At 66.6% G+C, this 45,615-nt stretch carries 38 protein-coding genes, 1 tRNA gene and 1 pseudogene; 9 read left to right on the forward strand and 31 right to left on the reverse strand.

Annotated features, from left to right (window positions below):
- The coding region (locus ACVOME_RS14280) for an autotransporter outer membrane beta-barrel domain-containing protein (RefSeq protein WP_481505203.1) at window positions 1-595 on the forward strand (595 nt) is incomplete at its 5' end.
- A gap of 796 nt (window positions 596-1,391) precedes the next feature.
- Here ACVOME_RS14280 and ACVOME_RS14285 read toward each other — a convergent pair.
- Entirely contained in the window at window positions 1,392-1,598 is a 207-nt protein-coding gene (locus ACVOME_RS14285; protein ID WP_111186383.1) for a hypothetical protein, read from the reverse strand.
- 214 nt (window positions 1,599-1,812) lie between these two features.
- Here ACVOME_RS14285 and ACVOME_RS14290 point away from each other — a divergent pair.
- Window positions 1,813-2,043 (forward strand): annotated as a pseudogene (locus tag ACVOME_RS14290) (tyrosine-type recombinase/integrase); the annotation flags it as partial.
- 72 nt (window positions 2,044-2,115) lie between these two features.
- Here ACVOME_RS14290 and ACVOME_RS14295 read toward each other — a convergent pair.
- Window positions 2,116-2,191: transfer RNA gene (locus tag ACVOME_RS14295), tRNA-Lys, on the reverse strand.
- Window positions 2,192-2,366: 175 nt separating this feature from the next.
- On the opposite strand from ACVOME_RS14295, the gene ACVOME_RS14300 reads away from it, so the two are divergent.
- Complete coding sequence (locus ACVOME_RS14300; RefSeq protein ID WP_481505204.1) at window positions 2,367-3,323, forward strand: DUF2268 domain-containing putative Zn-dependent protease; 957 nt, start codon at window positions 2,367-2,369, stop codon at window positions 3,321-3,323.
- Window positions 3,324-3,689: 366 nt separating this feature from the next.
- On the opposite strand, the gene queC is transcribed toward ACVOME_RS14300, so the two are convergent.
- From queC to aspS, 18 genes are all read right to left on the reverse strand, one after another.
- Window positions 3,690-4,355, reverse strand: coding sequence for a 7-cyano-7-deazaguanine synthase QueC (gene queC / locus ACVOME_RS14305; protein WP_053520243.1), 666 nt, complete (start codon window positions 4,353-4,355; stop codon window positions 3,690-3,692).
- Window positions 4,356-4,431: 76 nt separating this feature from the next.
- Entirely contained in the window at window positions 4,432-5,133 is a 702-nt protein-coding gene (gene queE, locus ACVOME_RS14310; protein ID WP_197601337.1) for a 7-carboxy-7-deazaguanine synthase QueE, read from the reverse strand.
- 229 nt (window positions 5,134-5,362) lie between these two features.
- Window positions 5,363-6,178, reverse strand: a complete 816-nt coding sequence (gene ybgF, locus ACVOME_RS14315; RefSeq protein ID WP_481505205.1) for a tol-pal system protein YbgF — start codon at window positions 6,176-6,178, stop codon at window positions 5,363-5,365.
- 3 nt (window positions 6,179-6,181) lie between these two features.
- Window positions 6,182-6,700, reverse strand: a complete 519-nt coding sequence (pal, locus tag ACVOME_RS14320) for a peptidoglycan-associated lipoprotein Pal (protein ID WP_005418510.1) — start codon at window positions 6,698-6,700, stop codon at window positions 6,182-6,184.
- A gap of 64 nt (window positions 6,701-6,764) precedes the next feature.
- Window positions 6,765-8,084 carry a Tol-Pal system beta propeller repeat protein TolB gene (gene tolB, locus ACVOME_RS14325; RefSeq protein ID WP_053520246.1) on the reverse strand — a complete coding sequence of 440 codons (1,320 nt, stop codon included), beginning with the start codon at window positions 8,082-8,084 and terminating at the stop codon, window positions 6,765-6,767.
- A gap of 181 nt (window positions 8,085-8,265) precedes the next feature.
- Window positions 8,266-9,318, reverse strand: a complete 1,053-nt coding sequence (gene tolA, locus ACVOME_RS14330; protein ID WP_053520247.1) for a cell envelope integrity protein TolA — start codon at window positions 9,316-9,318, stop codon at window positions 8,266-8,268.
- Window positions 9,308-9,736: a protein TolR gene (tolR, locus tag ACVOME_RS14335; protein WP_053520248.1), complete on the reverse strand. Its 429-nt coding sequence runs from the start codon at window positions 9,734-9,736 to the stop codon at window positions 9,308-9,310. The genes tolA and tolR overlap by 11 nt, the downstream gene beginning before the upstream one ends.
- A gap of 24 nt (window positions 9,737-9,760) precedes the next feature.
- Window positions 9,761-10,540, reverse strand: a complete 780-nt coding sequence (tolQ, locus tag ACVOME_RS14340; protein ID WP_053520249.1) for a protein TolQ — start codon at window positions 10,538-10,540, stop codon at window positions 9,761-9,763.
- 10 nt (window positions 10,541-10,550) lie between these two features.
- Window positions 10,551-10,982, reverse strand: a complete 432-nt coding sequence (gene ybgC, locus ACVOME_RS14345; RefSeq protein ID WP_053520250.1) for a tol-pal system-associated acyl-CoA thioesterase — start codon at window positions 10,980-10,982, stop codon at window positions 10,551-10,553.
- Complete coding sequence (ruvB, locus tag ACVOME_RS14350) at window positions 10,972-12,012, reverse strand: Holliday junction branch migration DNA helicase RuvB (RefSeq protein WP_481505206.1); 1,041 nt, start codon at window positions 12,010-12,012, stop codon at window positions 10,972-10,974. Before ruvB ends, ybgC begins: the two co-directional genes overlap by 11 nt.
- A gap of 247 nt (window positions 12,013-12,259) precedes the next feature.
- A complete protein-coding gene (locus ACVOME_RS14355; protein WP_053519356.1) occupies window positions 12,260-14,179 on the reverse strand; it encodes a potassium transporter Kup in 1,920 nt (639 codons plus the stop codon).
- A gap of 48 nt (window positions 14,180-14,227) precedes the next feature.
- On the reverse strand, window positions 14,228-14,821 hold the full coding sequence (ruvA, locus tag ACVOME_RS14360; protein WP_053519357.1) for a Holliday junction branch migration protein RuvA: 594 nt from the start codon (window positions 14,819-14,821) through the stop codon (window positions 14,228-14,230).
- 13 nt (window positions 14,822-14,834) lie between these two features.
- Entirely contained in the window at window positions 14,835-15,356 is a 522-nt protein-coding gene (gene ruvC, locus ACVOME_RS14365; RefSeq protein ID WP_053519359.1) for a crossover junction endodeoxyribonuclease RuvC, read from the reverse strand.
- Window positions 15,357-15,461: 105 nt separating this feature from the next.
- Window positions 15,462-16,193, reverse strand: coding sequence for a YebC/PmpR family DNA-binding transcriptional regulator (locus ACVOME_RS14370; RefSeq protein WP_053519361.1), 732 nt, complete (start codon window positions 16,191-16,193; stop codon window positions 15,462-15,464).
- 195 nt (window positions 16,194-16,388) lie between these two features.
- Window positions 16,389-17,021 carry an esterase/lipase family protein gene (locus tag ACVOME_RS14375; RefSeq protein WP_053519363.1) on the reverse strand — a complete coding sequence of 211 codons (633 nt, stop codon included), beginning with the start codon at window positions 17,019-17,021 and terminating at the stop codon, window positions 16,389-16,391.
- A gap of 79 nt (window positions 17,022-17,100) precedes the next feature.
- Window positions 17,101-17,622, reverse strand: a complete 522-nt coding sequence (locus ACVOME_RS14380; RefSeq protein ID WP_065182592.1) for a GNAT family N-acetyltransferase — start codon at window positions 17,620-17,622, stop codon at window positions 17,101-17,103.
- A gap of 31 nt (window positions 17,623-17,653) precedes the next feature.
- Window positions 17,654-17,983: a DNA primase gene (locus ACVOME_RS14385; RefSeq protein WP_346480567.1), complete on the reverse strand. Its 330-nt coding sequence runs from the start codon at window positions 17,981-17,983 to the stop codon at window positions 17,654-17,656.
- Between the two features lie 16 nt (window positions 17,984-17,999).
- A complete protein-coding gene (aspS, locus tag ACVOME_RS14390; RefSeq protein WP_053519369.1) occupies window positions 18,000-19,751 on the reverse strand; it encodes an aspartate--tRNA ligase in 1,752 nt (583 codons plus the stop codon).
- A 158-nt stretch (window positions 19,752-19,909) separates the two neighbouring features.
- Here aspS and ACVOME_RS14395 point away from each other — a divergent pair, with 158 nt between their 5' ends.
- Window positions 19,910-20,647, forward strand: a complete 738-nt coding sequence (locus ACVOME_RS14395) for a DUF3011 domain-containing protein (RefSeq protein ID WP_481505207.1) — start codon at window positions 19,910-19,912, stop codon at window positions 20,645-20,647.
- A 93-nt stretch (window positions 20,648-20,740) separates the two neighbouring features.
- On the opposite strand, the gene ACVOME_RS14400 is transcribed toward ACVOME_RS14395, so the two are convergent.
- The 3 genes from ACVOME_RS14400 to blaL2 all read right to left on the reverse strand — a co-directional run bounded on the left by ACVOME_RS14400 (window position 20,741) and on the right by blaL2 (window position 23,647).
- On the reverse strand, window positions 20,741-21,388 hold the full coding sequence (locus ACVOME_RS14400; RefSeq protein ID WP_053519373.1) for a hypothetical protein: 648 nt from the start codon (window positions 21,386-21,388) through the stop codon (window positions 20,741-20,743).
- A gap of 48 nt (window positions 21,389-21,436) precedes the next feature.
- Window positions 21,437-22,651 (reverse strand): cation:proton antiporter, encoded by a 1,215-nt coding sequence (locus ACVOME_RS14405; protein ID WP_481505208.1) that lies wholly within the window; start codon window positions 22,649-22,651, stop codon window positions 21,437-21,439.
- Between the two features lie 84 nt (window positions 22,652-22,735).
- Window positions 22,736-23,647 carry a L2 family extended-spectrum class A beta-lactamase gene (gene blaL2 / locus ACVOME_RS14410; RefSeq protein WP_461289550.1) on the reverse strand — a complete coding sequence of 304 codons (912 nt, stop codon included), beginning with the start codon at window positions 23,645-23,647 and terminating at the stop codon, window positions 22,736-22,738.
- Window positions 23,648-23,823: 176 nt separating this feature from the next.
- On the opposite strand from blaL2, the gene ampR reads away from it, so the two are divergent.
- Window positions 23,824-24,687: a LysR family transcriptional regulator AmpR gene (gene ampR / locus ACVOME_RS14415; RefSeq protein WP_053519379.1), complete on the forward strand. Its 864-nt coding sequence runs from the start codon at window positions 23,824-23,826 to the stop codon at window positions 24,685-24,687.
- Window positions 24,688-24,769: 82 nt separating this feature from the next.
- Here ampR and ACVOME_RS14420 read toward each other — a convergent pair whose 3' ends face one another.
- Complete coding sequence (locus ACVOME_RS14420) at window positions 24,770-26,635, reverse strand: ABC-F family ATP-binding cassette domain-containing protein (RefSeq protein ID WP_053519381.1); 1,866 nt, start codon at window positions 26,633-26,635, stop codon at window positions 24,770-24,772.
- A 335-nt stretch (window positions 26,636-26,970) separates the two neighbouring features.
- On the opposite strand from ACVOME_RS14420, the gene ACVOME_RS14425 reads away from it, so the two are divergent.
- Complete coding sequence (locus ACVOME_RS14425; protein ID WP_074899615.1) at window positions 26,971-29,358, forward strand: TonB-dependent receptor plug domain-containing protein; 2,388 nt, start codon at window positions 26,971-26,973, stop codon at window positions 29,356-29,358.
- Window positions 29,359-29,537: 179 nt separating this feature from the next.
- Window positions 29,538-31,235 (forward strand): YbaL family putative K(+) efflux transporter, encoded by a 1,698-nt coding sequence (gene ybaL / locus ACVOME_RS14430; protein ID WP_053519386.1) that lies wholly within the window; start codon window positions 29,538-29,540, stop codon window positions 31,233-31,235.
- A gap of 181 nt (window positions 31,236-31,416) precedes the next feature.
- Here the strand turns inward: ybaL and ACVOME_RS14435 are convergent, their stop codons facing one another.
- The 3 genes from ACVOME_RS14435 to ACVOME_RS14445 all read right to left on the reverse strand — a co-directional run bounded on the left by ACVOME_RS14435 (window position 31,417) and on the right by ACVOME_RS14445 (window position 36,453).
- Window positions 31,417-32,703, reverse strand: coding sequence for an O-acetylhomoserine aminocarboxypropyltransferase/cysteine synthase family protein (locus ACVOME_RS14435; protein WP_065182586.1), 1,287 nt, complete (start codon window positions 32,701-32,703; stop codon window positions 31,417-31,419).
- Between the two features lie 151 nt (window positions 32,704-32,854).
- Window positions 32,855-35,440, reverse strand: a complete 2,586-nt coding sequence (gene clpB, locus ACVOME_RS14440; protein WP_065174752.1) for an ATP-dependent chaperone ClpB — start codon at window positions 35,438-35,440, stop codon at window positions 32,855-32,857.
- A 191-nt stretch (window positions 35,441-35,631) separates the two neighbouring features.
- The gene (locus ACVOME_RS14445) at window positions 35,632-36,453 is read right to left on the reverse strand and encodes a DUF3014 domain-containing protein (protein ID WP_481505209.1); all 822 of its coding nucleotides are present in this window, start codon (window positions 36,451-36,453) and stop codon (window positions 35,632-35,634) included.
- 171 nt (window positions 36,454-36,624) lie between these two features.
- Between ACVOME_RS14445 and ACVOME_RS14450 the strand changes: the two genes are divergently transcribed.
- Window positions 36,625-37,335 carry a glutathione S-transferase gene (locus tag ACVOME_RS14450; RefSeq protein WP_065174750.1) on the forward strand — a complete coding sequence of 237 codons (711 nt, stop codon included), beginning with the start codon at window positions 36,625-36,627 and terminating at the stop codon, window positions 37,333-37,335.
- 26 nt (window positions 37,336-37,361) lie between these two features.
- On the opposite strand, the gene ACVOME_RS14455 is transcribed toward ACVOME_RS14450, so the two are convergent.
- The 4 genes from ACVOME_RS14455 to ACVOME_RS14470 all read right to left on the reverse strand — a co-directional run bounded on the left by ACVOME_RS14455 (window position 37,362) and on the right by ACVOME_RS14470 (window position 42,845).
- A complete protein-coding gene (locus ACVOME_RS14455; protein ID WP_111187260.1) occupies window positions 37,362-38,972 on the reverse strand; it encodes a SulP family inorganic anion transporter in 1,611 nt (536 codons plus the stop codon).
- Between the two features lie 674 nt (window positions 38,973-39,646).
- Window positions 39,647-41,365 carry a thiamine pyrophosphate-dependent enzyme gene (locus ACVOME_RS14460; RefSeq protein ID WP_481505210.1) on the reverse strand — a complete coding sequence of 573 codons (1,719 nt, stop codon included), beginning with the start codon at window positions 41,363-41,365 and terminating at the stop codon, window positions 39,647-39,649.
- Between the two features lie 109 nt (window positions 41,366-41,474).
- Complete coding sequence (locus ACVOME_RS14465; RefSeq protein ID WP_111186745.1) at window positions 41,475-42,326, reverse strand: XAC2610-related protein; 852 nt, start codon at window positions 42,324-42,326, stop codon at window positions 41,475-41,477.
- Between the two features lie 36 nt (window positions 42,327-42,362).
- Window positions 42,363-42,845 (reverse strand): DUF3574 domain-containing protein, encoded by a 483-nt coding sequence (locus ACVOME_RS14470; RefSeq protein WP_053517005.1) that lies wholly within the window; start codon window positions 42,843-42,845, stop codon window positions 42,363-42,365.
- A gap of 215 nt (window positions 42,846-43,060) precedes the next feature.
- Here ACVOME_RS14470 and ACVOME_RS14475 point away from each other — a divergent pair, with 215 nt between their 5' ends.
- On the forward strand, window positions 43,061-45,493 hold the full coding sequence (locus tag ACVOME_RS14475) for a TonB-dependent receptor plug domain-containing protein (RefSeq protein WP_481505211.1): 2,433 nt from the start codon (window positions 43,061-43,063) through the stop codon (window positions 45,491-45,493).
- Window positions 45,494-45,615 lie beyond the last annotated feature (122 nt).

Consider the following 45,615-nt stretch of genomic DNA (forward strand, 5'->3'; position numbering starts at 1 on the left):
GGGCGGCTTCGGTCTGCGCGGTGGCGTGGCCTGGAGCAAGCACGAGGCAGAGAGCACCCGCGAGCTGGCGTTCGCAGGATTCAGCGACACGCTCACCGGCCGTTATGACGCCCGTACTCGCCAGGCGTTCCTCGAAGCCGGCTACCGTTTCGGCTCTGCTGAAGGCGGCCTGGAGCCCTACCTGCAGGTTGCCCGCGTCGAAGTGGACCTGAAGCGCATCAGCGAGCGGGGCGGCGCCGCCGCACTGCAGGGCGAAGTGGAAGACACCCGTACTACCGTGGCGACCGCCGGGCTGCGCTTCGACAAGGGTCTGAAGGCATCCTTCCAGCAGGACAGCTGGCTGCACCTGCGTGGCGCGGTGGGCTATCGCCGGGCCTCCGGCGACCGCAGCCAGGTGGCCAACCTCGCCTTCGCCAACGGTGGCGGCGCGTTCGCCGTCAGCGGAGCGCCGATCGCCGACAGCGCTGTCGTGGCCGAGCTGGGGCTGTCCGCGTGGCTGACCCCGCGGCAGTCGCTGGAGCTGGGCTACAGCGGCCAGTTCGGCAGCGAGAGCCGTGACCATGGCGCCACGGCGCGCTGGTCCGTGCGCTTCTGATCGGCGCCCTACCAAGGTCTGTGAGGGGGCGGCCAATGGGCCGCTCCCGTGATCCCATCCAAGTTGTATCACGGCGCATGCGAGTAATGCAGTTATCGCGGGACAGGGCTGCCCCCGCTCACGTCCATCCCGCCGCTGGAATTATGCGATCAAAGACTGATGGCATGCGATCAATCCTTTGTGAAAATATGAACTTCATCGACGGCATGATTGTTGGCTTCCTTATAGGGAAGTGCGTAAGCCTTATCGTAGTTATCCTCGTCCTTCGGAAATATGAGAAGGAAGAGATGGGCGAATGAGAAGTCTCGAGGTTAGTGAGAGTTGTCATTCACAAATAGGACAAGTTCTGCGACATCCGATGTGATCAACGCCGACGGCCTCCCACTCTCCTTGGCGCGAGCCGTTCTCGCTGGAACGACCCCTCTCAACGGTCATACCTTTCTCCACAGTAGCTGCCATGGCCGTCTTTTCCATAGCAAGCTATGACGAGTACCCGCCACACGGATACATTGGATGGTGGCAGGTTTCACCCCCTCCAATAACCCTACGGGGGGGTGCCTTTTTTGACGAAAGGGTTCACTTACACGCTGCCTCAGGCGACAATGGCCGGGTAAAACTGAATGTTGGCGCGGTCTGGCCGCGGCCGACGCCCATCCAGAAGGATGGCTACATGCGCTTGCGTCTACCAGCATTGCCGCAGCCCGCTGCAATTGGCCCGGGTCTGCCGAAGGCCGCATGTGTTCTTTCGGCGCTTCACCAGGTTTTCAGGGCAGCAGTGCCACATCCCAGCAAGTCGTCACGCAGATTCCGTCGCGGGCACCTCTTCTGCAGCATTGATGCGGTAGTACCGCCCGGTGCGCATTGTGGCACCATCCTCATAGTCCACGGTCAGAACAATCTGCGGCCCCGATGTGACGCTCGGGTCATCGAAGGTCAGCTGCAGCTTGTTCGGCAGCGCGACGGACTCGAGCTTGTTGGCCAGGCGCATTTTGAGATTGAGCATTGCAAGTTCCTCTTCCTGTTGGTGACCCTCACGGGCCAGCGGGGTTACGCCAGCGTTTCACGCCGGAAAATTGGTTCACTACTGCTCGACAGAGACCACAGACAGGCTCTGGGTAATCGTCTGTTTGTTGAACGTTCCTGATGAATGGCTGACGGTTTGCTCAGTGAAGGAGGCGACCTCGGCGCGGTAGCTGCGGCGCGTCGAGTACGGACAGCCACTGAGCAAGGGCCAGCTGCGAAGCAGATTCGATGCAGCGCGCGCACGTGCAGGCATTGCCAAATCGGCATTCCAGTTCCGGGACCTGCGCGCCAAAGCCGGCACTGACAAGGCAGACGCGGCGGCGGACATTCGCCAGGCGCAGCGACAGCTGGGCCACTCGTCCGTGGTCATGACCGAGACCTACACGCGAAAGCGCAAGGGCGATCGCGTCACGCCGACGAAGTGATTTTGCGGAAAAGATCGGCGATTGCGGAAAAACAAAAGGGCTTCGGATCGCTCCGAAACCCTTATGTTGCAATGGTGGGCCGTGTAGGATTCGAACCTACGACCAAAAGATTAAAAGTCTTCTGCTCTACCGACTGAGCTAACGGCCCGGTGCACTGCCCCAGCCGCGTGGCGGGGGTGGGCATTCTACCCCACTTTGCCACGCGACGCGAAACCCCATACCCGCAGCCCTGGCAATCAAGCGCCCGGGCTGCCGGCGTGAACCGGCTTAAACCTTCCGCCCGCACCGCGCATCCCATCCCTGATCCCCACTGGAGAGCCTGGATGCGCCGCTGCCTGCCCCTGATCGCCGCACTGCTGTTGCCCGGCGCCGCGCTGGCAGCGCCGTCCCCGGTGCGTAGCGACGACATCGCCCGCTTCTGGGCCACCTACGATGCGGTGCGCGCCGAACCCGATGCCGAGCGCCGGGTGGCGCTCGTGCAGCAGCACTACGTCGACCCGGGCAGTCCCGGCCTGCATGCGCTGATGCAGGTCCGCAATTACACCGCGCGCGAGTATGCCGATGCCATGCGCGCGTGGCCGCGGTTCTGGAACTCGGTAAGGCCACTGACAACCAACGCCCGCAGTGCCAGCGCGACGCTGGAACAGGATCTCATGGCCTTCCGCACGCTCTACCCCTCCCTGCGCCCAGCCACGATCACCTATGTGGTGGGCGTGCTGCGTACCGGTGGTACCACGCTGGGCGACCAGGTGCTGATCGGTGCGGAGATGGCACTGGGCGACGCGCGCGTGGATGTCAGCGAACTGCCGGAGCCGATGCGCAGCCGCCTGCGCATCTTCTATGACAGCCGCCCCGGCGCGAACAACGCGCAGAACAACCTGCATGAGCATGTGCACACCCAGCAACGCGAGACCACCGGCAATCTGGCGCAGTACGCGGTACGCGAGGGTGTGGCCGAGTACATCGCCGAGCGCATCAGCGGCAGGCGCCCTGCCCTGCCGCTCTATGACTACGGCCCGCTGCACGAGGCGGAGATACGTACCCGGTTCATCGCCGAGATGGACGGCGATGACCTGGACAACTGGCTGTACAACAGTGCCCGCAATCCGTTCGGCGTGAGCGACGTGGGCTACTACGCCGGCTATCGCATCGCGCAGGAGTACATGCGCCGGCAGGCCGATGAGAAGGCAGGGATCGCGCGGATGATCGAGCTGGACTATGCCGATCCCAAGGCGGTGCGGGCCTTCATCGAGGCTTCGGGTTGGTTGCAGCAGCGGTAGCGCCGGGCCATGCTCGGCGCTCAGTGCCAACCAAGGTTGGCACCCACCAGTGTCAGACCTGCCCGGCGCACAGTGCCAACCACGGTTGGCACCCACCAGAGTCAGACCTGCCCGCGGCTCAGTGCCAACCAAGGTTGGCACCCACCAGTGTCAGACCTGCCCGGCGCTCAGTGCCAACCAAGGTTGGCACCCACCAGAGTCAGACCTGCCCGGCGCACAGTGCCAACCAAGGTTGGCACCCATCAGTGTCAGACCTGCCCGGCGCTCAGTGCCAACCAAGGTTGGCACCCACCAGAGTCAGGCCTGACCGGCGCTCAGTGCCAACCAAGATTGGCACCCACCATTGGGGCATCAGCCCCCATCACCTCAGGCGTACAGCGTCGGGTCGGCCACGCCGGCGTCGGCGAAGCCCTGTGCACGCAGGCGGCAGGCATCGCAGTGGCCGCACGCGGCACCGTTGGCATCGGCGTTGTAGCAGGACACGGTCAGGCCGAAGTCCACGCCCAGGCGCACGCCCTCGCTGACGATCTGGCCCTTGCTCAGGAACTGCAGCGGCGCGTGCACCTTGATGCCCGCGCCTTCCACGCCGGACTTCGTCGCCAGGTTGGCCAGGGTCTGGAAGGCGGCGATGAATTCGGGGCGGCAGTCCGGGTAGCCGGAGTAATCCACGGCATTGACGCCACAGAAGATGTCGTTGGCGCCCAGCACTTCGGCCCAGCCCAGGGCCAGCGACAGCATGATGGTGTTGCGTGCGGGCACATAGGTGACCGGAATGCCGGCACCGCCGGCCTCGGGCACGTCGATGTCATCGGTCAGTGCCGAGCCGCCGATGCTGCGCAGGTCCACATCCACGGTCTTGTGCGCGACCACGCCCTGGGCCTTGGCCACGCGCGCGGCCGCGTCCAGTTCGGAGGTGTGGCGCTGGCCATAGCGTACGCTCAGGGCATGCACGGCAAAGCCCTGTTCCTGGGCCATGGCGATGACGGCGGCTGAATCCATGCCGCCGGAGAGAAGCACGACTGCCTTCTTCATGGAAAATCTTCCGGTTGGGGGAGGAAAGCCAGCACGCTGTCCCGCGCCGGAGTTGCATCAGGAAACAAGGGTGGCCTCAGCGGCCCGGCTCATCGTTCCACAGAATCTTGTGCAGCTGCATCTGGAAGCGTACCGGAAGCCGGTCTTCAACAATCCAGTCGGCCAGCTGGCGCGCGGTGATCTCCCCCTTGCTGGGCGAGAAGAACACCGTGCAACGCTTCACCAGCTCGTGCTCGGCCAGCAGGGCCTTGGCCCAGTCGTAGTCCTCGCGGCTGCAGATGACGAACTTGATCTGGTCGCGTGCGGTCAGCAGCGGCAGGTTCTCCCAGCGGTTGCGCGCCACCTCGGCCGAACCCGGGGTCTTGATGTCGACCACGCGTGATACGCGCGGGTCCACCGCGCTGACGTCCAGCGCACCGGACGTTTCCAGCGAGACGTCCAGGCCGGCGTCACACAGCTTCTGCAGCAGCACCAGGCAGCGCTTCTGCGCCAGCGGCTCGCCGCCGGTCACGCAGACGTGGTGCACGCCCTGGGCCAGCACTTCGGCCACGATGTCGTCGATATCCCACCAGGTGCCGCCGTGGAAGGCGTAGGCGGTGTCGCAGTACTGGCAGCGCAACGGGCAGCCGGTCAGGCGCACGAACACGGTCGGCCAGCCGGCGGTATCGGCTTCGCCCTGCAGCGAGGTGAAGATCTCGGTGATCTTCAGGCGCGGCAGGGGCGACTGCACGATGTCGCTGGGGGTGGCGACGGCGTTGGACGGGATAACGACGGTCATGGCGGGAACTTCTTTGTGGGACACGTGGCGGATGGGCTACCGTGGCCGGTAACGAAAGCAGCCGAGCATGGCTCGGCTCTACAACAGCAACCGGACGGGCATGGCCCAGCCGGTGACGCGAGCCGCCGGGCATGGCCCGGCGCTACCGGATCCGGGTGGGTTGGCCGATCCGGAAACGAAAGCAGCCGAGCATGAGCTCGGCGCTACGGGACACGTATTGTACGCCCGGTCAGCGGATCTGCTGGCCCAGGCGGATCGACTGCAGGCGGTCCTGCGCGGTGCGCGCGGCGTCCGAGCCGGGGTACTGCGCCACGACGGTCTCCAGCGTCTGCTGGGCCTGATCGACCTTGCCCTCGCCATACTGCGAGAGGCCGACCTTGAGCAGGCCGCCCGCGGCCTTGTCATGGGTCGGATAGCGTGAGAGCAGCTCGCGGAACTGGGTCTCGGCCATCGGGAAATTGCGGGTGGCGTAGTAGCTCTCGCCCAGCCAGTACAGCGCATTCGGCGCGTACACGCCGTTCGGATACAACTGCAGGAAGCTCAGGAACAGCTGCGCCGAATCATCGTACTTGCCGGCCTTGAGCGAATCGAAGGCGACGTTGTAGGCGGTGCGCTCGTCGCCCGTGGCGGCCAGACTGCCGGGATCGCCATGGATGGACGGCGGCCGCTCGGAAGTGGCCGCCGCTGCCGGTTTGGCCGGGGCCGGTGCGGCCTGCGGCGCGTTCGCCGGAACGGGGGGCAGGACCGGGGCATTGCCCCCTTCCAACCGGTTCAGGCGGCTGTCCAGGTCCAGGTACTGATCCTGGGCGGACTGCTTGAGCTGGGCGTTGTCGTGCTGCAACTGCTCGATCGAGGCCTGCAGGCTGGTCACCTGCTGCCGCAGCTGGTTGATCTGGTTCAACAGGTCCTGGTTGGCACTGTTGTTGTACATCTGCTGCTCGAGCGCGCCGACACGATCGGCCAGACTCTGTCGCTGTGCATGCGCCGGTGGGGCAGCCACGAGGGCTGCCGCAACGACCAGCATCAGTTTGATGCCAATGCGCATGGATTACTGCGCGGTGTAGACGATTTCGACGCGACGGTTCTGCGACCAGCAGGACTCGTTCGACTCGGTGCAGACCGGACGCTCTTCACCGTAGGACACGACGGTCAGCTGCGAAGCCGAGCCACCGTTGGCCTGCAGCGCCGAGCTGACGCCGTTGCCACGACGCTCGCCCAGGGCCTGGTTGTACGCGCGCGAACCACGCTCGTCGGTGTGGCCCTGCAGGGTGATGCGCGAGGACGGGCGGTCACGCAGGTACTTGGCGTGGCAAGCCATGATGGCCTGGAATTCCGGCTTCACGTCTTCCTTGTCCAGGTCGAAGTAGACAACGCGCTGGCGCAGGCAGGCATCGGTATCCAGGTCGCCCGGGCCGTACAGGCCGGAGGTCGACGGACCGGTCGGGGTGGTGGTCGAGGTGCCGGTGTCGACCGGGGCTGCCGGCTCTTCCTTCACCTTCTTCGAGCAACCGGCCAGGACGGCCACAGACAGCAGGGAAACAAGCAGAACACGGGTGGACTTGTTCATGGCGATACCTTTGTGGCTCCTAGGCCGATGAGGGGTTCAAGACAGCGAAAATATTAACACTCTTTTAGCGCTGGGTACGGTATGGGGACCATGCCGGCTCGCGCACATCACCATCGGCCAGAACCAGGCGCTGGCGAACCCGCGCATCGGCCGAAACGGCATACAACACACCACGGCCACCTTCGCGGGCGGCGTACAGCACCATGCTTGCGTTGGGCGCAAAGCTCGGCGATTCATCCAGCGAACCCGGGGACAGGGTGCTCCAGCGCGGCGAGCCCAGCGAGCTGTCCATCATCGCGATCTTGTAGCTGTTGCCCGAGCCCTGGGCCACGGCGATCTTCTTGCCGTCATAGGACACCGAAGGCTTGGCGTTGTAGTTGCCCTGGAAGGTCACGCGCTCGGCGCTGCCGCCGCCGGCACCGACCTTGTAGACCTGCGGACGGCCGCCGCGGTCGGAGGTGAAGTACACCGCGCTGCCGTCCGGTGCCCAGGTCGGCTCGGTATCGATGGCGAAGTGGTTGGTCAGCTGGGTCAGCTGCTTGCTGCCCAGGTCCATCACGTAGATTTCCGGGTTGCCGGAGCGCGACAGGGTCAGGGCCAGCTTGCGGCCGTCCGGCGAGAACGCAGGCGCGCTGTTGATGCCGCGGAAGCTGGTGACCAGCTCACGGGCACCGGTGGCGATGTTCTGGATGTAGATGGCCGAGTTGCCGCGCTCGAAGCTGACGTAGGCCAGCTTGCCACCATCCGGGCTCCACGACGGCGACAGCAGCGGCTCGGCCGAACGCACAATGGTCTGCGGGTTGTAGCCATCGGAGTCGGCCACCATCAGCGCATAGCGCATGGCGTCGCCCTTGCCGCTGGCGGTCACGTAGGCGATGCGCGTCCAGAAGGCACCCCGGACACCAGTGATCTTCTCGTAGATGGCATCGGCCATCTGGTGGGCGACGTCGCGCATGGCATTGCCGCGGGCGGTCATCGCCAGGCCGAGCAGGCGCTCGCCCTTCGGCACGTCGAACAGTTCGTACTCGACACGGTAGGCACCGGCACCGGCATCCAGCACGCGGCCGACCACGATGTAGTTCTGCTTCAGCGCGCGCCAGGTGGCGAACTGGATCTCGCCGCCACGGACGGGCTTTTCCACGATCTGCGCTTCGGGCAGGGTGCGGAACTGGCCCGAACGTTCCAGGTCGGCGCGGACCACACCGGCGACATCGGTCTGCGGTGCGGCCGACGAGCCCTGGTAGGGCATCGGCACGATGGTGATCGGCAGCGCGGACGCGTTGCCGCCGATGATGTCGATATCCAGTCCCCTCTGCTGCGCGACGGCAGCGAAGGGCAGCAACAGGGCCGCAAACACGGCAAGCCAACGAGGCATCTTCTTCATGGAGCGCTCAATAGGGGGAAACCGGAACGAGGGATAGCAAAGCGGCGGTGAACCGCTTCGCAATCATGAACCAAGGGTACGTGAATTCCGGGTCAGTTCCAGCCCGTCCTCTCACGCCCCATTAACGTATCGGTCGGCTGCCGCGCGACGGGGCGACCCGCAGGCCGGCCCGCGCGGCCGATCAATCCTGCGCGGTGAAGGTCAGGTTGAGCGTGCGCGCAAACACCGATTCGAATCCGCGATAGGGCAACGGCTGCGCATTGAGCACTGCGGCCTCGATCGAACGCCTGCCGGCTTCGTCATAGGGGCAGTTGGCGCCCACCTTGGCCTGAAGCACCTGCCCGCCCGGAATCTGGGTGATGGTGATCTGGCAGCGCTGGCCCAGCGGCACACTGTCTGGACGCGTCCAGGCGCTGCGAACCTTGGCCTGGATCGCGGCAGCGTACTTCGCCGACAGATCATCGCTGTTGCCACCGCCCCCAGCGGCCGGCTGTGCCGCACCGGTGTTGCCGGCCGGCGCGCTGCCGGCGGCGTTGCGTGCGGCGGCGACCTGGCGCAGCTTCTGCTCGGCCAGCTTGGCTTCCTTCTCCGCCTGTTCGCGCCTGGCACGGATCTCGGCGATCTTCTTCTGCCGTTCGGCCTCGGCCTGGTCGGCGGCCTGCCGCTCCTGCTCGGCACGCTTCTTCTTGGCGTCTTCTTCCTGCTGCTTGGCCAGGCGCAGCTTCTGCTCGGCTTCTTCCTGGCGCTTGCGCTCGGTCAGGTCGATCTGCTCCTGGCGGCGCTTGGCTTCCTGTTCCTGCCGGGCCTTCTCCTGCGAGATGGCCAGTGCGCTCACCGCCTCCTGGTCCTGCGTGTCCGGCTGGGCGACACGCTCCTGTGCCTGTTGCTGCTGCGGCGTGGGAGCATCCTGCGGACGTGGCTCGGGAATCGGCTGCGGCGGTGGAATGGTGTCCTCGGGCACCGGAATCGGCTCGGCGACCGGCGGCGGCAGATCTTCCAGCTTCTCCGACTGGCGCAGGGCCTGGCGCGCAGCGGCCGCCTCCGACGCGGACAGCGCCAGGCTGGCCTCGACCGAGGGATCACCGGCAGCGGCATCGGTATTGCGCGTGGGCGACCACAGCCACGCCAGGATGAACACCAGCGCGACCAGCAGGTGCACCAGCACGGCCAGCGCCAAGGGCAGGCCCCAGCCCGGTTCCTGCTGTCGCGGAGGCGGCAGGGTCTCAGCGTGCATCGGTGGCCAGGCCTACCTTGTCCACTTTCGCGCGCTTGATCACGTCCATCGCCGCGATGACCTTCTCATAGGCCACGGCACGGTCGGCGGCGACGATCACGCGCAGGCCCTTGTCCTGTGCGGCGATGCCGGCCAAGCGCCCTTCCAGCTCCTCGGCAGACACGGCCGTGGGCTCCTTGGCGTCGGGCAGCTTCAGGCTCAGCTGGCCGTCCTGGCGCACCGACACGATCACCGGATCCTGCTTGCTCTCCAGCGCCTTGGCATTGGAGTTCGGCAGGTCCACGTCGAAACTCAGGGTGAGCAGCGGCGCGGTGACCATGAAGATGATCAGCAGCACCAGCATGACGTCGATATAGGGAACGACGTTGATTTCCGATTTCAGCTTGCGGCGCTTGCGGCGACCGATGGCAGCGGACATGGCTTGGACTCCCGGGTCAGGCGCTTACTCGTCGCCAGCGCTCTGGCGCTGCAGGATGGAGCTGAACTCGTCGGCGAAGGTCTCGAAACGGACCGACATGCGCTCCACACGGGTGGTGAAGCGGTTGTAGGCCCACACCGCCGGGATCGCCACGAACAGGCCGATGGCGGTGGCGAACAGCGCTTCGGAGATGCCCGGGGCGACCGAGGCGATGCCGGCCTGGGCGCCGCTGCTGATCATGTCGTGCATGGTCACCATGATGCCGAACACGGTGCCGACCAGGCCCACGTAAGGCGCGGTCGAGCCGATGTTGGCCAGCAGTTCCAGATTGCGCTCGAGCTGATCGACTTCGCGGGTGTAGGTGGTGCGCATCGCACGTTGCGCGCCTTCCAGCTGCGCACGGCCATCCAGCCGGCGCTTGTCGCGCAGGCGGGTGAACTCGCGGAAGCCCGCCTCGAAGATCGCCTCAAGGCCGCCCACGTTGCGGCTGCGGTCGGTGGCCGAGCTGTACAGCTTGCCCAGGTCGGCGCCGGACCAGAAGCGGTTCTCGAACTCGTCCGCCTCGCGGGTGGCCTGCTTGAACACGCGGGCCTTGCGGAAAATGATCACCCAGCTGACGAACGAGCCGACCAGCAGCAGCAGCACGATGATCTTCACCGGCAGGCTGGCCTTGGCCATCAGTTCGAGGTAGTTGATGCCGCCGCCGGTGGTGGCCTGGGCAAGGGTCTGGGTCGCGGCGTTGCTGACGTCAGCCGGCAGTGCCTCGGTGACCGTGGCCTGCAGGGCCAGGAGCGTTGCGATCATCCGTTGTTCCTCAGTGTTCGGATTCGGGGTGGAGGTAGGGTTGCAGCACGGCAAGGACGGCGTCGTCCATGCCACGCGGGCGGAAACTGGCCGCGTCCAGTGCGGCGATGCGGACCTGCGCCGACAGCAGCAGTTCGCCGTCGCGCTCGATCCGCTGATCGAAGACCATGCTGGCCTTCTTCAGCTGGACCAGCGTGGCACTCACCTGCAGGAGGTCATCCAGCCGCGCCGGCCGGATGAAGTCCATCTGCATGGCACGTACCGCGAAGACCATGCCGTGCTCGCTGCGCATGCGCTCCTGGCCATAGCCCAGCGCGCGCATCCATTCGGTCCGGGCCCGTTCCATGAAGGCCACGTAGCGGGCGTGGTAGACCACCCCGCCTGCGTCCGTATCTTCCCAGTAAATGCGTGTCGGCCAACTGAATAGTGGCTCAACCGACATCGGGAACCTCCGCGAACAGGTCCTGCGGCGGGTTCTTCGGCTTCAGGCCCATGTGCCGGTACGCCTTGTTGGTGGCCATGCGGCCGCGCGCGGTGCGCACCAGGAAGCCCTGCTGGATCAGGTAGGGTTCGACCACGTCTTCCAGCGTGCCGCGCTCTTCGGACAGCGCGGCGGCCAGCGATTCGATGCCGACCGGGCCGCCGTCGAAGTAGTCCACCAGGGTCCTGAGCAGGCGCCGGTCGAGCTCGTCGAAACCCTCCGGGTCGACCTTGAGCATCTGCATGGCCGCCTGGGCGACCGCCACGTCGATATGGCCACCCGCCTTCACTTGGGCGTAGTCGCGCACCCGCCGCAGCAGGCGGTTGGCGATGCGCGGGGTGCCACGCGCACGGCGCGCGATCTCCCCTGCGCCGTCGGCGGTGCAGTCGATGCCCAGGATGGTGGCCGAGCGGCGTACGATCCGGGTCAACTCCTCGACACTGTAGAACTCCAGCCGCTGGACGATGCCGAAGCGGTCGCGCAGCGGCGCGGTCAGCAGGCCGGCGCGGGTGGTGGCCCCGATCAGCGTGAACGGTGGCAGGTCGATCTTGATCGAGCGGGCCGCAGGGCCCTCGCCGATCATGATGTCGATCTGGAAATCCTCCATCGCCGGGTAGAGCACTTCCTCGACCACCGGCGACAGGCGGTGGATCTCGTCCACGAACAGTACGTCGTGTGGCTGCAGGTTGGTCAACAGGGCGGCCAGATCACCGGCCTTTTCGATCACCGGGCCGGACGTCACCCGCAGCGCCACCCCCAGTTCGTTGGCGATGACGTGGCTGAGTGTGGTCTTGCCCAGCCCCGGCGGACCGAAGATCAGCACATGGTCGAGCGCGTCGCCGCGGGCCTTGGCCGCTTCGATGTAGATCTCCAGCTGCTCGCGCACCGGCGCCTGGCCCAGGTAATCGGCCAGTCGCTTGGGGCGGATGCTGGCGTCGGCGGCGTCATCCTCGCGGGTGGCGCCGGCGCCGATGATGCGGTCGTCGGTCATGTGCTGATTATGCGGCAAAAGCGCGGGTTTCGGCCGGGCTGCGCCCGGCGCCCGCAGAAGCAACGGCAACATCCAGAGCAACAGCCGAAGCGGACGTCCTGGCAGATGGCGGGGTGGGTCCGGTTCCTGGTGGGTGTCGACCTTGGTCGACACAATAGATCCACGCCATGCGTGAATGGGAGTGCGGATGACCCACGACATGGGGGCGGAGCCCTCTTCCTGTGAAAAAGGGCTCCGACCTCTGCAGTCAGATCTCGACCTGTGCGCCCAACTCAACCAGACGGTTGCCCGGAATCCGGAAGAAGCCCGTGGCCGGCGCAGCGTTGCGATGCATCAGCGCGAACAGCTTGTCGCGCCAGATCGGCATGCCGCGGTTGGCGGTGGCGACGATGGTCTCGCGGCTGGCGAAGAAGGTGGTGTCCATCGGATCGAAATAGATCCCGCCGTGGTCGCAGGAGCGCATCAACGCCAACGGTACGTCCGGCGTCTCCATGAAACCGAAGCGGACATAGACCCGGTAGAACTCGTCGCCCACCGATTCGATCTTCAGCCGCTGCCCCTCCATCGCATAGGGAATGGGCAGGGTTTCCACATGCAGGAAGACGTTGCGCTCGTGCAGCACCTTGTTGTGCTTGAGGTTGTGCATCAGTGCATGCGGAGCCACGGTCGGGTCAGCGGTGAGGAACACCGCGGTACCCGGCACGCGCACCGGCGGCGCCAGCATCAGGCCCGGCAGGAAGGTGTCGATGCGGATACCGTCCTTGCGGATCTCGTCGCGCAGCAGCTCTCGGCCACGGCGCCAGGTGCGCATCATGGTGAACAGGAAGATGCCCAGCACGACCGGGAACCAGGCGCCCTGCAGCAGCTTGGCGCCATTGGCGATGACGAAGCCGACGTCGATGATGAAGAACACCACGCACAGCGGCAGGATCCAATGGCGCGCCTTCGGCCACAGCGAGCGCGCGACCAGGGCCAGCAGCAGCGTATCGATCAGCATGGTGGCCGAGACCGAGATGCCATAGGCCACGGCCAGGTTCGACGAGCTGCGGAACGCCAGCACCAGGCCGATGACCATCACCGCGATGCCCCAGTTGATGCCCGGGATGTAGATCTGGCCGATGGTGTCGTGCGAAGTGTGCTTGATGCGCATGCGCGGGATGTAGCCGAGCTGCATGGCCTGGCGCGAGACCGAGAACGCGCCGGTGATCACCGACTGCGAGGCGATCACCGCCGCCATCGTGGCCAGGATGATCATCGGATACAGGGCCCAGTCGGGGACCGCTTCGAAGAAGGGATTCTTCACCGCTTCGGGGTGGTTCAGCACCAGCGCGCCCTGCCCCAGATAGTTCAGCACCAGGCACGGCAGCACGAAGAAGTACCAGGCATGGCGGATGGGCTTGGCACCGAAGTGGCCCATGTCGGCATACAGGGCCTCGCCACCGGTGACCGCCAGCACCACGGCGCCAAGGATGAAGATGCCGTGCCAGCTGTGCTCCATGAAGAAGCGGATCGCCCACCACGGGTTGAACGCCTTCAGCACTTCCGGCGAATCGATGATGTTGTAGATGCCGATCGCCGCCAGCGAAATGAACCACACCGAGGTGATCGGGCCGAACGCCTTGCCGATCTTCTCTGTGCCGAAACGCTGCGCGGCGAACACCATCAGCAGGACCACCACGGTGATCGGCACGATGAACGCGTGCAGGCCCGGTGCGGCCACCTCCAGGCCCTCGACGGCACCAAGCACCGAGATCGCAGGGGTGATCACGCCATCACCGAAGAACAGCGACGCACCGAAGATGCCCAGGATGCCCACCACGTAGGCCGAGCGTGAGCCGTTGCGCAGCGTACGCTGGGTCAGCGCCATCAACGCCATGATGCCGCCCTCGCCATCGTTGTCGGCGCGCATGATGATGGTCACGTACTTCAGGGTGACCACGATGTTCAGCGCCCAGAACGCCAGCGACAGCACGCCGAGCACGGTGTCGTGGTCGCTGTTGAGCCCGTAGTGCGGCGAGAACGCCTCCTTCAGGGTGTACAGCGGGCTGGTACCGATGTCACCGAAGACCACACCGATCGCACCGATGACCAGCGCCAGTCCCCCAGCCGGGGGGGCGTGACCGTGTCCGCCAGGGGCGGCTGCGTGCGGGGTTTGACTGCTGGACATGGGACTCCTGGCGAAGCTCAGGCGATGGGGGGAGGGAAAGGACGCGGCTCAGCGCAGCGCCGACTGCAGGGCCTTGCGGATGACCGTGGCCACTTCGTCGCCTTCGTTGAAGGCATCACGGGCCATGCGGGCCGCTTCAGCCGGCTTGTAGCCCAGCTGCTGCAGCGCCACGGTGGCATCGGACAGCGGGTCGGCCGGGGCCGGACCGCTGCCGGTCGGCAGCGCCCCGCCGGCACCGAACTGGGCCGCACGGTCGCGCAGCTCCAGCACCATGCGCTCGGCGGTCTTCTTGCCGATGCCCGGGATGCGGGTCAGTGCGGTGATGTCGCCCGCCTGCACCATGCGCGCGAATTCCTCGACGCTGACAGCGGACAGCACGGCCAGCGCGATCTTCGCGCCGATGCCGCTGACCTTCTGCACATCGCGGAACAGCCGACGCTCGCCTTCGCGCAGGAAGCCGTACAGCGAGACGCTGTCTTCCTTCTGCGCGTAATGGGTGTACAGCGTGACCTCGCGTCCGAGCTCGGGCAGGTCGTAGAAGGTGCTCATCGGCGCCTCCAGTTCGTAGCCCACTCCATTCACGTCCACCACCAGCCACGGCGGCGCCTTGTAGGCGACGATGCCGCGCAGTCGACCGATCATTGCGTGCAGCTCCTCATTTGCGACCCCACGCCTGGCGGGCGCTGAGCCCCAGGCGGTTGGCCGTCGCCCTTACGTGGGCGTGGGTGATCGCTACCGCCAACGCGTCGGCCGCGTCGGCCTGCAGCTTGGTTTTCAGGTTGAGCATGAGCCCGACCATGTGTTGAACCTGTTGCTTTTCCGCGCCACCACGGCCGACCACCGCCAGCTTGATCTCGCTGGCGGCGTATTCGTGCACCGGCAGGTCGCGCAGCACCACGGCCGAAATGGCTGCGCCGCGGGCCTGGCCCAGCTTCAGCGCCGAATCGGGGTTGCGCGCCATGAACACGCGCTCGATCGCCACTTCCTGCGGCTGGTACTCGCGGCACAGGTCGGCCAGACCCAGCACCAGCAGCTTCATCCGCTGCGGGAAATCGTCGGCGCCCAGCAGCACCAGGGGCTGGTGATGGACGTGGATGACGCGCCCTGCGGCATCGACATCGATGATGCCCACCCCGGTCCGCTGTGAACCGGGGTCGATGCCGAGGATGCGGGTCATGCCGCGCTCCTGGCGGGGCGGAACGGGAAGCGCTGGCAGGCGTATGGGCTCATGACTGTCCGCGGTGACCGTTCAACGGCCCGCGCCCAGGCCGTCGGTGACGGCTCAGGCGTAGGCGTCGGCGCCGAGTTCGGCGTTCGAATACACGTCCTGCACGTCGTCCAGGTCTTCAAGCATGTCCAGCAGCTTGCGGACCTGCAGGGCGACCTCGCCCTCGACCTTGATGTCGTTGTCGGCGCGGAAGGTGATCTCGGCGTGGTCGGCGAGATGCCCTGCGGCAGTCATCGCCTCCTTTACCGCGTTGAATGCGTCAGGGCTGGTGACCACGTCGATCGAGCCATCGTCCGGATAGACGACGATGTCATCGGCGCCCGCCTCGATGGCCGCTTCGGTGATCGCCTCCTCGTCAGCACCCGGGGCAAAGCTGAGCACGCCCAGGCGCTTGAACATGAAGGCCACCGAGCCCTCGGTACCCATGTTGCCGCCGCATTTGCTGAACGCGTGGCGGACATCGGCCACGGTGCGCACGCGGTTGTCGGTCAGGCAATCGACGATCACCGCCACACCGCCGGGCGCATAGCCCTCGTAGCGCACTTCCTCGTAGTCGACGCCTTCCAGCTCACCGGTGGCCTTCTTGATCGCACGTTCAATCACGTCCTTGGACATGTTCACGGCCAGGCCCTTGTCCATCGCCACGCGCAGGCGCGGGTTGTTGTTGGGGTCGCCTCCACCGCCGCGCGCGGCCACGCCGATCTCGCGGATGATCTTGGTGAAAATCTTGCCGCGCTTCGCGTCGGACGCGTTCTTGCGGGCTTCGATGGAGGGGCCTCTACCCATGGGTGCTACCGTCTGGCTGCTTCAGGATCAAGGCGCGGATTCTACCTGATCGGGCGCTGCAACCGTGTCTAGGGCGGATGGACACCGCTGCGCTCGCCGGGCATGGCCCGGCGCTACCGCGAATGCGCCGCCTGCCTGAGACGCCGCTGCGCTCGCCGGGCATGGCCCGGCGCACGGTGCGCATCGCCCGGGCGCCTACGCGGCCGCAGCGTCGCGGCTGTGATCGAACCGGCCGTGGCGCAGGAAGTGCGCGGTCTGCCGTGCCGCATCGGGCGAAACCACCAGGCCGCTGTGGCTGGTACGCACCACGCAATGATCGGCCAGACCCGGCAGGCGGGTTTCCGCCAGCGCCACCGTGCCGTCGGAGGCATCGTCGATCGCGCCGAGCAGGCTGCCCAGCCCATGCGGCACCGAACCGGCGATCAGGCCGACCGCAGCCGTGCCCTGCCAGTCGGGCAGGCCGTCAAGCAGCAGTTCGCTGCTGCGGCCCAAGGCCAGGCCCCAGCCATGCTCGGACAGCGAACGCGCGGTACCGCTGCCGCGCAGCGGCGAGCCAAGGCAGACCACGCGCTGTACCTGCAGCTGCGGTTGCCGGCGCAGTGCCTCCAGCGCCAGCAGCCCGCCAAGGCTGTGGCCGACCAGCGACAGCGGTCCGGCATCGGCCAGACGCTCCAACAGCTGAGGTACCGCTACATCCGGGCCGCCGAACACGGAGGAATAGCCAAAGGTCTGCACCCGGAACCCGCGCGCGCGCAGGCGCCACGCCAGCGGCCCTACCCAGGCGCGGGCGTTCCAGATGCCATGGAGCAGCAGTACGGGGGGGGTCATGTGCAACAGCCTGGCGATCAGCGGGGCGAAAACGTGAGGTGATTGAACACAGGCCGGCAGAAAGCGGCGGTGAACGCGCTCAGGCCGTTCGCGGCGCGCGGCGCAGGATGAACTCCAGATCGTTGGTCTGGCCGACCGGGAACAGGTACTGCCCGGCCTTCTCGAAGCCGTAACGGGCGTAGAAGCGCTGTGCGCCGAAGTTCTCCGACCACACGCCCAGCCACAGTGTCCTCGGGCCGTCGCGCTCCAGCCACGCCAGCGCGGTTTCCAGCAGGCGGCTGCCCCAGCCACAACTCTGCTGCGACTTGACCAGGTACAGGCGCTTGAGCTCGCCATCCCCCGCTTTCACATCCTGATGGGGCAGGCCACAGGGGCCGGCGGCGGCATGACCGACCGCCTCCCCTTCCCGCTCCAGCAACCACACGGCGTAATCCGGGTGAGCCAGGATCGTGCGCTGGCGCTCGACCGTGTAGGACTCCTGCAGGAAAGCCTGCAGGTCCTGCGGCGGATACAGGTGGCCGAAAGTCTCGGTGAACGTGCGTGCGGCCAGCGCCGACAAGGTCGGCGCGTCGTCCACGGTGGCGCGGCGGATCGAGTACATGCAGGAAGTTGACGTCAGCGCGAAGGGCGGGTCAAGCCTTTTCAGGCGATTCCGCGTCTTCGTCTTCGTCTTCCTCGTCCTCTTCCTCGTACTCCTCTTCGTCCTCGTCCTCTTCTTCGCCTTCCTCGTCCTCGTCGTACTCTTCTTCCTCTTCGTCGTCTTCGTAATCCTCGACGCCGAAGTCTTCACCGTCCCAGCGGCCTTCGCCGTCGGCGACGAAGGTCAGGGCCATCGCCGCCGGGTTGGTACCGACGCGGACCAGCCAACCACCGAACACGCGTGCCCGCTCGGTGACCAGGTTGGCCTCGGAGCCTTCATTGCCCAGCTTTTCCCACTCCAGCGAAAACGCAAACTCGGTCATTGCCTGGATCTCCTGATCAGTTTTTCTTGGGGCGAACCTGGATGTGCACTTCGGCCAGCTGCTCGTCGACGATCGGCGACGGCGCGTCGGTCATCAGATCCTGTGCACCGGTGGTCTTCGGGAACGGGATGACGTCGCGGATCGACTCGGTACCGGCCATCAGCGCGGCGATGCGGTCGATGCCGAATGCGATGCCGCCGTGCGGCGGCGCGCCGTAGTTCAGCGCGTCGAGCAGGAAACCGAACTTCGCACGCGCTTCTTCGGCACCGATGCCGAGCAGCTCGAACACCGCGCTCTGCATGTCCGGGCGATGGATACGGATCGAGCCGCCGCCGATTTCATTGCCGTTGAGCACCATGTCGTAGCCGCGCGAGACCGCGGTACGGGCATTGGCGCGCAGGTCGGCGATATCGTCCACGGCCGGTGCGGTGAAGGGGTGATGCAGGGCGACATAGCGCTGCGCCTCGTCGTCCCATTCGAACATCGGGAAATCGGTGACCCACAACGGGCGCCAGCCATCGGCGACCAGGCCGAAGTCCTTGCCGGCCTTCAGGCGCAGTGCGCCCATGAAGTCGGAGACCTTGTTGTAGCCACCGGCACCGAAGAACACGATGTCACCCTTGCCGGCGCCGACGTGGGCAACCAGCGCGGCGAAGGCGTCTTCGCTGAAGAACTTCTGGATCGGCGAGCTGACCTCGCCGTTGTCGGCGATCTTGATGTAGGCCAGGCCCTTGGCGCCGTACTTGGCGGCGTGCGCAGCGTACTCATCGATCTGCTTGCGGCTCAACGCTGCGCCACCGGGGATGCGCAGCGCGGCGACGCGGCCATCGGCGTCGTTGGCCGGGCCGGTGAACACCGGGAACTCACTGCCCTTGACCAGCTCGGCCACGTCCACCAGTTCCAGCGCGATGCGCAGGTCCGGCTTGTCCGACCCATACCGGCGCATCGCTTCGGCCCAGGTCATGCGCGGGAAGCTGGCATCCAGGTCGACGTCCACCACTTCCTTGAAGATGGCGCGGATCATCTCTTCGACGAAATCCTGCACGTCGCGCTCGCGCACGAAGGCGAACTCCATGTCCAGCTGGGTGAATTCCAGCTGGCGGTCGGCACGCAGCGCTTCATCGCGGAAGCAGCGCGCAATCTGGTAGTAACGGTCGAAGCCGGCCACCATCAGGATCTGCTTGAACAGCTGGGGGCTCTGCGGCAGTGCGTAGAACTCGCCCGGATGCATGCGCGCCGGCACCAGGAAGTCGCGCGCGCCCTCCGGGGTGGCCTTGGTCAGGATCGGGGTTTCGATGTCCTGGAAGCCACGCGCATCCAGGTGACGGCGCAGCGCCTGCACCAGCTTGATGCGGGTGCGCTGCATGCGCTGCATTTCCGGGCGGCGCAGGTCCAGGTAGCGGTACTTCAGGCGGGTATCTTCGCCCGGATTCTCGTGGGCGTGGAACGGCAGCGGCGCCGCCTTGTTCAGCACGGTAATGGCCGTGGCGATCACTTCCACCCTGCCGGTGGCCATCTTGTCGTTCACCGCGTGGCGGGCACGCACCACGCCTTCCACCTGCAGCACATCCTCATAGCCCAGGCTGGCCGCGACCGCGAACACTTCGGCGTTGTCGACCTCAACCGTCACCTGCACGATGCCTTCATGATCGCGCAGATCGATGAAGCAGACGCCGCCCTGGTTACGGGCCACGTCGGTCCAGCCGGCGAGGGTGACAGTCTGGCCAATCAGGGTCTCGTCGACCAGGCCGCAGAAGTGGGTACGCATGGGGGAAAGCTCCGCTGGAGAACGCCGGCACCCGATGGGGCCGGAAAGCCCCGTATTCTGCGGCCGAGGCCCCGGCCGGGGCAAATGCGGGGCAGTCACACGGGCTTTATCCGTTCCGTCCTTATAGTCGCGCACCACACACCGTATGGGGATTCGCCATGAAAACGCTGTCCCTGGCCAGCCTGGCCGTCACCCTCAGCCTGGGCGCCCTCGCCGGGCTCACCCTCTCCCCCGCCCCCGCCGCCGCGCAGAACGGCGTCATCCGCTGCGAAAGCCAGAACAACCGCGAACGGGTCTGCACGACCGGCTGGCGCAGCGCGCAGCTGGTACGCCAGCTGTCCGGCTCGGCCTGCCAGGAAGGCCGTACCTGGGGCAGCCGCAACGGCAGCATCTGGGTCAACAACGGCTGCCGTGCCGAATTCGTCGAGGGTCGCGGCGGTTGGGGCGGTGGCAATGGCGGTTGGGGGGGCAACAACGGCGACACCATCCGCTGCGAAAGCCAGAACAACCGTGAACGCAGCTGTCCGGTCGGCTGGCGCAATGCCCGCCTGGTCCGCCAGTTGTCCGGCAGTCCCTGCCAGGAAGGCCGCACCTGGGGCGTGCGCAATGGCGCGGTGTGGGTCAGCAATGGCTGCCGCGCCGAGTTCGCTGAAGCCCGCGGTGGCTGGGGCGGCGGCAACGGCGGCTGGGGCGGCGGCGGCAACAGCAATTACTCCATCACCTGCAGCAGCAACAACAACCGCGTCCAGAACTGTGACTGGGACGAGCGTCAGGGCCGGCCGGTGCTGCAGCAGCAGTTGTCGGGCAGCGCCTGCCAGGAGGGCCGCAGCTGGGGCTATGCGCGAGGCCAGGTCTGGGTGAGCAACGGCTGCCGGGCCCGCTTCGGCACGCGCTGACGGGAAGATGAAACGAATCTGCGGGCGCACGGCGGCACCGTCGCCGCCGCGCTCGCCGGGGATGGCCCGGCACTGCCAGGCACGATTGGAGCGCTACGGCGCGGTTGCCGGCGGAGCCTCGTCGCCCCACGGTGCCGGCGGCAACGCCACCGGCTTGCTCAGATCGAACTGCACACGGAAGCGGCGGCCTTCGGGACGGGTCAGCTCGTAGACGAAGCGCTGGTCCGGCTCGATCTCCATCGCCCACACATTGTGGGTGGACGCCAGCATGTCGGCGCGGCGGAACATGGCTACCGAATCGGCATCGGCCGGGAACTGCTGGCGTTCAGCAGTACCCGGCGGACGGCTGTCGCCGCCATACAGGGTGATCGCATCAGGGCTGCCATCGGCATGCCGGTGATCGTGCTTGAGCCGCAGCCCGCTCTCGGTGCGGGTCAGGACCCAGGTCCGCGAATGATCATCGCCGACATGGAAGGGGATGCGCAGCTCATGCCCGGGATCGGCACAGCCCCGCACGTGCATGACCAGCCGCTGCCCGGCGAAGGGGTCCTTGCCGGTCGGTGCCGGCGTGTCCTCCACCACTTTGCCCTCATACGCCTGGCCGCAGTGGGCGGCGATCGCAGCCATGAAGGCGTCGGCCGGGGCCGTCGCCACGTCGTGGGCGACCGTATGCGAGGGCTGTGAGCAGGCTGCGAGCGTGAGCAGGGCGGCAGAAGCAGTGACGAGGGCAGGCAGTTTCATGCCCCAACCCTAACGACCATGGCCGGCCTGCGCAAACCGTTCACCCGTTCAACGCCCCGTATCCACGCCCTCCGCCAGGGTCTCGGTTGCCGCCACGGGTGCGGCCTCGCCCGCCCCGTCCGGCTCCTGCTCGACCGGGTCGACATCGAAGGGCGTGCGGAACACCAGCGAGGGCAGCAGGGTGGTCAGCGCCGCGTACAGCAGCAATGCGCCGAACAGCACCGCCGGAATCTGGAACCGCTCACGCATGATCGCGGCCAGGACCAGGGTGAAGATCAGCGTCGGCGCCAGCGCCAGCGACACGCACAGACTGCTGCGGAAACTCTCACCGAACATCAGCCGGCGCTGCAGCCAGACCACGCCGATACGCAGCGGCAGCACCACCAGGGTGATCACGATGCCCAGCCCCAGCGCTTCGAAGCTCAATGCCTCGGCGGGAACCTTGGTGCCGGCATTGAAGAAGTAGAACGGCACGAAGAACGATGCGAACAGCCGCAGTGCATGCAGGTTCTCGTGCGAGGCCAGCAGCGGCATGCGCTGGTGCAGCAGCCGTGCGACCAGGCCTGCGATGAAGGCGCCCACCAGGTAATACACCCCCAGCAGGTAGGTGATGTAGGCAGCGACCATGCCGACCATGACCAGCAGCGAGAACTCCGAACCAGGCGCGTGCGGCGCCACCCAGCGACCCAGCGCGATGAACAGCAGCGGCAGGCCGACCATCATCGCCAGCAGGGCCAGGCTGGACAGGGCCATGTGACCGGGATCGCCGGCCTGCAGCACGATGAACAGTGCCGCCAGCGCCAGCAGCTCACCGGCGATGGCCTTGCTGGTCACCCAGAACCGCTCGTCCTCGCTCAGACCCAGCCGCGACAGCGAATCCATGATGAAACCCGTGGAGGGCGTCAGCAGCGCCAGGGCCAGCAGGCCCGCGGCCTGCCACGGCAGGCCGGCGTAGCGCCAGGCCAGCCAGCCGACACCGAACAGGGTGGCGCTGCGCACCACAAGATGCGCCAGCAGGGGCCACATGCCACGGCGCAACGCCTGCAGATCGACCTCCAGACCTGCGAACAGGAACAGGGACGAGATGCCGAGCGTGGCCAGCAGCCCGATCACCGCGTCGTGGGCCTGGTCCCCGAGCCACAGCATGCCGATGATCCCGAACAGCAGGCAGGTAAGCGGTGCGGGCAGGCTGAAGCGCTGCAGCGCGCGCGGGATCACCAGCAGCGCGAAGATCAGCAGCAGGTAGATCAACTCATGGCTCATGGGGGACTTCCGTGTGGTTTCGAACGCGCGCAGGATGCGCGCGCACGACCCTCGGAGCAAGCCCGGCCCGGAGACTGGCGGGCGTCAGCCGATCAGCCTGTCCGCGATGCGTCCAACCTGCGCCAGCACGCTGGCGCGTTGATCGTTGCTGATGTCCGCAGCCTGCAGGTAGGCCGTAATCACCCAGGGGGACCCTCCCTCCATGGGCCACAACACGGCGGTGTCATTGCGTGCATCCTCGCCATTGCTGCCGGTCTTGTCGCCCACCCGCCAGCGCGCGCCCAGCCCTGCGCGCAGGCACGCATCGCCGGTTTCGTTGTCGATCAGCCAGTCGGCCAGTTGCTGGCGCGCGCCCGGCGCCAGCGCATCGCCCAGCACCAGCCGCTGCAGGGTCGCGGCCATCGCCGCCGGCGTGGTGGTGTCACGTGGATCACCCTCGGCGAAGCTGTTCAGTTCCGGCTCGAGACGATCGCTGCGGGTCACGCTGTCGCCCTGAGCGCGCAGGAAGGCCGTCACGGCGGGCGGCCCGCCCACCACGTCGAACAACAGATTGGCCGCCGTGTTGTCGCTGGTGATGATCGTTGCCCGGCACAGGTCGCGTACGGTCAGATCCTTGCCGGCGTGGCGGCGCGCCACCGGCGCATGCGAGAGCAGGTCGGCCTCGCGCACCGGCACGCGCCTGTCCAGCAACCCGGGCACGCGCCGTGACTGGTCCAGCACCGTGGCCGCCAGCACCGTCTTGAACGTGCTGCACAGCGGGAACCGCTCATCCTGGCGATGGCCGATGCGGCGACCGCTGGCGGTATCCAGCACGGTCACGCCAAGCCGGCCCGCGCAGGCCTTTTCCAGGGCGGCAAAGTCCGTGGCGGCGGCGATCGCGCCGGCCGCCGCCGACGTGCCAACGCCCCTGCCGGCAGCACGGGCGATCAGCGGCAGAGCCAGTGAAGACACCACTGCTGAAGTACTGAACTGAAGGAATCGTCGACGGGGCAACATGCAGGACCTCCGGAAAGTGAACCCGATTATCGAAAGCCCCCGCCGCGCCTGACCAGCGCGTTTTTTCAGCACGTGCCATCAATTTCATTCATGCCTAAGAAGGGCATTCAACGGAGATTCCACGAGCCGTCCGGATCCCGCTACGATCAGTCATCATTTCAGCTCACGGCTTTCCGATGCTGCATCCGACTCTGCCGCTCAACGCCCTGCGCGCCTTCGAAGCAGCGGCCCGCCACCAGAACTTCACCCGCGCCGCGCTTGAGCTGTGCGTCAGCCAGGCCGCGTTGAGCCATCAGATCCGGGGGCTGGAGGACCGGCTGGGGATCCGCCTGTTCCATCGCCTGCCTCGCGGCGTCGCCCTCACCGATGAAGGCGCCGCGCTGTTCCCGGTGCTCAACGAAGCGTTCGAGCGCATCTCGGCCAGCATCGCGCGCTACACGGGGGGAGCGGCCCGCGAAGTGCTGACGCTGGGCGTGGTGGGTACCTTCGCCACCGGCTGGCTGCTGCCACGCCTGGCCGCGTTCGAGGCCACGCATCCGGATATCGAGCTTCGCGTGCAGACGCACAACAACCGCATCGATCTTGCCGGCGAAGGCCTGGACCTGGCCATCCGCTTCGGTGAGGGCGACTGGCAGGGGCAGGCCTGCACGGCGATCCTGGATGCGCCGTTCGCACCGCTGTGCGCCCCCGCCCTGGCACGCCGGCTGAAACAGCCGCGTGATCTGGGCACGCTGCCGCTGCTGCGCTCCTATCGCAATGACGAATGGCCGCGCTGGCTGCAGGCGGCCGGGGTCAGCGGCGTGGAGGCGCGCGGGCCGGTATTCGATTCGTCGCTGACCTTGGCCATGGCCGCTGCCGGAGGGGCCGGCGTGGCCCTGCTGCCGCTGCGCATGTTCGAACAGGAACTGGCGGAAGGACGGCTGCTGCAGCCGTTCGCCACGACGCTGGAACTGGGCCGCTACTGGCTGACGAGGCTGCGCTCACGCGCCGAGCGTGAGCCTGCACGACGCTTCCGGGAATGGTTGCAGGCGCAGGGCTGACGCGCGCGAGCGGTAGCGCCGGGCCATGCCCGGCGAGCGCAGTGCATCGGGAACACCACCGGGCATGGCCCGGCGCCCTCCATCAGGACTCCAGCAGCTCCATCCAGGCAGCTTCAGCCTTTTCCAGCTGCGCAGCGGCCGTTTCGCGATCACGGCCCAGCACGGCCATGCGGGTGCTGTCGGCATAGTTGGCCGGGTCCGCCAGTTGACGGTCCAGTTCAGCCAGGCCGGCTTCCAGCTCGGCCACCTTGGCTTCCGCCGCGGCCAGCTTGTGCGGATTCACAGGCTTCTTCTGCACGACCTGCGCAACCGGTGCGGTCTTGACCACCACCGGCTCTTCCACCTGCTCCATGCGCGCCTTGGTGCCCTGCGCCTGCGGACGGGTGCGCAGCCACGCAGCGTAGGCGTCGAGATCTCCGTCGAACGGCTCGACCACGCCATCGGCCACGCGCCAGTAGGTATCGCAGACCAGGCCGATCAGGTGGCGATCATGGGAGACCATCACGATCGCGCCTTCGAAGGTTGCCAGCGCTTCGGCCAGCGCCTCGCGCATTTCCAGGTCCAGGTGGTTGGTCGGTTCGTCCAGCAGCAGCACGTTCGGCTGCTGCCAGGCGATCAGCGCCAGCGCCAGGCGCGCACGCTCACCACCGGAGAAGCCATCGACCGGCTCGAATGCACGATCACCCGGGAAATTCCACTTGCCGAGAAAATCGCGGAACGACTGGTTCGGCGCATCCGGCGCGATCTCGCGGAAATGCTCCATCGGCGACTGGCCTTCGTGCAGCGACTCGACCGTGTGCTGTGCGAAGTAGCCGATCTTCAGGTCCGGATGGGCCATGCGCTCTCCGGCAATCGGTGCCAGCTCGCCCACCAGGGTCTTCACCAGGGTGGTCTTGCCGGCGCCGTTGGGGCCGAGCAGGCCGATACGCTGTCCCGCTTCCAGACCAAAGCCGACGTTGTGCAGGATCACGGCGTCCTGGCCATAGCCCGCCTCGACATGATTCAGGCGGATCAGCGAGAACGGCAGTTTGGCGGGCGGTGCGAACTCGATACGGAACTCGCGCTCGGCACGCACCGCCTCGGTACCGGCCAGCTTGGCCAGACGCTTCATGCGGCTCTGCGCCTGCGCGGCCTTGCTGGCCTGCGCCTTGAAGCGGTCGATGAAGCTCTGCAGGTGGGCCCGCTCGGCCTGTTCCTTCTCGTGCGCGATCTGCTGCTGGCGCAGCTGCTCGGCACGTTGGCGCTCGAAATCGGTGTAGCCGCCCGGGTACAGCTTGGCGCCGCCCCCATGCAGGTGCAGGGTGTGGGTGGCAACGTTGTCGAGGAACTCGCGGTCATGCGAGATCAGCAGCAGCGTGCCGGGGTACTTCAGCAGCCACTGTTCCAGCCAGTACACCGCATCCAGATCGAGGTGGTTGGTCGGTTCGTCGAGCAGCAGCAGGTCGCTGGGCATCATCAGCGCGCGGGCCAGGTTCAGGCGCACGCGCCAGCCACCGGAGAAGGAGGACACCGCGCGGTGGTGGGTCTCGGCCGGGAATCCGAGGCCGTGCAGCAGCTTGCCGGCACGTGCTTCGGCGTCATAGGCGCCCATCTCGGCCATCCGGGTATGGGCATTGGCCACCGCCTCCCAGTCTTCACGGGCGGTCGCATCGGCCTCTTCGGCCAGCACGGCGGCCACTTCCGTATCGCCACCGAGCACGAAGCTCAACGCCGGATCCGGCAGCGACGGGGTTTCCTGGGCCACGCTGGCAATGCGGACCTTGCCGGGCAGGTCGACGTCGCCCTTGTCGGCCTCCAGTTCGCCCTTCACCGCCGCGAACAGGCTGGACTTGCCGGCACCGTTGCGGCCGACCACGCCCACCCGGTAACCGGCATGCAGGGTCAGGTCGACGTTGGACAACAGCAGCCGCTCGCCGCGGCGCAAGGCGAAATTACGAAGCGAAATCATCGGGGGAGGGGTCCATATAACCGGATGGAATGTGCTGGTAAGCACTGTTCCTGCGACGCAATTCTAGCGTTAACGAATACTTGACGCGCCCCGGGATGCGCAGCGGCTGGCGTTTCCTCTCTCCCACGTCCTCACCGCACGTGTCCCGGGCCCCTCTCATGATGATGCCCATCGCGGCTAAATGGTTGCTGCTGCAACGTTTTTTCCGATGGCCGGCATTTGACAGGCACTGAATATCCCGTTAATTCCTATTTTGCGCACCGCAACAACCGTCGTCCGCTTCACCTCGTGATGTCGATACCGGTGCCGTCCCCGCCAACCGGAGTTCCGTCCCGATGACCCGCAAGACCAGCCTGATCGCCGCCGCCGTCGCTGTCGCACTCGGTGGCTCTCCGTTCCTCGCCGCCGCCCAGCAGAGCGGTACTGCCGCCAACACACTGGACACCGTGATCGTCACCGGTACCCGCGTGGCCGACCGCACGGTCGCCGAATCGCAGTCCCCGATCGACATCATCACCCCTGAGGTTCTGCAGTCCACCGGCACCAGCGAACTGGCCACCGCGCTGTCGCGTGCCCTGCCCTCGCTGAACTTCCCGCGCCCGGCCCTGACCGACGGCACCAGCGGCGTGCGACCGGCGCAGCTGCGTGGCCTGTCACCGGACCAGGTGCTGGTGCTGGTCAACGGCAAGCGCCGCCACACCTCCGCCATGATCAACGTCAACGGCAGCATCGGCCGCGGCTCGTCGGCGGTGGACATCAATGCGATTCCGATCGCCGCCATCGAGCGCGTTGAAGTGCTGCGCGACGGCGCTTCGGCGCAGTACGGCTCGGACGCCATCGCCGGCGTCATCAACATCGTGCTCAAGGGCAGCGGCAGCGGCGGCAGCCTGGCCGTCGACTACGGCCAGTATTCGGCCGGCGATGGCAACAAGTACCAGCTCTCCGGCGATACCGGCGTGGAGTTCGGCAGCGGCCGTGGCCGCCTGCACGTGGCCGGGCAGATCAGCCAGCAGGATGAAAGCAACCGCGCCGGTCCTTACCAGGGCAGCACACCGAACACCGGCAATTTCCCTGGCATCGGCGAGACGACCTTCGTGGTCGGCGATCCGCGCGTGGATGCGACCGCCGCCTCGGCCAACGCCAGCTTCGACTTCAGCGACCGCGTTACCGGCTACGCCAGCGCGCTGCTCAGCAACCGCGACATCACCTCGTTCGCGTTCTACCGCTCGCGCAACCACAGTGGGCAGGGCGCCCTGCTGGCCCAGGTCTACCCCGACGGCTTCGTGCCGCAGATCAACCAGTACTCCAAGGACCGCTCGCTGGTGGCCGGCGTCAAGGGCAGCACCGACAGCGGCTGGACCTGGGACCTGAGCCTGAACCACGGCGAGAACACTCTGGATTTCCACACCCGCAACACCATCAACTACAGCCTGGGCACGGCCAGCCCGAGCTCGTTCTACGACGGCACGTTGAAGTACCAGCAGGACATCTTCAATGCCGACCTGACCAAGTCGCTGGACTGGGGCCTGGCCTATCCGGTGACGCTGTCCTTCGGTGGTGAGTACCGCAAGGAGAAGTGGGACCAGAACCCGGGCGAGCTGAATTCGTACACCGGCAGCGGCGCACAGGGCTTCGCCGGCTTCACCCCGACCAATGAAGTGCATACCGACCGCCACAACTATGCGGTCTACGCCGGCCTGGAAGCGGACCTGACCGAGAAGTTCTCCGCCGGCCTCACCGGGCGCTACGAAGACTATTCGGACTTCGGTGACCGCTTCTCCGGCAAGCTTTCGGCACGCTACGCGTTCACCGACAAGGTCGCGCTGCGGGCCACCGCGTCCAGTGGCTTCCGCGCGCCATCGCTGGGCCAGCAGGGCTACCAGGCGGTGACCAGCACCATCATCAACGGTGACTTCTTCGAACGCGGCACTTTCCCCACCACCAGCCCGGCCGCACAGGCGCTGGGCGCCTCGCCACTGAAGGCCGAGACCTCCACCAGCTACAGCCTGGGCCTGGTGCTGCAGCCGGTGGACCGCCTGTACGTGACCATCGATGCGTACCAGATCGACATTGACGATCGCATCGCGCTGTCCTCCAACATCACCACCACGCCGGCTGCAGCCGCGCTGCTGGGCGGGCTGGGCCTCCCGCAGGTGACGGCCTTCTCGTACTTCACCAATGCACTGGACACGCGCACGCGGGGCGTGGACTTCGTCTCCAGCTATACCGTGCCCTTCAGTGCCAGCAGCCTGGAGCTGACGGCGGCCTACAGCTACAACGAAACCGAAGTGAAGCGGGTGAACGGGTCTCCGTCGGTGTTCCCGACGCTGGGTATCTCGCAGTCGCTGATCGGCCGCGATGAGATCGGCCGCATCGAGGACAGCTATCCGCGCGACAAGGCGATCCTCAGCGGCACCTGGCGCTCGGATCATTGGGAGCTGGGCCTGGCGGCCACACGCTACGGCAAGTTCACCGTGCGCAATTCGGCCACCGCGCTGCGTGACCAGACCTACGGTGATGCCTGGGTAGTGGATGCCTCGGCCAGCTACAAGCCGAGCAGCAACTGGACCCTGACCGTCGGCGCGGACAATCTGCTGGACAAGTATCCGGACCGGACGGCGGACCTGCAGAACTCGACCTTCGGCATGCTGCCGTACAGCAACTACTCGCCGTTCGGCTTCAACGGCGCGTATGTGTACGGGCGTATCCGGTACACCTGGTAAGCGGCACCGGTAACGCCGGGCCACGCCCGGCGGCGCGGTGGAACCTGCATCCCTTCTGTTCCGGCAGAAGGGATCGGCCCTGTACTGCTCAAACCATCCGTTCCACCTGCCGGGTTTGCTGCATCTGGCCGCTTGGGTGAAAATCGGGACATCCCCCTCCCCGAACCCTGCGAGTGCCGATGCACCATGACACCGACCTGATCAACATCGTCGCCGTTGGCCTGGGGCTCGCCTTCATCTTCGGCGCGCTGGCCAACAAGCTGCGTTTGTCTCCCCTGGTCGGGTATCTGGTTGCTGGCATCTGCGTGGGGCCATTCACCCCGGGGTTCGTCGCCGACCAGGCGCTGGCCAACCAGCTGGCCGAACTGGGCGTGATGCTGCTGATGTTCGGCGTCGGCCTGCACTTCTCGCTGAAGGACCTGATGGCGGTCAAGGCCATCGCCATCCCGGGTGCCATCGGCCAGATCGCAGTGGCCACCCTGCTCGGCTGGGGCGTGGCGTGGTTGATGGGCTGGCCGACACTGCATGGGGTGATCTTCGGCTTCTCGCTGGCCACCGCCAGTACCGTGGTCCTGCTGCGGGCGATGGAAGAGCGCCGCCTGCTGGAGACCATGCGCGGCAAGATCGCAGTGGGCTGGCTGATCGTGGAGGATCTGGCCTGCGTACTGGCACTGGTGATGATGCCGGTGCTCGCCGGCGTGTTCGGCCCCGATGCGGCCAAGGAAACCCACACCGTCGGCAGCGTGCTGGCCGATCTGGGCTGGACGTTCGTGCAGCTTGGCCTGTTCGTGGCCGTGATGCTGGTGGTCGGTCGGCGGGTCATTCCCTGGATCCTCGAACGCATCGCCGGCACCGGCTCGCGCGAGCTGTTCACCCTGTCAGTGCTGGCGATCGCACTGGGCGTGGCCTTCGGTTCGGCCATGCTGTTCGGCGTGTCCTTCGCGCTGGGCGCGTTCTTCGCCGGGATGCTGCTCAACGAATCGGAACTGAGCCACAAGGCGGCGCATGATTCGCTGCCGCTGCGCGATGCGTTCGCGGTGCTGTTCTTCGTTTCGGTGGGCATGCTGTTCGACCCCAACATCGTCGTGCAGCATCCGTGGCAGGTACTGGCCACGGTGCTGATCATCATGTTCGGCAAGTCCGCCGCCGCCTTCTTCATTGTGCGTGCGTTCGGCCACCCGAGCAGCACCGCGCTGACCATCTCGGCCAGCCTGGCGCAGATCGGTGAGTTCGCCTTCATCATCGCCGGCCTCGGTGTCTCGCTGCAGATCCTGCCGAAGGAAGGACAGTCGCTGGTGCTGGCCGGTGCACTGGTGTCGATCATGCTCAACCCGCTGGTGTTCGGCCTGCTCGACCGCTGGCAGGCGAAGCAGGAGCAGCTGCCGCAGGCGCCGGAGCCGGAAGAAGCCACCGGGCCCTCGCGCGACCTGCATGACCACGCCATCGTGATCGGCTACGGCCGCGTCGGCAGCGAGCTGGCGCAGGTGCTGCGCGACCGCGGCGTACCGGTGCTGGTGATCGATGACAACAAGGACCATGTCGAGCGTGCACATGCCAGTGGCCTCGCGGCGATCCGTGGCAGCGCCGCGGCCGACCGGGTGCTGGCCGAGGCCCACCCGGAGCGCGCCAAGATCGCCGTCCTGGCCATTCCGCAGCCACTGGAAGCCGGCGAAGCGCTGGCCAAACTGCGCGCGATCAATCCCGAGCTGACCCTGCTGGCACGGGCACACAGCGATGCTGAAGTGAAGCACCTGCTGGAACATGGCGCCGATGGCACGGTGATGGCCGAGCGCGAGCTGGCCTATTCGCTGGCGGAGATGATCATGTCCACCCCGCCCTACCGGAATCTCGGCCAGCACAGCATTCCGGTGGTGTGAGGCAGGGCGGATGGCGTAGCGCCGGGCCATGCCCGGCGGCTGCCATGAAAAATCCCCGGTCGACCCGCATCGACCGGGGATAGGTAACACCAGTGCCACGCCTTGGAGAGGCAGCTCCACCGTAGCGCATCGCGGCGGCGGTGGTGATCGCCACTGGCGATGACGACCAAGCGCCTGGCTATCAGGCGCCGGCCAGCGCCTGCTGCAGGTCGGCCTGCAGGTCGCCGATGTGCTCGATGCCGATCGACAGCCGCACCGTGTCTTCGCTGACCCCGGCACGGGCCAGTTCATCGGCATCCAGCTGGCGATGGGTGGTGGATGCCGGATGGGTGGCCAGCGACTTGGCGTCACCCAGGTTGACCAGCCGCGTGAACAGCTTCAGTGCGTCCAGGAAGCGGGCACCGGCCTCACGTCCGCCAGGGAGACCGAAGGTCAGCACGCCCGAGCCCTGCCCACGCAGGTAACGCTGTGCGCCGGCATGCTCAGGGTCATCCGGCAGGCCGGCATAGCGCACCCACGCCACCTTGGGATGCTGCTTCAGATACTGCGCCACGGCCAGCGCGTTGGCGTTGATCCGTTCCATGCGCAGGGCCAGGGTCTCGATGCCCTGCAGGATGAGAAACGCATTGAACGGCGACAGTGCCGCGCCGGTATTGCGCAGCGGTACCACCCGCGCCCGGCCGATGTAGGCGGCCGGGCCGAGGGCGTCGGTGTAGACCACACCGTGATAGCTCGGGTCCGGCTGGTTGAGACGGGCGAAACGCTGTGGCTGCGCCGTCCAGTCGAAGCGGCCCGAATCGATGATCGCTCCCCCCAGACTGTTGCCATGGCCGCCGAGGTACTTGGTCAGCGAGTGCACCACGATATCCGCGCCATGCTCGAATGGGCGCAGCAGGAAAGGCGTGGCAACCGTGTTGTCGACAATCAAGGGCACGCCGGCGGCATGGGCGACTTCGGCAATCGCGGCGATGTCGGTGACATTCCCGCGTGGATTGCCGATCGACTCCACGAACACCGCCTTGGTTCGGTTGTCGATGAGGGGAGCAAAGGCTGACGGATCGGCCGGATCGGCGAATCGCGCCTGGATGCCGTACTGCGGCAGCGTATGCGCCAGCAGATTGAGGCTGCCGCCATACAGCGCACTGGCGGCGACGATGTTGTCGCCTGCTTCGGCGATGGTCTGGATCGCATAGGTGATCGCAGCCTGCCCGGATGCCAGCGCCAGCGCACCGATCCCGCCTTCCAGCGCGGCCAGACGTTGCTCCAGCACGTCGGTGGTGGGATTCATGATGCGGGTATAGATGTTGCCCTGCACCTTCAGATCGAACAGATCGGCGCCGTGCTGGGTGTCATCGAAGGCGTAGGCCACGGTCTGGTAGATGGGCACCGCCACTGCGCGCGTGGTCGGGTCGGGCCGGTAGCCGCCGTGCACGGCCAGGGTTTCCAGTTGCCACTGCGGATCACTCATCGCGTCAGGTTCCATCCGGGGAAACCTGCACGATAGGCGACCCCACCGCGCACGCTGAGAGCCGCTGGCGATGAGCCCGTAACCTGTGGTTATCAGGACCTGCCCGGCAGCCCGCAGGTTCCCGCCCCCATGGGCGGGAACCCGGCCGACATCAGGCCTTGGCGAACACCAGGTGACCGCCGTCGTTGCCGACCTCGATGGTGTCACCGTTGGCGAAGGCGCCCGACAGGATCTTCTGTGCCAGCGGATTCTCCAGCTGCGACTGGATCGCGCGCTTCAGCGGGCGTGCGCCGTATACCGGATCGAAGCCCACATTGCCCAGCAGGTCGAACGCGGCGTCGGACACCACCAGCTTCAGGCCGCGCTCGGCCAGCCGCTTCTCCAGCCCGCGCATCTGGATGCGCGCGATCTGCTTGATCTGCTGCTTGTCCAGCGGGTGAAACACCACGATATCGTCGAGGCGGTTGATGAACTCCGGACGGAAGTGCGCCTGCACCACCCCCATCACCGCGGCCTTCATCTGCATGTAGGCCTCCGGGCTGTCGTCACCGCTCATGTCCTGGATCTGGTGCGAGCCCAGGTTCGAGGTCATCACGATGACGGTATTGCGGAAGTCCACCGTGCGGCCCTGGCCATCGGTCAGGCGGCCATCGTCCAGCACCTGCAGCAGGATGTTGAACACGTCCGGATGCGCCTTCTCGACCTCGTCGAGCAGGATCAGCGAGTACGGACGGCGACGCACGGCTTCGGTCAGGTAGCCCCCTTCCTCATAGCCGACGTAGCCCGGAGGCGCACCGATCAGGCGGGCGACGCTGTGCTTCTCCATGAACTCGCTCATGTCGATGCGGATCATCGCGTCGGCGCTGTCGAACAGGAATTCGGCCAGGGACTTGCACAGTTCGGTCTTGCCGACGCCGGTCGGGCCCAGGAACAGGAACGAGCCGGCAGGCCGGTTCGGGTCGGACAGGCCCGCGCGTGAGCGACGCACCGCGTCGGACACCACCTTGATCGCCTCTTCCTGGCCGACCACGCGGTTGTGCAGCACCTCTTCCATCCGCAACAGCTTGTCGCGCTCTCCTTCGAGCATCTTGTTCACCGGGATGCCGGTCCAGCGCGACACGACCTCGGCGATCTCCTCATCGGTCACCCGGTCCTGCACCAGCTTGAAGTCCTTGTGCTCGGCTTCCTGGGCAGCCGCCAGCTGCTTTTCCAGTTGGGGCAGCAGCCCATACTGGATCTCGCTCATCCTGGCGAAATCCTGCCGGCGCTGCGCGGCTTCCAGCTCCAGCTTGGCCTGCTCCACCTGCTCCTTGATCTTCGTTGCGCCCTGCAGCGCGGCCTTCTCCGACTTCCAGATTTCATTGAGGTCGGAGAATTCGCGCTCCAGCACCTCGATGTCATTCTCCAGATCGGCAAGGCGCTGCCGCGAGGCATCGTCCTTCTCCTTCTTCAGCATTTCGCGCTGGATCTTCAGCTGGATCACGCGCCGCTCCAGCCGATCCAGTTCCTCGGGCTTGGAGTCGATCTCCATGCGCAGGCGCGAGGCGGCCTCGTCCATCAGATCGATGGCCTTGTCCGGCAGCTGGCGGTCGGTGATGTAGCGGTTGGACAGCGTGGCCGCAGCAACGATCGCCGGGTCGGTGATCTCAACGCCGTGGTGCAGGGCGTACTTCTCCTTCAGCCCACGCAGGATGGCAATGGTGTCCTCCACCGAAGGCTCGCCCACGAATACCTTCTGGAAGCGGCGTTCCAGTGCGGCATCCTTCTCGATGTACTTGCGGTACTCGTCCAGCGTGGTGGCACCGATGCAGTGCAGCTCGCCGCGCGCCAGCGCCGGCTTCAGCATGTTGCCGGCGTCCATCGCACCGTCGGCCTTGCCGGCCCCGACCATGGTGTGCAGCTCATCGATGAACAGGATGATCTGCCCTTCGTTCTTGGCCAGGTCGTTCAATACGCCCTTCAGTCGCTCCTCGAATTCACCGCGGAACTTGGCGCCGGCGATCAACGCGCCCATGTCCAGTGACAGCACGCGCTTGCCGCGCAGGCCCTCAGGCACTTCGTCGTTGATGATGCGCTGGGCCAGCCCTTCCACGATCGCGGTCTTGCCCACGCCGGGCTCCCCGATCAGCACGGGGTTGTTCTTGGTCCGGCGCTGCAGTACCTGGATGGTGCGGCGGATTTCCTCGTCACGGCCGATCACCGGGTCCAGCTTGCCGCTCTCGGCGCGCGCGGTCAGGTCGATGGTGTACTTCTCCAGCGCCTGACGCTGCTCTTCGGCGTTCTCCGACTGCACGTTCTCGCCGCCGCGCAGCTTGTCGATCGCCGACTGCAGGCGCGCCTTGTCGGCACCGGCGGCGCGCAGCGCCATGCCGAGCGTGCCGCCATCCTCCAGCGCCGCCAGCACGAACCACTCGCTGGCGATGAAGGCATCGCCGTGCTGCTGGGCCAGCTTGTCGGTGTGGTTGAGCAGGCGGTTGAGATCATTGCCGATCGACAGGTTGCCGGCCTGCCCGGACACCTTCGGCAGCGCGTCCAGCGCCTCGTCCAGGCGCTCGCGCAGCACCGGTACATTGACACCGGCCTGCGCCAGCAGCGGGCGCGTGCTGCCGCCCTGCTGGTCCAGCAGTGCGCTGAACACGTGGACCGGTTCGATGATGCTGTTGTCGCGGCCCACGGCCAACGACTGCGCGTCCGCCAGCGCCTGCTGGAAACGCGAGGTGAGCTTGTCCATCCGCATTGCGAATCCTCATCGGTCGTCAGTGCCGGCCCGTGCCGGCGATGCTGGAAAGATGCGGTTGCACCACCCGGTTTCAAGGGCGGCTGCGACTGCACCCCGGGGCCAGTCAGCCTGGGGCCAGCATGCCGGAACGGGTGTGGTCGGCGCGTTGATCCGGATCAGTACGCATGGCGGGCCGCGCCCGCGATCGCTCAGCGCGCGATCGCGCTGCGGATCGCCCGGAGCTGCTGCTTGACCGCCCGCGATTGCGCCACATCCATGCGCAGCAGGGCCTTCTGGCCAATCGAGCGCGCCTGCAGATCCGGATCCACGAAGCGGTAGCGGCCCCGTTCATCGCGTTGAACGAGGGGCGCCTGCTGCGGCTCCGGGGTCTCCAGCAGATGGTCGATCACCGCCACCAGGCGATCATTGAAGTAGCCCTCTGGCCGCCCAAGATCGACATAGGCCTGCTGGATCAACGGGTAGAAGCGCTTGTACGCCGTAGCCGTTGCCGCCGGGTCCAGCGCGGTGAATGCCTGCACATAGGGCGCATAGCGCGCGGCGTTGCTGGCGGCGATGCGTTCCCCGCCCTCGCCCGGCTCGACCTGCAGGCTCCCCGGCAGAGGCCGCGCGGCCAATGCGGTCGGCGGAACACTGGGCTTGTCCAGATTGTCGACCTGGGTCACCAGGCGCTGGATCAGGTGATCGCGCAGCAGCGGGGTGAGCGGCGCCTCCCCCTGGAACAGCTGGCTCAATGCGCTCCAGGCCGCGATATCGCTGTCGGCCAGTTCCGGCAGCGCGGGATCGGCCGCGGCTTCGGTGTCCAGCGGATGCTGGATGGCGGGCGGCGCCGGTGCGGTTTCTGCGGCCGCCTTCGGTTGTGGCGGTGCGCCAGCACTGGCGGGGGGCGACTGCACCGGCACCGGGACACCGTCCGCCAGGCTCTTGAGCTGATCGCGGAACAGCCAACCGCCCGCGCCACCGATCACCACCACACCCAGCACCCAGGGCCATACCGCCTTTCCACTCTGCATGATGCAGTCCCTCGTTTTTCATCTGCATGGACAAGGTGTGACCCTCTCGATTCCCGAGGGTTCCCCGCGTGTTCCGCTGCCGTTGGGGTTGGCGCCGCACGCAGGGCACGCTCACGCCTGCTTTGCGCGCGCTGCGCGAGGCTGTGCATCTTGTCGTGGAGAGACCGTGTCATGCACTACGCGTTGTACTACTGGACCGGCATCCAGGGACGTGGCGAATTCGTACGATTGGCCTTGGAAGACGCTGGCGCCGACTACATCGACATGGCGCGGATACATGGCGACGCCGTGATGCAGCCCTTTCTCGATGGCCACAGTGAGGGCGCGCAACCGTTCGCCCCCCCGTTCCTCAAGGCGGGGCGACAGGTCATCGCGCAGGTCGCAGCGATCCTGGATTTTCTCGGCCCGACCCTGGATCTGGTGCCGCAGGCCGCGGCGCGGCGCATGCAGGCGCTGCAGTTGCAGCTGACCATTGCCGACCTGGTGGCTGAAGTACACGACACCCACCATCCGATTGCCGCGTCGAAGTACTACGAGGAACAGAAGACCGAAGCCAACGCACGTGCGGCGTCATTGCGCAGCGAGCGGCTGCCGAAGTTCCTCGGCTATTTCGAGCAGGTGCTGGCGGCCAACGGTGGCCGCCATGCACTGCGCGAGCACTCCTACGTGGATCTGTCGCTGTTCCAGCTGATGAGCGGGCTGGACTACATGTTCCCGCGCCGGATGCAGGCACTCACGCCGCGCCTGCCCCTGCTGCGGGCACTGCAGGAGCGGGTGGCGAAGCGACCGAACATCGCTGCCTATCTCGCGTCGGAGCGGCGATTGGCGTTCAACACCAACGGCATCTTCCGCCACTACCCCGAGCTGGACGGAGAGCGGTAGCGTCGGGCCATGCCCGGCGTCACCGGTCAATGATCGGCGCGATCACCCAGCGGCTTCACCGCCTGCTTCTGCAGCGACAACAGCCCCAGCAGCAGTGCCAGCGCCACGTAAGCCCCTGCAAACTGCCAGCTGATGGTACGCGCCAGGCCTTCAAGGTCCCACGGCAGGTAGATGCCGCCGCGCGGATCCACCGAGTGGATCAGGCCGAACAGGGTCAGCACAGCCGCCACCAGCAGGAAGCCGCAGGCACGGCGCAGACGGCCGTCAACCATCGCGGCCACGGCGGAAATCCACAGCATCGAGGTGATGATGAAGCCGTTGCCCAGAGTGAAGATCACGGCCAGTTCCGGCAGGCCGTGTCCATCGAGCTTGGTCAGCAGCTGCGGCAGCTGGTCCGGTGCGATCCAGCCCGGCGCTTTGATCGCCAGCAGGTAGGCCACCGAAGGCAGGAAGCCGAACACCATCGCTCCGGCGTGCTGTCGCGGTGTGGCCTGGAAGGCCTGGGTGGTGATGTCGATGGCGACGTACACGATGATCGGCGCCAGCACCGCCAGCGGCAGCCACTGCACCAGCCCGGAAATGATGCCCAGCATGCCGCCGATGCCGACGAACAGGCCCGTCAGCAGCGTGTACCCGCTGCGTGCGCCCATGTGCTTGTATGCAGGCTGGCCGATGTAGGGGGTGGTCTGCGCGACACCGCCGCAGACACCGGCCACCAGCGTGGCCACCGCTTCCACCAGCAGGATATCGCGGGTGCGGTAATCATCCCCGGCCGCGCGCGCGCTCTCGGACACGTTGATGCCACCGACCACCATCAGCAGGCCGAACGGCAACAGCAGCGGCAGGTAGGTCATTGCCGTGGGCAGGCCGTCCAGGAAGCCCAGCGTCGGCAGCGGCAGCACCACCTGCGGCGGCGTCCACGCCGGCACGTGGAAGCCGGGGGCCCCCAGTCCCGCCAGACCGAGGCCGTAGTACAGGACGGTGCCGAACACGAATGCCAGCAGCACACCCGGGCCACGCACCGGCAGCCGGCCCTTGGCGATCAGCACATACAGCAGCAGGCCCAACGTGGTGAAGCCGACCAGTGGCGAACGCAGGGTTTCCAGCAACGGCAGCAGGCCCATCAGTACAAGCGCGATGCCGGCGATAGAGCCGAGCAACGCTGCACGCGGCAGCGCGCGGGTGACGGCTTCGCCGAAGAAGGAGAGCACCAGCTTGAGCGCGCCCATGATGACCAGCGCCGCCATGCCCAGCTGCCAGGTCGCAATGCCGGCGGCATGCGGGTCCATGCCCTGCTGCTTGAACGCGACGAACGCCGGACCGAGCACCAGCAACGCCATGCCGATGCTGGTGGGTGCATCCAGCCCCAGCGGCATCGCGGTGACGTCATCACGCCCTGTGCGTGCCGCCAACCGGCGCGCCATCAGCGTGTACAGCAGATTGCCGATCAGCACGCCAAAGGCGGTACCGGGAAACATTCGGCCGAACACCACGTCGGCGGGAAACTGGAAGATGCCGACCAACGCCATGGCGATGAAGCCGAGGATGGAGAGGTTGTCGACGACCAGGCCGAAGAAGCCATTGAAGTCACCGGCGACGAACCAGCGACGCGGTGCGGCGGAAGCGGGAGCGGACATGGAAGGGGCGATGGGGGTGGGGAGCGCCGATGGTAGGCCCAGCGGGGCCGGCGCGCCAATTCCACGGTGGAATGATGGGTTCCAGCCAACGGCAGGGCCCCTCGTGGCTGGACGCAAATCGCAGATTCCCGGGCTGGCCCCAGCCGGGGGGGCGGCCCCGGGGGCCGCCGCAGCCCCACCCACAGGGCCGAGCCCCCCCCCCCCACGCCCCCCCCCCCCCCCCCCCCCCCCCCCCCGGCCCCTGACAGTTTCCCGCGTGTGCCAGCCACGGAAGAGAATCAAAAGATCAAAAGCAAAGGCAGGCTCTCGTTGTAGCGCCGAGCGCATGCTCGGCTGCCATACGCGAAGCCTCTGAGCCGAGCATGGCTCGGCTACAGAAGATCATCCCGATCACTCCTTCGTTCATCCACGCATGGCGTGGATCTACCGTGTCGACCAAGGTCGACACCCATCAGGCAACAGCCATGCCATTCCGACAGATCACAGGAATCTGTCGAAGGCGGGGTGGGGGGGGGGGGGGGGGGGGCTTGCGCCCGCCCCCCCCCCCCCCCTGGGGGGTGTCGCGCCCCCCCCCCCAACCCCCCCCCCCCCCGCCATCCCCCAGATAACCCGCTTCTGCTCTGGCTCTGGCTCGTAGCAGGTGCAGGGCGCAGCCCTGCATAAAACCCCAACCCTCACTTCTTCAGGAAGTTGTCCACCAGCAGATGCTTCACGTCGTCGAAGCGGCCATTCAACACCGCCTTGGCCGCATACAGGGCCGTACCCGCCACCTGTTTGGCCTCGATCTGCGGCGGCATCACCAGCTCCGCCCGGCTGGTATGCACGTCCAGCAATGCCGGACCGCGCTGGGCGAGGAAGTCCTGTACGGCCTCCTCCAGGTCCTCGCTGCGGGTGACCGTGCGGCCATGGAAACCGATCACCTCGGCCAGACGGCCGAAATCCGGATTCTTCAGATCGGTGTAGTTGTCCAGCAGCCCTTCCACCTTCTGCTCCAGCTCCACGAAGTTCAACGAACCGTTGTTGAACACCACCACCTTGATCGGCAGCTTCTCCTGCACGGCGGTCAGCAGATCGCCCAGCAGCATCGCCAGGCCACCATCGCCCGACAGCGAGATCACCTGCCGGCCCGGGAACGCCTTCTGCAGGCCCAGCGCCTGCGGCATCGCATTGGCCATCGTGCCGTGCAGGAGACTGGTAAGCGTGCGGCGACGGCCATTGACGCGGATATGCCGCAGCACCCACACCATCGGCGAGCCACCGTCGGCGGTGAACAACGCATCGTCGCTGGCGTATTTCGACAGCAGCGCGGTCAGGTGCTGCGGATGGATCAGTTCGCCCTCGCCCGGCTGCTCCTCCTGCTCACGCTTGGCCAGCGCCTTGTCGCGACGCTCGATGCACTCGTCGAGGAACGTGCTGTCCTCGCGGGGTGGCAGCATCGGCAGCAGTGCATCCAGCGTCGGTGCGATGTCACCCACCACGCCCAGGTTCACCGGATGGCGGCGACCGAGATGGCTGCCATCGCGATCGACCTGGATGATCGTCGCCTTGTCCGGATAGAACTGCCCCCAGGCAAAATCGGCGCCGAGCAGCAGCAGCGTGTCGCACTCCATCAGGGTGTGGAACCCGGATTCGATGCCGAAGATGCCGGTCATGCCCATGTTGTACGGGTTGTCCGGCTCGACGAAGTCCTTGGCACGCGAGGTGTGCGCGATCGGGGCCTGCAGGCGCAGGGCCAGTCCCAGCAGCTGCGCATGGGCGCCCTGGCAACCGGCACCGGCATAGATGCCGATGCGCTTGCCCTGCCCCAGCAACCCGGCGATGCGCTGCAGCTCGCCATCCGACGGGCGCAGCACCGGCTGGGCGTAGTGCACCGAGAACGGCACATCGTGCTTCACCTCGGCCTGGCTGATGTCGGCCGGCAGGATCACCACCGCCACGCCGCGGCGGCTGATCGCCGCCTGGCAGGCCAGGGCGACCACGCGTCGTGCCTGCGCCGGGCTGTGCACCTGCTCGCAGAACACCGTGCAGCTGCCATAGACCGCCTTGAAATCCACTTCCTGGGGGAATTCCATGCCCAGTTCGCTGGTCACCACCTGGCTGGCGATCAGCACCATCGGTGCGCGGTTGCGGTTGCTTTCAAAGATGCCATTGATGAAATGCAGGCCGCCGGGACCGCAGGAGCCGGCACAGGCCGTCAGCTCGCCGCTCACCAGCGAGTCGGCGCCGGCGGCGAAGGCGGCCACCTCTTCGTGGCGCACATGCACCCATTCGATTTCGCTGCGATGCAGTGCATCGGTGACGTGGTTCAACGTGTCGCCGACGATGCCATAACAGCGGCGGACACCCGCCTGCTGCAGGGTATCGACAACGATCTCGGCAACGCGCTTGCTCATCGGATGCATCCTCGAACGGGGGAACGTCCGAGGCTAGACCCGACGAAGTGATGCCTCCGTGGGCAAGCCACGCATCGCCTCGACAGGCAAACTGCAGAGCGATATCGGGTCAATCGTTGACGTTGATCCAGCCCACCACCGCGCCGCTCTTCGGGTTGCGATACCGCACCTTCAGCCAACCCTCGTGTTCATCCAGCAGTTCCACGCGGTCGCCCTGCAGCAGGTAACGCTGGGTGCTGGGCGCACCGGGCCGGTCGAACAGGAACAGGCGCGCCGGCACCACGGTGGCCTGCTGGCTGCGCAGCGGGCCGTCGGGCGGTGCGCCCAGGCCATCAGCGATCGCGCTCTCCAGCACACGACCGGTGGGATCAAAGGTGCGCCAGACCGCCGACGGGCCCTGCTCGTCGGCCGGCACCCACCGCAGTGCGGCGTTCAGGGTATCGCCCAGCATCAAGACGCGCTCGGCGCGATACAGATAGAGTTTCGCGCCTGCAAACCGGTACTGGTCCGTGTACCACATCGGGCCGCTGCGGCAGCTGCTGGTCAACGTGCGCGTGGCGGCATCAACGGTGAGCCCCATCAGGCCGCCGCAGTTGTCACGCCCATGGGTTTCGGCCTGCAGCGCGCGGAAACCACCGCTGGTCGGATCGTAGCGATACACCGCCACCGCTTCATTGACCATGCCGACCGACGCCCGCGCAACCAGCTCCGGGCGCCCATCGAAATCAACATCCTCGGCTGACAACCGCGAATTGCCGTCGACGTCCGGGGCACCCGGCAGGCTCAGCCGCTTGCCAGAGGGCAGCAGCTGCACGGCAATGCTGCCGTCCTCCGCCACCTCAGCCTGCACGCCAATGCCAGGTGCCGCCTCGAAGCGCAGCGACGCATCGCTGTCAGCAGCGTGCGCCAGCGGTACCAGCAGGCCCGCCAGCAGGCCAATCACGGTGTCCCTGTGTCTCATCGTCGTTGCCTGCGGCGCCAGGGCGGCGCCTCCCGGTCAGAACGATACGTCAACGGCCTGCCGCGACCACAGCACCGACTGGTGCCCGGTCTGCTGCTTCCACGCCAGGCGGATGGCTTCGATGTCGGCACGACGCTGCGGGCTGTCTTCGTGCAGCACCACCAGTACCTTGGTGCGCAGGCGGTTCGGCGCAGCGTCACCCCGGAACAACCACTGGCCGTAGGCATCGAACACGGTCAGGCCATCGGGGAAGCGCGGGGTCACTTCCTTGTCCAGGAAGGTCCGCCACTGCGCCTCGCTGATGGTGTCGGCCTGCGGTCGGTTGCCGGCGCCCTGCTCCTCGCCCACCCCGAAGTACAGCTCGCTGCGCACCCAGCCCTGGCCAGCGGACGGGCGTGCGGCATCCCCCTTCAGTTCAGCGGTCGTGGCCGTAGCGTAGGCGCTGGGCGCCTGCGAGGAGAGGCTGGCGCAGCCACTGGCGGCAAGCAGAACAGCGAAGGCAAGGCCAAGGTGTTTCATCGGTACAGCTCCGGGGAAGGGGGACAGTGCGAGCCGGCAGCGTACAGCGCCACCGGCCCGGCGTGCTGATGCCAACAGGGCATCAGCTCATGCCGGACCGGCAGGGGCTTGCATCAGCACCGGTCATCACGCGAAGATAATATATCGCTTCATCCGGATGGATGTAATTGAAACTATCTCCCCCCTTCCCCGTCGTCGTTGTTGCTGGAGCCCCCATGTCCGCCCGCCTGCCCGCGTCGCCGCTCGGCCTCGCCATTGCCCTTGCGCTCTCCCCCATCGCCCCGGCCCTGGCCCAGGACGCCACCAACCTCGACACCGTGATCGTCACCGGCACCCGTGCCGCCGACCGCACGGTGCTCGAATCCACCTCGCCGGTGGATGTGCTTACCGCCGAGGACATCCGCAAGGCCGGCGTGGTCAACGGCGAACTCGGCAGTGCGCTGCAGGCGCTGTTGCCGTCGTTCAACTTCCCGCGCCAGTCCAATTCCGGTGGCGCCGACCACGTCCGCGCCGCGCAGCTGCGCGGCCTGTCGCCGGATCAGGTACTGGTGCTGATCAACGGCAAGCGCCGCCACCACACCGCCCTGGTCAACACCGACAGCAAGATCGGCAAGGGCACCACGCCGGTCGACTTCAATGCCATCCCTGTCAGCGCGATCAAGCGCATCGAAGTGCTTCGCGACGGTGCCGGCGCGCTGTATGGCTCCGACGCCGTGGCAGGTGTCATCAATGTGATCCTCGACAATGGTGGCGATGGCGGTGAGATCGAAGCCAGCTACGGTGCCAACCACACCGATCTGAAGCCGATCGGCCGCACCCTTACCGATGGGCAGGCCGGCAACATCAGCGCCAAAGTGGGCACCTCGCTGGGTGAGGACGGTGGCTTCCTGCGCGTCGGCCTGGAGTACAAGCACCGCAACGGGACCAACCGCGCCGGCTTCGACCAGATTCCACCGTGGGACCAGACCCCGGACAACCTGGCACTGCAGGGCAAGCGCAACTACGTGCTGGGCGATGGTGAGAGCAAGGACATCAACCTGTGGCTCAACACTGAAATCCCGGTCGGCCAGACCTCCACCTTCTATGCGTTCGGCACCTTCAACCAGCGTGACACCGAAGGCGCGAACTATTTCCGCTACCCGGACGGCGAGGCCAACTGGAAGGAGGTCTATCCGAACGGTTACCGGCCGGTCTCCGAAGGCGAGAACCGCGACGTGCAGTCGGTCGCCGGTGTGCGCGGCCAATGGGGTGAGTGGAGCTACGACGGCAGCCTGGACCATGGCCAGAACGATTTCACCTATCGCCTGCGTGATTCGCTCAACGCCTCATTGGGCCCGGCCAGCCCGACACGCTTCAAGACGGCTGATTATGAGTACGCTCAGACCGTCGGCAACCTGGACCTGAGCCGTGTGTTCACCCAGAGCGACAGCATCAGCCATACGCTTGGCCTGGGCGCGGAAGCGCGCCATGAGCGCTACCAGACCCGTCCCGGCGACCCCGCCAGCTATGCGGCCGGCCCGTTTACCGACCGTCCCACCGGCTCGCAGGCCGGCGGCGGCCTCACGCCGCAGGATGCCGCCACCCTGTCGCGCGATGTGACCAGCGCCTATGCCAGCCTGTCCAGCCAGTTCGGCGATCACTTCTCCAGCGACCTGGCTGCGCGCTACGAGCACAGCGATGATTTCGGCGGCGAACTGACCGGCAAGCTCGGCCTGCGTTACCAGTTCACCCCGGCCTTCGCCCTGCGTGGCGCGATCTCCAACAACTTCCGCGCCCCGTCCCTGGCACAGATCGGCTACGAGTCGACCTCCACTGGCTACAACGCCGGCGGCCAGCTGGTGCAGGGCCGGCTGCTGTCGGTCAACAATCCGATTGCCCGCGGCCTGGGCGCGCAGGACCTCAAGCCCGAAAAGTCGATCAACACGTCGCTGGGCTTCACCAGCCGCATCGGCGAGCACTTCGACCTGTCGCTGGACTTCTTCCAGATCGACATCGATGACCGCATCGCGCTGTCCGAAAGCATCACCGGCGATGCGCTGACCGATTATGTCGCCGCCAACTACGGCGTCAGTGGCCTGCAGAGCGCCAGCTTCTTCGTCAATGCCGCCGATACACGTACCCGTGGCGCCGAACTGGTCAGCAACTGGCGGCAGGCGCTGGGCAACGGCCAACTGCTGCTGACCGGCACTTACGCCTACACCAAGACCACGCTGAAGAACGTGCTGGCCACCCCTGCACAACTGCAGGCGCTCGATCCGGACTATGTGCTGTTCGGCATCGAAGAGACCAACACGCTGACCGACGCCACCCCGCGCACGCGCGGCAGCGTCTCTGCAGCATGGAGCAATGACCGCTGGTCACTCAGCAGCCGGGTGAACCGTTATGGCAGCGTCACCCGTGTCTTCAACTTCGGTGACGGTTACATTCCGCGCCAGACCTACCAGGCCGAATGGCAGCTGGATGCAGAAGTGGAGTATCGCATCAGCGCCCGATGGAGCGTGGCCATCGGCGGACAGAATCTGACCGACAACTACCCGGATCGATCCAATGAGGACATCCATTACTTCGGCAATCTGCCCTACGACGTGCTTTCGCCGATCGGCAGCAACGGCGCCTACTACTACGGCCGCGTCCGTTACACGTTCTGACCGCGGCTGACGCGTGTCTGCGGTGGTGGGGGCCCCCCGGGCCCCCAACACCCCCCCCGGCAACAGCCCGAGATGCGCCCCAAAACAACAACCCACCCAAACCCCCCAGACGCCGCAAGAGC

This window comes from Stenotrophomonas sp. STEN008, from assembly GCF_056760435.1.

Excerpts from the sequence above, each read along its gene's own strand:
- tolA (WP_053520247.1), bottom strand. The coding sequence starts at position 9,318 with ATGCACGCTGAGACCCTGCCGCCTCCGCGACAGCAGGAACCGGGCTGG.
- ampR (WP_053519379.1), top strand. The coding sequence starts at position 23,824 with ATGCTGCATCCGACTCTGCCGCTCAACGCCCTGCGCGCCTTCGAAGCA.
- aspS (WP_053519369.1), bottom strand. The coding sequence starts at position 19,751 with ATGCGTACCCACTTCTGCGGCCTGGTCGACGAGACCCTGATTGGCCAG.
- ACVOME_RS14370 (WP_053519361.1), bottom strand. The coding sequence starts at position 16,193 with ATGGGTAGAGGCCCCTCCATCGAAGCCCGCAAGAACGCGTCCGACGCG.
- ruvB (WP_481505206.1), bottom strand. The coding sequence starts at position 12,012 with ATGACCGACGACCGCATCATCGGCGCCGGCGCCACCCGCGAGGATGAC.
- ACVOME_RS14460 (WP_481505210.1), bottom strand. The coding sequence starts at position 41,365 with ATGAGCAAGCGCGTTGCCGAGATCGTTGTCGATACCCTGCAGCAGGCG.
- tolB (WP_053520246.1), bottom strand. The coding sequence starts at position 8,084 with ATGAAGAAGATGCCTCGTTGGCTTGCCGTGTTTGCGGCCCTGTTGCTG.
- queC (WP_053520243.1), bottom strand. The coding sequence starts at position 4,355 with ATGAAGAAGGCAGTCGTGCTTCTCTCCGGCGGCATGGATTCAGCCGCC.
- ybgF (WP_481505205.1), bottom strand. The coding sequence starts at position 6,178 with ATGCGCATTGGCATCAAACTGATGCTGGTCGTTGCGGCAGCCCTCGTG.
- ACVOME_RS14475 (WP_481505211.1), top strand. The coding sequence starts at position 43,061 with ATGTCCGCCCGCCTGCCCGCGTCGCCGCTCGGCCTCGCCATTGCCCTT.
- ybaL (WP_053519386.1), top strand. The coding sequence starts at position 29,538 with ATGCACCATGACACCGACCTGATCAACATCGTCGCCGTTGGCCTGGGG.
- ACVOME_RS14395 (WP_481505207.1), top strand. The coding sequence starts at position 19,910 with ATGAAAACGCTGTCCCTGGCCAGCCTGGCCGTCACCCTCAGCCTGGGC.
- ACVOME_RS14470 (WP_053517005.1), bottom strand. The coding sequence starts at position 42,845 with ATGAAACACCTTGGCCTTGCCTTCGCTGTTCTGCTTGCCGCCAGTGGC.
- ybgC (WP_053520250.1), bottom strand. The coding sequence starts at position 10,982 with ATGTCGGTTGAGCCACTATTCAGTTGGCCGACACGCATTTACTGGGAA.
- ACVOME_RS14285 (WP_111186383.1), bottom strand. The coding sequence starts at position 1,598 with ATGCTCAATCTCAAAATGCGCCTGGCCAACAAGCTCGAGTCCGTCGCG.
- ACVOME_RS14405 (WP_481505208.1), bottom strand. The coding sequence starts at position 22,651 with ATGAGCCATGAGTTGATCTACCTGCTGCTGATCTTCGCGCTGCTGGTG.
- tolQ (WP_053520249.1), bottom strand. The coding sequence starts at position 10,540 with ATGATCGCAACGCTCCTGGCCCTGCAGGCCACGGTCACCGAGGCACTG.
- ACVOME_RS14380 (WP_065182592.1), bottom strand. The coding sequence starts at position 17,622 with ATGTACTCGATCCGCCGCGCCACCGTGGACGACGCGCCGACCTTGTCG.
- ACVOME_RS14425 (WP_074899615.1), top strand. The coding sequence starts at position 26,971 with ATGACCCGCAAGACCAGCCTGATCGCCGCCGCCGTCGCTGTCGCACTC.
- ACVOME_RS14445 (WP_481505209.1), bottom strand. The coding sequence starts at position 36,453 with ATGCAGAGTGGAAAGGCGGTATGGCCCTGGGTGCTGGGTGTGGTGGTG.
- ACVOME_RS14450 (WP_065174750.1), top strand. The coding sequence starts at position 36,625 with ATGCACTACGCGTTGTACTACTGGACCGGCATCCAGGGACGTGGCGAA.
- blaL2 (WP_461289550.1), bottom strand. The coding sequence starts at position 23,647 with ATGTTGCCCCGTCGACGATTCCTTCAGTTCAGTACTTCAGCAGTGGTG.
- ACVOME_RS14420 (WP_053519381.1), bottom strand. The coding sequence starts at position 26,635 with ATGATTTCGCTTCGTAATTTCGCCTTGCGCCGCGGCGAGCGGCTGCTG.
- ACVOME_RS14375 (WP_053519363.1), bottom strand. The coding sequence starts at position 17,021 with ATGACCCCCCCCGTACTGCTGCTCCATGGCATCTGGAACGCCCGCGCC.
- ACVOME_RS14465 (WP_111186745.1), bottom strand. The coding sequence starts at position 42,326 with ATGAGACACAGGGACACCGTGATTGGCCTGCTGGCGGGCCTGCTGGTA.
- tolR (WP_053520248.1), bottom strand. The coding sequence starts at position 9,736 with ATGTCCGCTGCCATCGGTCGCCGCAAGCGCCGCAAGCTGAAATCGGAA.
- ACVOME_RS14455 (WP_111187260.1), bottom strand. The coding sequence starts at position 38,972 with ATGTCCGCTCCCGCTTCCGCCGCACCGCGTCGCTGGTTCGTCGCCGGT.
- ACVOME_RS14385 (WP_346480567.1), bottom strand. The coding sequence starts at position 17,983 with ATGACCGAGTTTGCGTTTTCGCTGGAGTGGGAAAAGCTGGGCAATGAA.
- pal (WP_005418510.1), bottom strand. The coding sequence starts at position 6,700 with ATGAACAAGTCCACCCGTGTTCTGCTTGTTTCCCTGCTGTCTGTGGCC.
- clpB (WP_065174752.1), bottom strand. The coding sequence starts at position 35,440 with ATGCGGATGGACAAGCTCACCTCGCGTTTCCAGCAGGCGCTGGCGGAC.
- ruvC (WP_053519359.1), bottom strand. The coding sequence starts at position 15,356 with ATGACCCGCATCCTCGGCATCGACCCCGGTTCACAGCGGACCGGGGTG.
- ruvA (WP_053519357.1), bottom strand. The coding sequence starts at position 14,821 with ATGATCGGTCGACTGCGCGGCATCGTCGCCTACAAGGCGCCGCCGTGG.
- ACVOME_RS14435 (WP_065182586.1), bottom strand. The coding sequence starts at position 32,703 with ATGAGTGATCCGCAGTGGCAACTGGAAACCCTGGCCGTGCACGGCGGC.
- ACVOME_RS14400 (WP_053519373.1), bottom strand. The coding sequence starts at position 21,388 with ATGAAACTGCCTGCCCTCGTCACTGCTTCTGCCGCCCTGCTCACGCTC.
- ACVOME_RS14355 (WP_053519356.1), bottom strand. The coding sequence starts at position 14,179 with ATGTCCAGCAGTCAAACCCCGCACGCAGCCGCCCCTGGCGGACACGGT.
- queE (WP_197601337.1), bottom strand. The coding sequence starts at position 5,133 with ATGACCGTCGTTATCCCGTCCAACGCCGTCGCCACCCCCAGCGACATC.
- ACVOME_RS14300 (WP_481505204.1), top strand. The coding sequence starts at position 2,367 with ATGCGCCGCTGCCTGCCCCTGATCGCCGCACTGCTGTTGCCCGGCGCC.